We start from the raw sequence: 56,447 nt of genomic DNA on the forward strand, positions 1-56,447 counted from the left end.
CCGCAGGAAAATCTGTCACCCCGGGTTTCTATGCAAGGGCTCAGGGCGTGGCTATCATGCGGGCCTCATTGTGAGGCGAGACCTGCATGCTGACGTTGTTAGAGCTTCTTAAAGATGGCCGATTCCATTCGGGCGAGGCGCTGGGCGCTGCCCTGGGCATTAGTCGCAGTGCTGTGTGGAAGCAGCTTCAGCATCTTGAGGCTGAGTTGGGGTTGTCTATTCATAAGGTTCGAGGACGCGGCTATCAACTGGCTGCGCCGTTGACTCTGCTTGATCCCGTGGAGGTAGAGCGACTGGCTCCCTCTTGCAAATGGCCAGTTCTGGTCTTCGACTCTCTGGATTCCACCAATGCCGAAGCCTTGCGCGCCATCGAGCGGCACCAGGTTGCGCCTTTTGTTGTGCTTGCCGAGCGGCAGACTGCGGGCCGCGGGCGGCGAGGGCGAAAATGGGTCAGTCCATTCGCAGAGAATATCTATTACAGCCTGGTCTTGCGGATCGAGGGGGGCATGCGCCAGCTGGAAGGCTTGAGCCTTGTCGTGGGGCTCGCCGTCATGCAGGCCTTGCGCGAGCTCGGTATTCCCGGTGTGGGCTTGAAATGGCCCAACGATGTGCTGGTGGGGCAGAAGAAGATCGCCGGCATCCTGCTTGAGTTGGTGGGGGACCCTGCCGACGTCTGTCACGTGGTGCTGGGTGTCGGGATTAATGTGAACATGCAGATGACCGATGAAGTCGACCAGCAATGGACGTCCATGCGCCTGGAGTCGGGCAGGGCGTTTGATCGCAATCGCCTGGTCGCGCAGCTGGGGGAAATGCTGCAGAAGTACCTGGCTCGCCATCAGGCGGATGGCTTTTCGGCAATCCAGGCTGAGTGGGAGCAGCATCACCTGTGGCAGGGGCGTGCGGTGTCGTTGATTGCGGGTGCAAACCAAATAGATGGCGAAGTGCTGGGCATCGATGGTCAGGGTGCGCTGCGCTTGAAGGTGGGTGATGTGGAAAAAGTCTTCAGTGGCGGTGAGCTAAGTCTGAGGTTGCGTCATGATTCTTGAGCTCGACTGCGGAAACAGTTTCATCAAGTGGCGCGTCCTCGAGGCGAATGCCCGTCAGGTCGTGGGAGAGGGTGTCGTCGATTCCGACCTGGCATTGCTTGAGGGTGTGAAAGAGATTCAAGGCCTTGCCCTGAAGTTCTGTCGCCTGGTGAGTGTCAGGACGGCCGAAGAAACCGGTGACTTGATTGCCCGGCTGAAGGCGACCTTCGATATTTCAGTGGTCTGTGCAGCCCCCACAGAGGCAATGGCCGGTGTTCGCAACGGCTATGAGGAATTCGAACGACTGGGCCTTGATCGCTGGCTGGCGCTGCTGGGAGGTTTTCATCTGGCGTCTGGCGCCTGCCTTGTACTTGATTTTGGTACGGCGGTGACTGCGGACTTTGTTTCCGGGAATGGAGAGCATCTCGGAGGGTTCATATGCCCTGGGATGCCATTGATGCGAAACCAGCTGCGCACCCACACCCGCAAGATTCGTTATGGAGATCTGGCGGCTGAGCGCGCCTTGGAGCGGCTTGTTCCAGGTCGTACAACGGTCGAGGCGGTTGAGCGCGGCTGCCTGCTGATGCTTCGGGGGTTCGTTCTGACGCAGCTGGAGATGGCGCGTGGTTATTGGGGGGAGAGTTTTACGGTATTCCTCACTGGTGGCGATGCGGCGCTGGTCAGCGAGATCGTGCCTGAGGCCCGGGTGGTTCCCGACCTGGTGTTCGTCGGCTTGGCGATGGCATGCCCTTTGTCCTGAGGTCTTTATGCGTTGGTTGTTTCTGCTGCTGCTCGTTCTCAATGTGTTCTATTACGTCTGGCATCAACAGGAGGCCCCCCTGCGAGCCAAGGATGTGACGCCCCTGAGCTTGTATCGCGGCTCCCAGCAGGACATTCGTCTCTTGAGCGAGGCGACGGACAAGGCCAAGGATAAAGGGCAGGTGGCGCAGGCAGAGGCGGAGTGCCTATATCTGGGTGGTTTTACTCGCCAGGAGGTCGAGCAAGCGCTTGAACGCAGGTTGACCGGCATGGGCGTGAAGTATCAGTCGCTGCCGCCCAGTGCCGCTGAACCCCCTGCGTACTGGGTCCGAGTGGCCCCTGAAAGCAAGCGCTGGCTGGATGACCTGCAGCTGATAAACCTTTCTAGAGAATTCAATGAGTTAAAACATAAAATAATGCTGTGTGGGGGGGTTGCACCCACCGAATAGTTTGCATAGAATGGCGCCCGCTCCACAGCGAAGACCTAAAGCGGTCAACGAGGTGAAGCGAGGTCAACGCAGATAAGCTCAGGATTTTAATGAGAAAAATGCTTGACAGAAGGCTGGCATGATGTAGAATGCCGGCTCGCTTAGGAGGGGTTCCCGAGCGGCCAAAGGGATCAGACTGTAAATCTGACGTCTACGACTTCGAAGGTTCGAATCCTTCCCCCTCCACCATTTTTAGCGAGAGCTGCAAGCCTCGCGGGTATAGTTTAGTGGTAGAACCTCAGCCTTCCAAGCTGATGATGCGGGTTCGATTCCCGCTACCCGCTCCACGTTTGCAGGTTTTGCACAGTGTTACGCTCTTGTAGCTCAGTTGGTAGAGCACACCCTTGGTAAGGGTGAGGTCAGCGGTTCAAATCCGCTCAAGAGCTCCATATAACAAGGCAGATATGAAAATATCTGCCTTTGTTTTAATGGCTTGGTTGTGTTTCGTTGTGCTTGAGGGCGGCTTGAGTCCCAGGTGCTGGTGAAGTGCAAAGGTCATTGAGTAAGTGTTGTAAAGTCTTTTTCGGGCCTGCATAATGGTCGGCCTGATTTTGTTTTAGGTCAGTAGCTCAATTGGCAGAGCGACGGTCTCCAAAACCGTAGGTTGGGGGTTCGATTCCCTCCTGACCTGCCAGATTCACTCGGTGTGTCTGGCTTTCTTTTCACAGGATCTTCATAGATGACTCCTAAAGCTGAAGCTCAAGGCTCGCGCTTAGATCTGCTCAAGTGGCTAGTAGTAGTCGCTTTGGTGGCTGTTGGCGTTGTTGGCAATCAGTATTACTCTGCTTCGCCAATCCTGTACCGCGTGCTCGCTTTGCTTGTGATCGCTGCTGTAGCTGCCTTTGTAGGCCTGCAGACGGTCAAGGGCAAGTCTTTCTTTGTACTGGTTAAGGAAGCACGCACCGAGATTCGTAAAGTCGTATGGCCAACTCGCCAAGAAACCACGCAGACCACGTTGATCGTTGTGGCTGTTGTCCTGGTTATGGCGTTGCTGTTGTGGGGGCTTGATTCCCTGCTCGGCTGGCTTGTTTCCTTGATTGTCGGCTAAGGGTGTCCCGTGGCTAAGCGTTGGTACGTTGTGCATGCTTACTCCGGTTACGAGAAGCATGTTATGCGCTCGCTGATCGAGCGCGTGAAGCTGGCTGGCATGGAAGATGGCTTCGGCGAAATTCTGGTTCCCACTGAAGAAGTGGTTGAAATGCGTAATGGCCAGAAGCGCAAGAGCGAACGTAAGTTCTTCCCTGGCTATGTGCTGGTCCAGATGGATATGAACGAGGGTACTTGGCACTTGGTCAAGGATACTCCTCGTGTGATGGGCTTCATCGGCGGTACTGCCGATAAGCCGGCACCGATCACGGATAAAGAGGCAGAAGCGATTCTGCGTCGCGTCGCCGATGGTAGCGACAAGCCTAAGCCGAAGACCTTGTTCGAGCCGGGCGAGTCGGTGCGCGTCAATGACGGTCCGTTTGCCGATTTCACCGGCACGGTCGAAGAGGTCAACTACGAAAAGAGCCGGATCCAGGTCGCGGTGCTCATTTTCGGACGCTCTACCCCGGTAGAGTTGGAGTTCAGTCAGGTCGAAAAGGTCTAACTGAACAAGCATCCCAACCCCGCAGCCTTAGGCTGTGGGGTTTTGTCGTCACTGGGATAAACGCGCAAGTAACCGGGGAGCCTTTCGAGGCGTTTGAACCCGTAATTGGAGTGCCTCATGGCCAAGAAGATTACCGCTTACATCAAGCTGCAAGTGAAGGCCGCTCAGGCTAACCCAAGCCCACCTGTTGGTCCTGCTCTGGGTCAGCACGGCGTGAACATCATGGAATTCTGCAAGGCTTTCAACGCCCGTACTCAGGGTCTTGAGCCAGGTCTGCCGACTCCAGTGATCATCACTGTCTACAGCGACCGTAGCTTCACGTTCGAAACCAAATCCACCCCTGCTTCGGTTCTGCTGAAGAAGGCGGCCGGTCTGACCAGCGGTTCCGCTCGTCCGAACACCGTTAAGGTTGGCACTGTAACCCGTGCTCAGCTGGAAGAAATCGCGAAAACCAAAAACGCGGATCTGACTGCAGCTGATATGGAAGCAGCCGTGCGTACTATCGCCGGTTCTGCTCGTAGCATGGGCCTTAACGTGGAGGGTGTGTAATGGCTAAGCTGACCAAGCGTCAAAAGGCTATCGCCGGCAAAATCGAAGCAGGCAAGGCCTACAACTTTGTAGACGCCGCTGCTCTGCTGGCTGAGCTGTCGACTGTCAAGTTCAGCGAGTCGTTCGACGTTGCTGTAAACCTGGGTGTTGACCCGCGTAAATCCGACCAGGTCGTTCGTAGCGCTACTGTGCTGCCACACGGCACTGGCAAGACCGTTCGCGTTGCTGTGTTCACCCAGGGTCCAGCTGCTGAAGCCGCTCTGGCTGCCGGCGCTGACCGTGTAGGCATGGACGACCTGGCTGCCGAAATGAAAGGCGGCGACCTGAACTATGACGTAGTGATCGCATCCCCGGATGCCATGCGCGTTGTAGGTCAACTGGGTCAGATCCTCGGTCCACGTGGTCTGATGCCTAACCCGAAAGTCGGCACCGTAACTCCAGACGTAGCTACCGCGGTTAAAAACGCCAAGGCTGGTCAGGTTCGTTATCGCACCGACAAAAACGGCATCATCCACACTTCCGTTGGCAAGATCGGCTTCGACGCCGTCAAGCTGAAGGAAAACGTTGAAGCCCTGATCGCTGATCTGAAGCGTATCAAGCCAGCTTCCTCGAAAGGCATCTACGTCAAGCGCGTTACCCTGAGCACCACTATGGGCCCAGGTCTGGTTATCGACCAGAGCTCGCTGGACGCGTAAGACACAGATTGGCGCGAGTGATCGCGCCAATTGAAAAATTGGGGTCCCTGCCTGGCGGGGGCTATCCAAGACCGTAGGCGACGCAAGTCTTAAACCACAAGCCTACGCAGATGGTGCTCCCGGTTCCTTACCGAATCAGACACCAAAACGACATCCGGTTTCGACCAGATGAAACGGTAACAAGCAGGAGTTAAACCCGTGGCAATTAAACTCGAAGACAAGAAGGCCATCGTCGCTGAAGTCAACGAGGCTGCCAAAGTCGCTCTGTCCGCTGTCGTGGCTGATGCCCGTGGCGTAACAGTAGGCGCGATGACCGGACTCCGTAAAGAGGCTCGTGAAGCTGGCGTTTACGTACGTGTTGTACGTAACACCCTGCTCAAGCGCGCTGTTGCTGACACTGAATTCAGTGTCCTCAACGACGTGTTCACTGGCCCTACCCTGATTGCCTTCTCCAAGGAACATCCAGGCGCTGCTGCCCGGATCTTCAAAGAGTTCGCAAAGGGTCAGGACAAGTTCGAGATCAAGGCAGCTGCGTTCGAGGGCAAGTTCCTCGCAGCTAACCAAATCGACGTACTGGCAACTCTGCCGACCCGTGACGAAGCAATTTCTCAGCTGATGAGCGTGATTCAAGGCGCTACCAGCAAATTGGCTCGTACTCTGGCGGCAATTCGCGACCAGAAAGAAGCTGCTGCAGCCTAAGGCTCGTCAACTTCTCGCGTTTTTTGTTTTTTTCGATGGTCGCGTAGGCCGTCCCCAATATCAGGAATTAGATTCATGTCTATCTCTCAGAACGATATCCTTGAAGCAGTTGGCAACATGTCCGTAATGGAAGTTGTTGAGCTGATCAAAGCTTTCGAAGAAAAATTCGGTGTTACCGCTGCTGCTGCTTCGGCAGGTCCAGCTGCTGCTGCCGCCGTTGTTGAAGAGCAAACTGAATTCAACGTCATGCTGACCGAAGCTGGCGAGAAGAAAGTTAACGTGATCAAGGCAGTACGTGAACTGACCGGTCTGGGCCTGAAAGAAGCCAAGGCTGTAGTTGACGGCGCTCCTGCCATGGTTCTGGAAGCTGTTGCCAAAGACGCAGCTGACAAAGCCAAAGCAACTCTGGAAGAAGCAGGCGCTAAAGTCGAGCTGAAGTAAGCATCGACTTTGCGTCTCCAGCCCGAGCGTTAAGCGACAGGCTGATGGCTGGTGGCTCTTGCCACCGGCCTTTTTCCGTTATTGGCAGCCGACTGGGTCGGTGCCGGTAACGAGCTGTAACCACCCGATGCGGTGGCGCAAACCATGGGGTTTGCACGATTTTCTGGCTGCTCCCGTCGGGAGGGGCCAAACAAGCAGGTGACCAAGCTGGGGAACGCTGATGGCTTACTCATATACTGAGAAAAAACGTATCCGCAAGGACTTTAGCAAGTTGCCGGACGTCATGGATGTGCCGTACCTCCTGGCCATCCAGCTGGATTCGTATCGTGAATTCTTGCAAGCGGGAGCGACTAAAGATCAGTTCCGCGACGTGGGCCTGCATGCGGCCTTCAAATCCGTTTTCCCGATCATCAGCTACTCCGGCAATGCTGCGCTGGAGTACGTCGGTTATCGCCTGGGCGAACCGGCATTTGATGTCAAAGAATGCGTATTGCGCGGTGTAACTTACGCCGTACCTTTGCGGGTAAAAGTGCGCCTGATCATTTTCGACAAAGAATCGTCGAACAAAGCGATCAAGGACATCAAAGAGCAAGAAGTCTACATGGGTGAAATCCCCCTGATGACTGAGAACGGTACCTTCGTAATCAACGGTACCGAGCGTGTAATCGTTTCCCAGCTGCACCGTTCCCCTGGCGTGTTCTTCGACCACGACCGTGGCAAGACGCACAGCTCCGGTAAACTGCTGTACTCCGCGCGCATCATTCCTTACCGCGGTTCGTGGCTGGACTTCGAGTTCGACCCGAAAGACTGCGTATTCGTGCGTATCGACCGTCGTCGCAAGCTGCCTGCATCGGTACTGCTGCGCGCGCTCGGCTATACCACTGAAGAAGTGCTGGACGCGTTCTACACCACCAACGTATTCCACGTTAAGGGCGAGACCCTGAGCCTGGAGCTGGTGCCTCAGCGCCTGCGCGGTGAAATCGCTGTCCTCGATATCCAGGACGACAAAGGCAAGGTTATTGTCGAGCAAGGTCGTCGTATCACTGCTCGCCACATCAACCAGCTGGAAAAAGCCGGGATCAAAGAGCTGGATGTGCCTCTGGACTACGTCCTGGGTCGCACAACCGCCAAGGTCATCGTGCATCCGGCAACCGGCGAAATCCTGGCAGAGTGCAACACCGAGCTGAACACCGAGATCCTGGCGAAAATCGCCAAGGCCGGCGTTGTTCGCATCGAAACTCTGTACACCAACGATATCGACTGCGGTCCGTTCGTCTCCGACACGCTGAAGATCGACTCCACCAGCAACCAACTGGAAGCGCTGGTCGAGATCTATCGCATGATGCGTCCTGGCGAGCCGCCAACCAAAGACGCTGCCGAGACTCTGTTCAACAACCTGTTCTTCAGCCCTGAGCGCTACGACCTGTCTGCGGTCGGCCGGATGAAGTTCAACCGTCGTATCGGTCGTACCGAGATCGAAGGTTCGGGCGTGCTGTGCAAGGAAGACATCGTCGCGGTACTGAAGACCCTGGTCGACATCCGTAACGGTAAAGGCATCGTCGATGACATCGACCACCTGGGTAACCGTCGTGTTCGCTGCGTAGGCGAAATGGCCGAGAACCAGTTCCGCGTTGGCCTGGTACGTGTTGAGCGTGCGGTCAAAGAGCGTCTGTCGATGGCAGAAAGCGAAGGCCTGATGCCGCAAGACCTGATCAACGCCAAGCCAGTGGCTGCGGCGGTGAAAGAGTTCTTCGGTTCCAGCCAGCTGTCGCAGTTCATGGACCAGAACAACCCGCTGTCCGAGATCACCCACAAGCGTCGTGTTTCTGCACTCGGCCCTGGCGGTCTGACGCGTGAGCGTGCCGGCTTTGAAGTTCGTGACGTTCACCCGACGCACTACGGTCGTGTTTGCCCGATCGAAACGCCGGAAGGTCCGAACATCGGTCTGATCAACTCCCTGGCCGCCTATGCGCGCACCAACCAGTACGGTTTCCTCGAGAGCCCGTACCGTGTGGTGAAAGACGCTCTGGTCACCGACGAGATCGTGTTCCTGTCCGCCATCGAAGAAGCCGATCACGTGATCGCTCAGGCTTCGGCCACGATGAACGACAAGAAAGTCCTGATCGACGAGCTGGTAGCTGTTCGTCACCTGAACGAGTTCACCGTCAAGGCGCCGGAAGACGTCACCTTGATGGACGTATCGCCCAAGCAGGTAGTTTCTGTTGCAGCGTCGCTGATCCCGTTCCTCGAGCACGACGACGCCAACCGTGCGTTGATGGGTTCGAACATGCAGCGTCAAGCTGTACCGACCCTGCGCGCTGACAAGCCGCTGGTAGGTACCGGCATGGAGCGTAACGTAGCCCGTGACTCCGGCGTTTGCGTCGTGGCTCGTCGTGGCGGCGTGATCGACTCCGTCGACGCCAGCCGTATCGTGGTACGTGTTGCCGATGACGAAGTTGAAACCGGTGAAGCCGGTGTCGACATCTACAACCTGACCAAGTACACCCGCTCCAACCAGAACACCTGCATCAACCAGCGTCCGCTGGTGCGTAAAGGTGATCGGGTTCAGCGTAGCGACATCATGGCCGACGGTCCGTCCACCGACATGGGTGAACTGGCACTGGGTCAGAACATGCGCATCGCCTTCATGGCATGGAACGGCTTCAACTTCGAAGACTCCATCTGCCTGTCCGAGCGCGTTGTTCAGGAAGACCGTTTCACCACGATCCACATCCAGGAACTGACCTGTGTGGCCCGTGACACCAAGCTTGGCCCAGAGGAAATCACTGCGGACATCCCGAACGTGGGTGAAGCTGCACTGAACAAGCTGGACGAAGCCGGTATCGTTTACGTAGGTGCTGAAGTTGGCGCAGGCGACATCCTGGTCGGTAAGGTCACTCCGAAAGGCGAGACCCAACTGACTCCGGAAGAAAAACTGCTGCGTGCGATCTTCGGTGAAAAAGCCAGCGACGTTAAAGACACCTCCCTGCGCGTACCTACCGGTACCAAAGGTACTGTCATCGACGTACAGGTCTTCACCCGCGACGGCGTTGAGCGTGATGCTCGTGCCCTGTCGATCGAGAAGTCCCAGCTGGACGAGATCCGCAAGGACCTCAACGAAGAGTTCCGTATCGTCGAAGGCGCTACTTTCGAACGTCTGCGTTCCGCACTGGTCGGCCACAAAGCCGAAGGCGGCGCCGGCTTGAAGAAAGGCCAGGACATCACCGACGAAGTTCTCGACGGTCTTGAGCACGGCCAGTGGTTCAAACTGCGCATGGCTGAAGATGCTCTGAACGAACAGCTCGAGAAGGCCCAGGCCTACATCGTTGATCGTCGCCGTCTGCTGGACGACAAGTTCGAAGACAAGAAGCGCAAACTGCAGCAGGGCGATGACCTGGCTCCAGGCGTGCTGAAAATCGTCAAGGTCTACCTGGCAATCCGTCGTCGCATCCAGCCGGGCGACAAGATGGCCGGTCGTCACGGTAACAAGGGTGTGGTCTCCGTGATCATGCCGGTTGAAGACATGCCGCACGATGCCAATGGCACCCCGGTCGACGTCGTCCTCAACCCGTTGGGCGTACCTTCGCGTATGAACGTCGGTCAGATCCTTGAAACCCACCTGGGCCTCGCGGCCAAGGGTCTGGGCGAGAAGATCAACCGCATGGTTGAAGAGCAGCGTAAAGTTGCCGAGCTGCGCAAGTTCCTGCACGAGATCTACAACGAGATCGGCGGTCGTCAGGAAAGCCTCGATGACTTCTCGGACCAGGAAATCCTGGACCTGGCTCAAAACCTGCGTGGCGGCGTTCCAATGGCCACTCCAGTGTTCGACGGCGCCAAGGAAAGCGAAATCAAGGCCATGCTGAAACTGGCAGACCTGCCAGAAAGCGGCCAGATGCAGCTGACCGACGGCCGTACCGGCAACAAGTTCGAGCGCCCGGTTACCGTTGGCTACATGTACATGCTGAAGCTGAACCACTTGGTAGACGACAAGATGCACGCGCGTTCTACCGGTTCGTACAGCCTGGTTACCCAGCAGCCGCTGGGTGGTAAGGCGCAGTTCGGTGGTCAGCGTTTCGGGGAGATGGAGGTCTGGGCACTGGAAGCATACGGTGCCGCTTACACTCTGCAAGAAATGCTCACAGTGAAGTCGGACGATGTGAACGGCCGTACCAAGATGTACAAGAACATCGTGGATGGCGATCACCGTATGGAGCCGGGCATGCCCGAGTCCTTCAACGTGTTGATCAAGGAAATTCGTTCCCTCGGCATCGATATCGATCTGGAAACCGAATAACACGTGACGCGAATCGAGAGCGGGGCAGCACTGCCCGCTCTCTGCTCCGCCAGGAGGAAAGGCCTTGAAAGACCTACTGAATTTGCTGAAAAACCAGGGTCAAGTCGAAGAGTTCGACGCCATCCGTATCGGATTGGCATCGCCTGAGATGATCCGTTCGTGGTCGTTCGGTGAAGTTAAAAAGCCGGAAACCATCAACTACCGTACGTTCAAACCCGAGCGTGACGGCCTGTTCTGCGCCAAGATCTTTGGCCCGGTAAAGGATTACGAGTGCCTGTGCGGTAAGTACAAGCGCTTGAAGCACCGTGGTGTGATCTGCGAGAAGTGCGGCGTTGAAGTCGCGCTGGCAAAAGTTCGTCGTGAGCGCATGGCGCACATCGAACTGGCCTCGCCAGTTGCCCACATCTGGTTCCTGAAATCGCTGCCGTCGCGTATCGGCTTGCTGATGGACATGACCCTGCGCGATATCGAACGCGTTCTCTACTTCGAGAGCTACGTCGTTATCGATCCAGGCATGACCACCCTTGAAAAAGGTCAGCTGCTCAACGACGAGCAGTACTTCGAAGCGCTGGAAGAGTTCGGCGACGATTTCGATGCCCGCATGGGTGCCGAAGCTGTCCGCGAACTGCTGCACGCTATCGACCTGGAACACGAGATTGGCCGTCTGCGTGAAGAAATTCCGCAAACCAACTCCGAAACCAAGATCAAGAAGCTGTCCAAGCGTCTGAAGTTGATGGAAGCCTTCCAGGGTTCCGGCAACCTGCCAGAGTGGATGGTGCTGACCGTTCTGCCGGTTCTGCCGCCAGACCTGCGTCCACTGGTCCCGCTGGATGGCGGTCGCTTCGCGACTTCCGACCTCAACGATCTGTATCGTCGAGTGATCAACCGTAACAACCGTTTGAAGCGCCTGCTGGATCTGTCCGCTCCGGACATCATCGTGCGCAACGAAAAGCGTATGTTGCAGGAAGCTGTCGATGCACTGCTCGACAACGGTCGTCGTGGCCGCGCTATCACCGGTTCCAACAAGCGTCCTCTGAAATCCCTGGCTGACATGATCAAGGGTAAGCAGGGTCGTTTCCGTCAGAACTTGCTCGGTAAGCGTGTTGACTACTCCGGTCGTTCGGTAATTACCGTAGGCCCGACCCTGCGTCTGCACCAGTGCGGTCTGCCGAAGAAGATGGCTCTCGAGCTGTTCAAGCCGTTCATTTTCGGCAAGCTGGAAATGCGTGGTCTGGCGACCACCATCAAGGCTGCCAAGAAGATGGTCGAGCGCGAACTGCCAGAGGTTTGGGACGTTCTCGCTGAAGTGATTCGCGAACACCCGGTTCTTCTCAACCGTGCACCGACCCTTCACCGTCTGGGTATCCAGGCGTTTGAACCGGTACTGATCGAAGGTAAGGCTATCCAGCTGCACCCGCTGGTCTGCGCCGCGTACAACGCCGACTTCGACGGCGACCAAATGGCCGTGCACGTACCGCTGACACTGGAAGCCCAGCTCGAAGCGCGTGCGTTGATGATGTCGACCAACAACATCCTGTCGCCAGCCAACGGTGAGCCAATCATCGTTCCGTCGCAGGACGTTGTATTGGGTCTGTACTACATGACGCGTGAAGCGATCAACGCCAAGGGCGAAGGTCGTGTGTTCGCGGATCTGCAGGAAGTTGACCGTGTGTTCCGTGCCGGCGAAGCCGCACTGCACGCCAAGGTCAAAGTGCGGATCAACGAAACCGTCAACGACCGTGATGGCGGCAGCGTGACCAACACCCGTATCGTCGACACCACTGTCGGCCGTGCGCTGTTGTTCCAGGTTGTGCCAAAAGGTCTGTCGTACGACGTCGTCAACCTGCCGATGAAGAAAAAGGCGATCTCCAAGCTCATCAACCAGTGCTACCGCGTGGTTGGTCTGAAAGAGACCGTGATCTTCGCTGACCAGTTGATGTACACCGGTTTTGCCTATTCGACCATTTCCGGCGTTTCCATCGGCGTTAACGACTTCGTTATCCCGGATGAAAAAGCCCGCATCATCGGTGCTGCCACCGACGAAGTGAAAGAGATCGAAAGTCAGTACGCCTCCGGCCTGGTAACCCAGGGCGAGAAGTACAACAAAGTGATCGACCTTTGGTCCAAGGCGAACGACGAAGTTTCCAAGGCGATGATGGCCAACCTCTCGAAAGAGAAAGTCATCGACCGTCATGGCGTCGAAGTCGACCAGGAGTCCTTCAACTCGATGTACATGATGGCCGACTCGGGTGCGCGGGGTTCCGCAGCACAGATTCGTCAGCTGGCCGGTATGCGTGGCCTGATGGCCAAGCCGGACGGTTCCATCATCGAAACGCCGATTACTGCGAACTTCCGTGAAGGTTTGAGCGTACTCCAGTACTTCATCTCCACTCACGGTGCTCGTAAAGGTCTGGCGGATACCGCGTTGAAAACGGCGAACTCGGGTTACCTGACCCGTCGTCTGGTAGACGTGGCGCAAGACCTGGTTGTAACCGAGATCGATTGCGGCACCGAACACGGTCTGCTGATGACTCCGCACATTGAAGGCGGTGACGTAGTAGAGCCGTTGGGTGAGCGCGTATTGGGTCGTGTTATCGCCCGTGACGTATTCAAGCCAGGTACCGAGGACGTTATCGTTCCTGCCGGCACCCTGGTGGACGAGAAGTGGGTCGAGTTCATCGAACTCAACAGCATCGACGAAGTGATCGTACGTTCGCCGATCAGCTGCGAAACCCGTTTCGGTATCTGCGCCAAGTGCTACGGTCGCGACCTGGCTCGTGGTCACCAGGTGAACATCGGTGAAGCGGTCGGCGTTATCGCTGCCCAGTCCATCGGTGAGCCGGGTACCCAGCTGACGATGCGTACGTTCCACATCGGTGGTGCGGCAAGCCGGACCTCCGCAGCCGACAGCGTTCAGGTGAAGAATGGCGGTACCGTCCGTCTGCACAACCTGAAACACGTTGAGCGAGTGGATGGTCACCTGGTTGCTGTGTCCCGTTCCGGTGAGCTGGCTATCGCTGATGACTTCGGTCGTGAGCGTGAGCGCTACAAGCTGCCGTACGGTGCCGTGATTTCGGTTAAAGAAGGTGACAAGGTCGACGCTGGCGCAATCGTGGCCAAGTGGGATCCGCACACTCACCCGATCGTTACCGAAATGAAAGGTACCGTGACCTACGTGGGCATGGAAGAAGGCATCACGATCAAGCGTCAGACTGACGAATTGACCGGTATGACCAACATTGAAGTACTCGACGCCAAAGACCGTCCAGCTGCCGGCAAGGATATCCGTCCTGCTGTGAAGATGGTCGATGACAACGGCAAGGATCTGTTGCTGCCAGGCACTGACGTTATCGCTCAGTACTTCCTGCCAGCCAACGCCCTGGTCGGTGTGGCGGACGGTGCGAAGATCGCGATCGGTGATGTTATCGCGCGTATCCCGCAAGAAACTTCGAAGACTCGTGACATCACCGGTGGTCTGCCGCGTGTTGCCGACTTGTTCGAAGCTCGTCGTCCGAAAGAAGCGTCGATCCTGGCTGAAGTCAGCGGCACCATCGCGTTCGGTAAAGAGACCAAGGGCAAGCGCCGTCTGGTTATCACCCCGAACGACGGTAGCGATCCGTATGAAGAGCTGATTCCGAAGTGGCGTCACCTGAACGTGTTCGAAGGCGAACAGGTAAACCGCGGCGAAGTTATCTCCGACGGCCCGAGCGATCCACACGACATCCTGCGTCTGCTGGGTGTGAGTGCGCTGGCCAAGTACATCGTCAACGAGATCCAGGACGTTTACCGTCTGCAAGGCGTGAAGATCAACGACAAGCACATCGAGACCATCCTGCGTCAGATGCTGCGTAAAGTTGAAATCGCTGAATCCGGCGATTCCAGTTTCATCAAGGGCGACCAGATGGAATTGACTCACGTTCTGGTAGAGAACGAGCGTTTGAGCGGCGAAGACAAGTTTGTCTCCAAGTTCACTCGCGTTCTGCTGGGTATCACCAAGGCGTCGTTGTCCACCGAATCGTTCATCTCGGCGGCTTCCTTCCAGGAAACCACCCGCGTACTGACCGAAGCGGCGGTAACCGGCAAGCGCGATTACCTGCGCGGCCTGAAAGAAAACGTGGTCGTGGGTCGTCTGATCCCGGCTGGTACCGGTCTGGCTTATCACAGCGAGCGTAAGCGTCGCCGTGATGCAGACAAGCCGTTGCGCGTGAGCGCCAGTGAAGTGGAAGCTGCACTGACCGAAGCGCTGAACTCGAGCGGTAACTGAGTTCTGCGGTAAATGAGCTGAGGCCCTGGCCACTCCGTTCATCGAATCGAGACAATTTGTCGAGGTTTGATAGGCGGGGAGGTCGGGGCCTTGCCTTGACTGGGGACAAGATCCTCTTTAGACTCTTGTACCCCTAAATTTGGCGGGAATTCGTTCCTGCCATTTTGCTTTTCTTGCAAGACAATAGCGTCGCAAGACAACAGTGGAGCTAGTAGATGGCAACTATCAACCAGCTGGTACGTCAGCCGCGTAAGCGTATCGTCGAGAAATCCGACGTGCCTGCGCTGCAGAACTGCCCGCAACGTCGTGGCGTGTGCACCCGTGTGTACACCACCACGCCGAAAAAACCTAACTCGGCACTGCGTAAAGTATGCCGTGTGCGCCTGACCAACGGTTTCGAGGTTTCCTCGTACATCGGCGGTGAAGGCCACAACCTGCAAGAGCACAGCGTGGTACTGATCCGCGGCGGTCGTGTAAAAGACTTGCCAGGTGTTCGTTACCACACCGTTCGCGGTTCGTTGGATACTTCCGGCGTTAAAGGTCGTAACCAGGGTCGTTCGAAGTACGGTACCAAGCGTCCGAAGTAATGGTCGCTTGCTGCAAAAAACTGATTTCTATTTTTCTGAGTCGATAAGAGTAAGGTCGGAGGCGTCCCGTAACGGGCACCGATTCCGAGCGAACCTGAAGACCGTTTGAGGGCTTATCCATGCCAAGAAGACGCGTAGCAGCCAAGCGCGAAGTGCTTGACGATCCAAAATACGGAAGCCAAATCCTGGCCAAGTTCATGAACCACGTGATGGAAAGCGGCAAGAAAGCCGTTGCCGAGCGTATCGTTTATGGCGCGCTGGAGAAGGTTAAAGAACGCAAGAACAGCGACCCCCTGGAAATCTTCGAGAAAGCTCTCGACGCCATCGCTCCGCTGGTCGAAGTAAAGTCGCGCCGTGTAGGCGGTGCTACTTACCAGGTTCCGGTTGAAGTTCGTCCGTCCCGTCGTAACGCTCTGGCAATGCGCTGGTTGGTAGACTTCGCCCGTAAGCGCGGCGAGAAGTCTATGGCTCTGCGTTTGGCTGGCGAACTGTTGGACGCTGCCGAAGGTAAAGGTGCTGCAGTTAAGAAGCGTGAAGACGTGCACCGTATGGCTGAAGCTAACAAAGCTTTCTCGCACTACCGCTTCTAATTTTAGCGTCACTCATTTTGCGAGGGCTTTATGGCTCGTACTACACCGATTAACCGCTACCGTAACATTGGTATCGTTGCTCACGTGGATGCTGGTAAAACCACCACCACCGAGCGCGTCCTTTTTTACACTGGCAAAAGCCACAAGATGGGCGAAGTGCATGACGGCGCTGCGACCACTGACTGGATGGTTCAGGAGCAGGAGCGTGGTATTACCATTACTTCTGCTGCTATTACCGCCTTCTGGCAGGGTTCTGCGAAGCAGCACAAAGACCAATACCGCTTCAACGTCATCGATACCCCGGGCCACGTAGACTTCACCATTGAAGTTGAGCGTTCCCTGCGTGTACTCGACGGCGCTGTCGTTGTGTTCTGTGGTACTTCCGGCGTTGAGCCGCAGTCCGAAACCGTATGGCGTCAAGCCAACAAGTACGGTGTTCCACGTATCGTTTACGTGAACAAGATGGACCGTGCCGGCGCGAACTTCCTGCGCGTGATCGCTCAGATCAAGCAGCGTCTGGGTCACACTCCGGTGCCGATCCAGTTGGCTATCGGTTCCGAAGACAACTTCCAGGGTCAGATCGATCTGATGACCATGGAAGCGGTTTACTGGAACGATGCTGACAAGGGCATGACTCCACGTCGCGAAGCCATCCCTGCTGAACTGCAGGAACTGGCTGAAGAGTGGCGCAGCAACATGGTAGAGGCTGCGGCCGAAGCCAGCGAAGAGCTGATGAACAAGTACCTGGAAGGTGAAGAGCTCACCATCGAGGAAATCAAGGCCGCTCTGCGTCAGCGTACTATCGCTGGCGAAATCGTCCTGGCTGTTTGCGGTTCTTCGTTCAAGAACAAGGGTGTTCCCCTGGTTCTCGACGCCGTTATCGACTACCTGCCGGCTCCAGTCGACATTCCTGCTATCAAGGGTTCCAACCCTGATAACGAGGAAGAAATGATGGAGCGTCATGCAGACGACAACGAGCCGTTCTCGGCTCTGGCGTTCAAGATCGCTACCGACCCATTCGTGGGTACCTTGACCTTCGTCCGCGTTTACTCGGGCGTGTTGGCCTCCGGCGACGGCGTGATCAACTCGGTTAAAGGCAAGAAAGAGCGCGTGGGTCGTATGGTGCAAATGCACGCAAACGCCCGTGAAGAGATCAAGGAAGTACGCGCTGGCGACATCGCGGCCCTGATCGGCATGAAGGACGTCACCACTGGTGAAACCCTCTGCAACGCTGACAAGCCAATCATCCTGGTTCGCATGGACTTCCCGGAGCCGGTTATTTCGGTTGCCGTAGAGCCTAAGACCAAGGATGACCAGGAAAAAATGGGTATCGCTCTGGGCAAACTTGCTCAGGAAGACCCGTCTTTCCGCGTCAAAACTGATGAAGAGACTGGTCAAACGATCATCTCCGGCATGGGCGAGTTGCACCTGGACATCCTGGTTGACCGGATGCGCCGTGAGTTCAACGTCGAAGCCAACATCGGTAAGCCTCAAGTTTCGTATCGTGAGCGCATCACGAAGAATTGCGAAATCGAAGGCAAGTTCGTTCGTCAGTCCGGCGGTCGTGGCCAGTTCGGTCACTGCTGGATCCGTTTTGCTCCTGCTGACGAAGGTCAGGAAGGTCTGCAATTCGTGAACGAAGTAGTGGGTGGTGTGGTTCCTAAGGAATACATCCCGGCTATCCAGAAGGGTATCGAAGAGCAGATGAAGAACGGCGTAGTTGCCGGCTATCCGCTGATCGGCCTGAAGGCTACCGTGTTTGATGGTTCTTACCACGACGTCGACTCGAACGAGATGGCGTTTAAGGTGGCTGCTTCCATGGCGACCAAGCAACTGGCCCAGAAGGGCGGTGGTGAGTTGCTCGAGCCGATCATGGCGGTAGAGGTTGTTACGCCTGAAGACTATATGGGTGACGTGATGGGCGACCTGAACCGTCGTCGCGGCATGATTCTGGGTATGGAAGATACGGTTTCCGGTAAGGTTATCCGTGCTGAAGTTCCGTTGGGCGAGATGTTCGGTTATGCGACCGACGTTCGTTCGATGTCCCAGGGTCGCGCAAGCTACTCTATGGAATTCAAAAAATACAATACGGCTCCGTCGCACATCGTCGAAACCGTTACCAAAAAACAAGGCTGATTCAGTCCTTTAGGCAAGGAGTTAATTGTCGTGGCTAAAGAAAAATTTGATCGTTCCCTACCGCACGTAAACGTTGGCACCATCGGCCACGTTGACCACGGTAAAACCACTCTGACCGCTGCTCTGACTCGCGTCTGCTCCGAAGTTTTCGGTTCGGCCGTAGTTGAATTCGACAAGATCGACAGCGCTCCAGAAGAAAAAGCTCGTGGTATCACCATCAACACCGCGCACGTCGAGTACAACTCGAACATTCGTCACTACGCTCACGTTGACTGCCCAGGTCACGCTGACTACGTGAAGAACATGATCACCGGTGCTGCCCAGATGGACGGCGCGATCCTGGTTTGCTCGGCCGCTGATGGTCCGATGCCACAAACCCGTGAGCACATCCTGCTGTCCCGTCAGGTAGGCGTTCCGTACATCGTGGTTTTCCTGAACAAGGCTGACCTGGTAGACGACGCTGAGCTGCTGGAACTGGTTGAGATGGAAGTTCGCGACCTGCTGTCCACCTATGACTTCCCAGGCGACGACACTCCGATCATCATCGGTTCTGCTCGTATGGCGCTGGAAGGCAAAGACGACAACGAAATGGGCACCACTGCCGTTCGTAAGCTGGTTGAAACTCTGGACACCTACATCCCAGAGCCAGAGCGTGCTATCGACAAGCCATTCCTGATGCCAATCGAAGACGTATTCTCGATCTCGGGTCGTGGTACTGTTGTGACTGGTCGTATCGAGCGCGGTATCGTTCGCGTTCAAGATGCACTGGAAATCGTTGGTCTGCGTGACACCACCACCACCACCTGCACCGGTGTTGAGATGTTCCGCAAGCTGCTCGACGAAGGTCGTGCTGGCGAGAACTGCGGCGTTCTGCTGCGTGGCACCAAGCGTGACGACGTTGAGCGTGGTCAGGTTCTGGTTAAGCCAGGTTCGGTTAAGCCGCACACCAAGTTCACCGCAGAAGTTTACGTTCTGAGCAAGGAAGAAGGCGGCCGTCACACTCCGTTCTTCAAAGGCTACCGTCCACAGTTCTACTTCCGTACTACTGACGTGACCGGTAACTGCGAGCTGCCAGAAGGCGTTGAAATGGTAATGCCAGGTGACAACATTCAGATGACTGTTACCCTGATCAAAACCATCGCAATGGAAGACGGTCTGCGCTTCGCTATCCGTGAAGGCGGCCGTACCGTTGGTGCTGGCGTTGTAGCTAAAATCATCGAGTAATCTCCTCACCGAGACAGCTTTGATGTTTTGAAAAGGCCCCCGCTCAGCGGGGGCCTTTTTTATTGGGTTGACACCTATCTGGGGCGTCTATAGAATTGCGCCTCCTTTTAACGGGCGTATTGCGCCCGGTGGGAATAGCAGCCGGAGTCTGAAATCCAATGCAAAATCAGCAAATCCGTATCAGGTTGAAGGCTTTTGACCATCGCCTGATCGACCAATCCACCCAGGAAATCGTGGAAACCGCGAAACGTACTGGTGCTCAAGTGCGTGGTCCAATTCCACTGCCTACCCGTAAAGAGCGGTTCACCGTTCTGGTCTCCCCGCACGTCAACAAAGACGCGCGTGACCAGTACGAGATCCGTACTCATAAGCGCGTTCTGGACATCGTCCAGCCAACGGATAAAACCGTTGATGCACTTATGAAGCTTGATCTTGCGGCCGGTGTGGAAGTGCAGATCAGCCTCGGCTAAGACTCGGTCTTAGTCGTGTAACGCTCTGAAATGGGCGGCCATAGCGGGTGAAAGCCCCGTACACTCATGAGGTTTACAACATGACTATTGGTGTAGTCGGTCGTAAATGCGGTATGACCCGTATTTTCACCGAAGAAGGTGTCTCCATTCCGGTCACGGTCATTGAGATCGAACCGAATCGCGTCACCCAGTTCAAAACTGAAGAGACCGATGGCTATCGTGCAGTGCAAGTCACTGTCGGCGAGCGTCGTGCTTCGCGTGTAACAGCAGCTCAGGCTGGCCACTTCGCTAAAGCGAACGTTGCCGCTGGTCGTACCGTAATGGAATTCCGCCTTGAAGAAGGCGAGTACCAGGCCGGCGATCTGATCAACGCTGAAATCTTCGCCGCTGGTCAACTGGTTGATGTAACCGGTCAGTCCAAGGGTAAAGGCTTCCAGGGTACGATCAAGCGTTGGAATTTCCGCGGGCAAGATAACACCCACGGTAACTCCGTATCCCACCGCGTTCCAGGCTCTATCGGCCAGTGCCAGACTCCTGGTCGTGTATTCAAGGGCAAAAAAATGTCCGGTCATATGGGCGCTGAGCGCGTGACCGTGCAGTCCCTCGAAGTAGTGCGCGTGGACGCTGAACGCAATCTGTTGTTGGTCAAGGGCGCTGTTCCTGGCGCTACTGGCGGCAACTTGGTTGTACGTCCAGCAGCCAAGGCTCGCGGTTAAGGGGAAGCTGACATGCAATTAAATGTAAATGACGCTCAAGCGATCGAAGTTTCCGAACTGACATTTGGCGGCGAATTCAACGAGACGCTGGTTCACCAAGCAGTCGTAGCCTACATGGCTGGCGGTCGTCAGGGTTCCAAGCAGCAAAAGACCCGTTCCGACGTTCGTGGTGGCGGTAAGCGCCCATGGCGTCAGAAAGGTACTGGCCGTGCTCGTGCCGGTACTATCCGTAGCCCAATCTGGCGTGGCGGCGGTACCACTTTCGCAGCTCGTCCTCAGGATCACTCCCAGAAGCTGAACAAGAAGATGTATCGCGCAGCAATGCGTTCCATCCTTGCTGAGCTGGTGCGTACTGATCGTCTGGTCGTGGTTCAGGATTTCGCCGTTGAAACGCCGAAAACCAAAGACCTGCTGGGCAAACTGAACAACATGAGCCTGACCGACGTTCTGATCGTGTCGGACGCTGTTGATCAGAACCTGTACCTGGCTGCTCGTAACCTGCCACACGTAGATGTACGTGACGTGCAAGGTTCCGATCCAGTTAGTCTGATCGCATACGACAAGGTGTTGATCACCGTGTCGGCCGTGAAGAAATTCGAGGAGCTGCTGGGATGAACCAGGAACGCGTATTTAAAGTTCTGCTTGGCCCGCACGTTTCCGAGAAGGCTACGGTTCTGGCAGACAAGAAAGGCCAGTTCGTTTTCAAGGTTGCTACTGACGCAACCAAGCTGGAAATCAAGAAGGCCGTCGAAAGCCTGTTCAGCGTGAAAGTAGAGCGTGTTACTACCCTGAATGTTCTGGGTAAGAGCAAGCGCACTGCTCGCGGTCTGGGCAAGCGTAATGACTGGAAGAAGGCAGTTATCTCCCTTCAGCCAGGCCAAGATCTCGATTTCAGCAGCAGTGCTGAGTAAGGAAGGGGTGCATCATGGCAATCGTTAAATGCAAACCGACTTCCCCTGGCCGCCGTTTTGTGGTCAAGGTGGTCAACCAGGAGCTGCATAAAGGCGCTCCTCACGCACCGCTGCTCGAGAAGAAGTCGAAGTCTGGTGGTCGTAACAACAATGGCCGTATTACCACTCGTCACATCGGTGGTGGTCATAAGCAGCATTATCGTCTGGTCGACTTCCGTCGCAACGACAAAGATGGCATCGCTGCCACTGTCGAGCGTATCGAATACGATCCAAACCGTACTGCTCACATCGCTCTGCTGCTGTACGCAGATGGCGAGCGTCGCTACATCATCGCCCCTAAAGGCGTGAGTGCTGGCGACCAGCTGATCGCAGGCGCACTGGCTCCAATCAAGCCAGGTAACGCTCTGCAACTGCGTAACATTCCAGTTGGTAGCACCGTACACGGCATCGAATTGAAGCCAGGTAAAGGCGCTCAGATCGCTCGTTCCGCTGGTGCTTCGGCTCAGCTGATCGCTCGTGAAGGCGTTTACGTGACCCTGCGTCTGCGTTCTGGTGAGATGCGTAAAGTGCTGGCTGAATGCCGCGCGACCCTGGGCGAGGTCTCGAACTCCGAGCACAGCCTGCGTTCGCTGGGTAAAGCTGGTGCCAAACGCTGGCGTGGCGTTCGCCCAACCGTTCGTGGTGTTGCCATGAACCCGGTTGACCACCCACATGGTGGTGGTGAAGGTCGTACCTCTGGTGGTCGTCATCCGGTATCGCCATGGGGCTTCCCGACTAAGGGCGCGAAGACTCGTGGTAATAAGCGTACCGACAAAATGATCGTCCGTCGTCGCAAGTAAATAGAGGGATACGACAGTGCCACGTTCTCTGAAAAAAGGTCCTTTTATCGATCTTCACCTACTGAAGAAGATCGAAGTGGCGGCGGAAAAGAACGATCGCAAACCGGTGAAAACCTGGTCGCGTCGTTCGATGATCCTGCCACAAATGGTCGGTCTGACCATCGCAGTACACAACGGTCGTCAACACGTCCCAGTTCTCGTTAACGAAGACATGGTCGGCCACAAACTGGGCGAGTTCGCCGGTACCCGCACTTATCGTGGGCACGTGGCAGACAAGAAAGCCAAGCGTTAAGGGGTTAGGAAATGGAAGTAGCCGCTAAGTTGTCGGGCGCTCGAATCTCCGCCCAGAAAGCCCGCTTGGTCGCCGACCAGATCCGCGGGAAGAAGGTGGGCGAAGCGCTCAACCTGTTGGCTTTCAGCAGTAAGAAAGCCGCCGAGATCATGAAGAAAGTGCTGGAGTCGGCCGTAGCCAACGCCGAGCATAACGAAGGCGCAGACGTTGATGACCTGAAGGTCAGCACCGTTTTCGTCAACGAAGGGCGTTCGCTGAAGCGCATCATGCCACGTGCCAAAGGCCGTGCTGATCGCATCGTCAAGCGGTCTTGCCATATCACTGTCAAGGTTGCTGACAAGTAACGGAGTCGAAGAGATGGGTCAGAAAGTACATCCCATTGGCATTCGCCTGGGAATCGTCAAGGAGCACACCTCCGTCTGGTACGCAGACGGTCGGACTTATGCGGACTATTTGCTCGCAGATCTGAAGGTGCGTGAGTATCTCCAAGACAAACTAAAAAGCGCGTCCGTAAGCCGTATCGATATCCATCGTCCGGCCCAAACTGCACGTATCACCATCCACACCGCTCGTCCAGGTATCGTTATCGGGAAGAAAGGTGAAGATGTTGAGAAACTGCGCCAGGACCTGACCAAGCAAATGGGTGTGCCTGTGCACATCAATATCGAAGAGATCCGCAAGCCGGAACTCGACGGTATGCTGGTTGCGCAGAGCGTAGCTCAGCAGCTGGAGCGTCGCGTAATGTTCCGTCGCGCTATGAAGCGCGCTGTACAGAACGCAATGCGCATTGGTGCCAAAGGCATCAAAATCCAAGTGAGCGGTCGTCTCGGCGGTGCTGAAATCGCACGTACTGAATGGTATCGCGAAGGTCGTGTGCCACTGCACACCCTGCGTGCCGACATCGACTATGCCAACTACGAAGCTCACACCACCTACGGTGTGATCGGTGTAAAGGTTTGGATCTTCAAAGGCGAAGTAATTGGTGGTCGCCAAGAAGAACTGAAACCACAAGCACCAGCGCCTCGTAAAAAAGCTGCTAAGTAAGGGGTACGCCAAATGTTGCAACCAAAGCGTACGAAGTTCCGCAAGCAAATGACTGGTCACAACCGTGGCCTGGCATTGCGCGGTAGCAAAGTCAGCTTCGGCGAGTTCGCGCTGAAGTCTGTAGCTCGTGGTCGTCTCACCGCTCGTCAGATCGAGTCAGCACGTCGTGCTCTGACCCGTCACGTAAAACGTGGCGGCAAGATCTGGATCCGTGTATTCCCGGACAAGCCGATCTCCAAAAAACCTCTCGAGGTTCGGATGGGTAAAGGTAAGGGTAACGTGGAATACTGGGTTGCCCAGATTCAGCCAGGCAAAGTCCTGTATGAAATCGAGGGTGTTTCTGAAGAGCTGGCGCGTGAGGCTTTCGCCCTGGCTGCTGCAAAGCTGCCGCTCGCCACCTCCTTTGTTAAACGGACGGTGATGTGATGAAAGCGAATGAACTTCGTGAAAAATCCGCACAGCAGCTGAACGAGCAACTGCTCGGCCTGCTGCGCGACCAGTTCAATCTGCGTATGCAGAAAGCAACTGGCCAGTTGGGGCAGTCTCATCTGCTCTCGCAAGTTAAGCGTGACATCGCTCGCGTGAAGACTGTGCTCAACCAGCAGGCAGGTAAGTAATCATGGCTGAAGCCGAAAAAACTGTCCGTACGCTGACTGGCCGTGTTGTCAGCGACAAGATGGACAAAACCATCACCGTTCTGATCGAGCGTCGCGTTAAGCACCCGATCTACGGTAAATACGTTAAGCGTTCGACTAAGCTGCACGCGCACGACGAAACCAATCAGTGCCACATCGGCGACAAAGTCACTATTCGTGAAACTCGTCCTTTGGCCAAGACCAAGTCTTGGGCGCTGGTTGATGTTCTCGAACGCGCTGTGGAAGTCTAAGGACTAGGGGTCGGAGAAATTATATGATTCAGACTCAATCCATGCTCGATGTGGCCGATAACAGCGGCGCTCGCCGCGTTATGTGCATCAAGGTGCTGGGTGGCTCCCATCGTCGTTACGCTGGTATCGGTGACATCATCAAGGTTACCGTTAAGGAAGCAATTCCTCGCGGTAAAGTGAAAAAAGGCCAAGTGATGACTGCTGTTGTAGTCCGCACTCGTCACGGCGTACGTCGTGCTGATGGCTCCATTATCCGCTTTGATGGCAACGCTGCTGTTCTTCTGAACAACAAGCAAGAGCCGATCGGCACCCGTATCTTTGGGCCAGTGACCCGTGAACTTCGTACTGAGAAGTTCATGAAGATCGTCTCGCTCGCCCCAGAAGTGCTGTAAGGAGATCCGACATGCAAAAGATTCGTCGTGACGACGAGATCATCGTGATCGCCGGCAAAGACAAAGGTAAGCGCGGTAAGGTGCTGAAGGTTCTTGCTGACAACCGTCTGGTTGTTGGTGGTCTGAACCTGGTCAAGCGTCATACCAAGCCTAACCCGATGTCGGGCGTACAAGGCGGTATCGTCGAGAAAGAAGCGCCACTGCACGCTTCTAACGTAGCCATCTTCAACGGCGAAACCAACAAGGCTGACCGCGTTGGTTTCAAAGTAGAAGACGGTAAGAAAATTCGTGTCTTCAAGTCGACCCAAAAAGCGGTTGATGCTTGAACACTGCTAGGTAGAAGACCATGGCACGACTAAAAGAGATTTACCGGAAGGAAATCGCTCCGAAACTTAAGGAAGAACTTAAGCTTTCGAACGTGATGGAAGTTCCGCGCGTTACCAAAATCACCCTGAACATGGGTCTGGGCGAAGCGATCGGCGACAAAAAAGTCATCGAGCACGCTGTTGCTGACCTGGAAAAGATCACCGGCCAGAAAGTCGTTGTGACCTACGCTCGCAAATCCATCGCTGGCTTTAAAGTCCGTGAAGGTTGGCCGATCGGCGTCAAAGTGACCCTGCGCCGTGAGCGTATGTACGAGTTCCTGGATCGTCTGCTGTCGATCTCCCTGCCTCGGGTTCGCGACTTCCGCGGCCTGAATGCCAAGTCCTTCGATGGTCGTGGTAACTACAGCATGGGCGTGAAAGAGCAGATCATCTTCCCGGAAATCGACTACGACAAGATCGATGCTCTCCGCGGTCTGGACATCACCCTGACCACCACTGCCAAGAACGATGATGAAGGCCGCGCTCTGCTGCGTGCGTTCAAATTCCCGTTCCGCAACTGATTGGAGTAGGACCATGGCCAAGATGAGCATGAAAAACCGCGAGCTGAAGCGTCAGCTCACGGTTGCCAAGTACGCCAAGAAGCGTGCAGCACTGAAAGCTATCATCGTTGATCTGAACGCAAGTCCAGAAGCACGTTGGGAAGCTACAGTAGCCCTGCAGAAGCAGCCACGTGACGCAAGCGCTTCGCGCATGCGTAACCGCTGCCGCCTGACCGGTCGTCCACACGGCGTTTACCGCAAGTTCGGCCTCGGCCGTAACAAACTGCGTGAAGCGGCAATGCGTGGTGACGTACCAGGTCTGGTTAAAGCCAGCTGGTAAGTACTGTCAAAGTCTCGGTGCGAAGGTTCGCAAGAACCTGACCACCGGTGGCCTTGAATCTGGAACAAGCCCCTTTTGGGGCTTGTTTCATTTCCGGAGTGTGTCTAGAATACCCGGCTCGCCTGAGCCCGTGTTTTTTTACCCGGAGATTCTCGGCGACACGTAGTAGCCGCAAGGCTAATTTTTCTGTATTAGGAGCGTCTAGCCCATGAGTATGCAGGACCCGTTAGCGGACATGCTAACTCGAATCCGTAATGCCCAGATGGCTGAAAAGTCCGTCGTAAGCATGCCATCTTCCACGTTGAAGGTAGCTGTTGCCAAAGTCCTGAAGGACGAAGGTTACATCGCGGGTTATCAGATCAGCAGCGAAACCAAACCACTGCTGTCTATCGAGCTGAAATACTTCGAAGGCCGTCCGGTTATCGAAGAAGTGAAGCGCGTTAGCCGTCCAGGCCTGCGTCAGTACAAGTCCGTCGATGATCTGCCAAAAGTTCGTGGCGGTCTCGGTGTGTCTATCGTCTCCACCAACAAGGGTGTGATGACTGATCGTGCTGCGCGCGCTGCCGGTGTCGGCGGCGAAGTTCTTTGCACTGTGTTCTAAGGGGGGATAAGCATGTCTCGCGTCGCTAAGAACCCCGTTAAGCTGCCAGCCGGCGTCGAAGTAAAATTCGCAGGCCAACAGCTTTCGGTGAAGGGTGCCAAGGGCACTCTCGAACTGAACATCCATTCGTCCGTTGAGATCGTTGAAGAAGCTGGTGAGCTGCGTTTCGCTGCTCGCAATGGCGATCAACAAACTCGCGCAATGGCTGGTACCACTCGTGCGTTGGTAAACAACATGGTCCAAGGCGTAAGCCAAGGCTTCGAGCGCAAGCTCCAGCTGGTCGGTGTTGGTTACAAAGCGCAAGCAAAAGGCACAGTGCTGAACCTGGCTCTTGGCTTCTCGCATCCAGTGGATTACGAACTGCCGGAAGGCATCACCGCTGAGACTCCTAGCCAGACCGATATCCTGATCAAGGGCATCGACAAGCAGCTGGTAGGTCAAGTGGCCGCCGAGATCCGCGACTTCCGTCCACCAGAGCCGTACAAAGGCAAAGGTGTGCGCTACGCGGACGAAGTCGTCCGTCGTAAAGAAGCCAAGAAGAAGTAGGGCATAGCAAATGACCGACAAAAAAGTTACTCGACTGCGTCGCGCTCGCAAAGCACGCCTGAAAATGCACGAACTCGAAGTCGTGCGTCTCTGCGTGTTCCGCTCTTCGCAGCACATCTACGCCCAGGTCATTTCGGCCGACGGCAACAAAGTCCTGGCAAGCGCCTCGACTTTGGATAAAGAACTGCGTGATGGCGCCACTGGCAACATCGACGCGGCCACTAAGGTTGGCCAGCTGGTCGCTACGCGTGCTAAGGCCGCTGGCGTCTCGCAGGTGGCTTTCGACCGCTCTGGCTTCAAGTACCACGGCCGCGTTAAAGCGCTGGCTGATGCTGCTCGTGAAGCTGGGCTGGAGTTCTAAGTTATGTCAAATAACGACCAAAAGCGCGACGAAGGCTACATCGAGAAGCTGGTTCAAGTTAACCGCGTAGCCAAAACCGTTAAAGGCGGCCGTATCTTCACTTTCACCGCGTTGACCGTGGTTGGTGATGGTAAAGGGCGTGTTGGCTTCGGCCGTGGCAAGTCGCGTGAAGTGCCTGCTGCGATCCAGAAGGCAATGGAAGCTGCTCGCCGCAACATGATCCAGGTTGATCTGAACGGCACCACCCTGCAGTACGCAATGAAGTCCGCCCATGGCGCTTCGAAGGTGTACATGCAGCCTGCTTCTGAAGGTACCGGTATCATCGCTGGCGGCGCTATGCGTGCCGTTCTCGAAGTTGCTGGCGTTCAGAACGTTCTGGCCAAGTGCTACGGCTCGACTAACCCTGTAAACGTGGTTCACGCCACTTTCAAGGGTCTGAAGGCTATGCAGTCTCCTGAATCCATTGCCGCCAAGCGTGGCAAAAGCGTCAAGGAGATCTTCTGATCATGGCTACCGTTAAAGTTACGCTGATCAAAAGCATGACCGGCCGCATCCCTAACCACAAACTGTGCGTTAAGGGTCTGGGTCTGCGTCGCATCGGTCACACTGTAGAAGTCCAGGATACTCCCGAGAATCGCGGGATGATCAACAAGGCTTACTACATGCTGCGTGTCGAGGGTTAATCGATGAAACTCAATGATCTGAGTCCAGCGCCGGGTTCCCGTCGCGAAAAGCATCGTCCGGGCCGTGGTATCGGTAGTGGTTTGGGTAAGACTGGTGGCCGTGGTCACAAAGGTCAGACTTCCCGCTCCGGTGGCACCATTGCTCCAGGCTTTGAAGGCGGTCAACAGCCGCTGCATCGTCGCCTGCCGAAGTTCGGTTTCGTTTCCCTGAAAGCCATGGACCGCGCAGAAGTGCGTCTGTCCGAGCTGGCCAAAGTGGAAGGCGACATCGTCACCGTGCAGTCCCTGAAAGATGCCAACGTGATCAACGTCAACGTACAGCGTGTGAAAATCATGCTGTCCGGTGAAGTGACTCGCGCTGTCACTATCGGCAAGGGAATCGGCGCCACCAAAGGTGCGCGTGCGGCTATCGAAGCAGCTGGCGGCAAGTTCGAGGAATAAATGGCTAAGCAAGGTGCTCTCTCTGCGCTCGGCAAAGGCGGTATGTCTGAACTCTGGGCTCGTCTGCGTTTTCTGTTCCTGGCGATTATCGTCTACCGAATAGGCGCACACATCCCGGTTCCAGGTATCAACCCGGACCGACTCGCGGACCTGTTTCGACAGAATGAGGGGACCATTCTTAGCTTGTTCAACATGTTTTCCGGCGGCGCGCTGGAGCGGATGAGCATCTTTGCACTGGGGATCATGCCGTACATTTCGGCATCGATCATCATGCAACTGATGTCAGCCGTCAGCCCGCAGCTGGAGCAGTTGAAGAAGGAAGGTGAAGCTGGCCGTCGCAAGATCAGCCAGTACACCCGCTACCTCACTGTCGTCCTTGCTCTTGTCCAGGCCATTGGCATGTCCATTGGTCTGGCGGGGCAGGGCGTTTCGTTCACTGGTGACTTTAGCTTCCATTTCGTCGCGGTAACCACTTTTGTGGCTGGTGCGATGTTCATGATGTGGCTGGGTGAGCAGATTACTGAGCGTGGTGTTGGCAACGGTATCTCGATGTTGATTTTTTCGGGTATCGTCGCCGGTCTTCCGAGAGCGATCGGGCAGTCTTTCGAGTCTGCACGTCAGGGTGATATCAACATCTTCGCCCTGGTTGCCATCGGTTTGCTGGCAGTAGCGATCATCGGTTTCGTGGTGTTCATTGAGCGTGGTCAGCGTCGTATCGCTGTTCACTACGCCAAGCGTCAGCAGGGCCGCAAGGTCTTCGCTGCGCAGACTAGCCACTTGCCGCTGAAAGTGAACATGGCCGGTGTTATTCCGGCCATTTTCGCGAGCAGCATTTTGCTGTTCCCGGCTTCGCTGGGTGCCTGGTTCGGTCAGTCTGAAGGTATGGGCTGGTTGCAGGACATCTCGCAGTCGATCGCTCCTGGTCAGCCGTTGAATATTCTGCTGTTTAGTGCAGGGATTATTTTCTTCTGCTTCTTCTATACGGCGTTGATGTTCAATCCGAAAGACGTAGCGGAAAACCTGAAGAAGTCCGGTGCCTTTATTCCGGGCATCCGTCCAGGTGAGCAGTCTGCGCGCTACATTGATGGCGTTCTGACTCGTTTGACCCTGTTCGGTGCTCTTTACATGACGGCCGTGTGCCTGTTGCCCCAGTTCCTGGTGGTTGCAGCCAACGTTCCGTTCTACCTTGGCGGGACCTCGTTGCTGATCGTCGTCGTGGTTGTGATGGACTTCATGTCCCAAGTACAATCGCACCTCGTTTCGCACCAGTACGAATCCCTGATGAAGAAAGCCAACCTGAAGGGTTACGGCAGCGGCATGCTGCGCTGACCCATAAGGTTCGAGGAGTTGGTGATGAAAGTTCGTGCATCGGTGAAAAAGCTGTGCCGTAACTGCAAGATTATTCGCCGCGAAGGTGTTGTTCGAGTAATTTGCAGCGCGGAACCGCGTCACAAACAGCGCCAAGGCTGAGTGTGATTGTGCTTCAAGCCCGGCAGCTAGTGCGCTGCCGGGTTGATTATTTGTTATTACAGCGATATTATCTCGCGCCCTATTTCTTGGCTTCCGGGGCGTAGGTAGCTGTCAATTGGAGTCCCACTGAATGGCCCGTATTGCAGGCGTTAACATTCCAGATAACAAGCATACTGTTATCTCGCTGACCTACATCTATGGTGTTGGTCGCACTACTGCACAGAAAATTTGTGCAGAGACTGGGGTAAACCCAGCAGCAAAGATCAAAGATCTGAGCGACGAGCAGATTGAACAGCTGCGTGGCGAAGTGGCGAAGTTCACCACTGAAGGTGACCTGCGTCGCGAAATCAACATGAAAATCAAGCGCTTGATGGACCTCGGTTGCTATCGCGGTCTGCGTCATCGTCGTGGTCTGCCAGTACGCGGTCAGCGTACCAAGACCAACGCGCGTACCCGTAAAGGTCCGCGTAAGCCGATCCGCAAGTAATCGCCCCAGCGAATCGACAGGAAAATTATCATGGCAAAACCTGCTGCTCGTCCTCGTAAAAAAGTTAAAAAGACAGTGGTTGATGGCATCGCCCACATCCATGCATCTTTTAACAACACCATCGTGACCATTACCGACCGTCAAGGTAACGCTCTTTCCTGGGCTACCTCCGGTGGTTCGGGTTTCCGCGGTTCCCGCAAGTCCACCCCGTTTGCTGCTCAAGTAGCTGCTGAACGTGCTGGTCAAGCTGCGCTGGAATACGGCCTGAAAAACCTCGACGTAAACGTCAAAGGTCCAGGTCCAGGTCGTGAATCCGCAGTCCGCGCTTTGAACGGCTGTGGCTACAAGATCGCCAGCATCACCGACGTGACGCCAATCCCGCACAACGGGTGCCGTCCGCCGAAGAAGCGCCGCGTGTAATCCAGGAGATTGTAAAGAATGGCTCGTTACATTGGTCCAAAATGCAAACTCGCTCGTCGCGAAGGCACCGATCTCTTTCTGAAGAGCGGCGTGCGCGCGATCGAATCGAAGTGCAACATTGAAGCAGCACCTGGTATCCACGGCCAACGCCGCGGTCGCCAGTCCGACTACGGCACCCAACTGCGTGAAAAGCAGAAGGTCCGTCGTATCTACGGCGTTCTCGAGCGTCAATTCAGCGGCTACTACAAAGAAGCTGCTGGCAAGAAAGGTGCAACCGGTGAAAACCTGCTGCAACTGCTCGAATGCCGTCTGGACAACGTTGTATACCGTATGGGCTTTGGTTCGACTCGTGCCGAATCCCGTCAGCTGGTATCGCACAAGTCGATCAGCGTAAACGGTCAGACCGTTAACGTTCCGTCCTACCAGGTTCGTGCTGGTGACGTGGTCGCTGTTCGCGAGAAAGCAAAAAACCAACTTCGCATTGTCCAAGCTCTCGATCTGTGTGCCCAACGTGGCCGCGTAGAATGGGTAGAAGTAGACACTGAGAAGAAGTCGGGCGTTTTCAAGAACGTTCCAGCTCGCAGTGATCTGTCCGCCGACATCAACGAAAGCCTGATTGTCGAGCTCTACTCCAAGTAAGGGCTAGAAAATAGGTGCATCCATGCAGATTTCGGTAAATGAGTTCCTGACACCTCGCCACATTGATGTGCAAGTTGTCAGTCCAACCCGCGCCAAGATCACGCTCGAGCCTCTCGAGCGTGGCTTTGGCCACACCCTGGGCAACGCGCTGCGCCGCATCCTGTTGTCCTCAATGCCCGGCTGTGCAGTAGTCGAGGCCGAGATTGACGGTGTGCTCCACGAGTACAGCGCCATCGAAGGTGTACAGGAAGACGTAATTGAAATCCTGTTGAACCTTAAAGGTCTGGCTATCAAGCTGCACGGCCGTGACGAAGTTACGCTGACCTTGTCGAAGAAGGGTTCGGGGGTGGTTACCGCTGCCGATATTCAGCTGGATCATGATGTCGAGATCGTTAACCCCGATCACGTAATCGCTAACCTGGCGTCTAACGGCGCCCTGAACATGAAGCTCGTAGTAGCTCGTGGTCGTGGTTATGAACCGGCAGACTCGCGTCAGAGCGATGAAGACGAAAGCCGCAGCATCGGTCGCTTGCAGCTTGACTCTTCGTTCAGCCCGGTTCGCCGTATCGCATACGTGGTGGAAAACGCCCGTGTCGAACAGCGTACTAACCTGGACAAGCTGGTTATTGATCTGGAAACCAACGGTACCCTGGATCCTGAAGAGGCTATCCGCCGTGCTGCAACCATTCTGCAACAGCAGTTGGCTGCGTTCGTCGACCTCAAAGGTGACAGTGAGCCAGTGGTTGTCGAGCAGGAAGACGAGATCGATCCGATCCTGCTTCGCCCGGTTGACGATCTGGAACTGACTGTACGTTCGGCTAACTGCCTTAAGGCGGAAAACATCTACTACATCGGCGACCTGATTCAGCGTACCGAAGTAGAGCTGTTGAAGACTCCGAACCTGGGCAAGAAATCCTTGACTGAAATCAAGGACGTTCTGGCCTCCCGCGGTCTGTCCCTCGGCATGCGCCTCGACAACTGGCCGCCTGCAAGTCTTAAGAAGGACGACAAGGCGACTGCCTGATCGTCGTAATCACCGAACGTAGTGTTTGGTAAGGAATGAACCATGCGTCATCGTAAAAGTGGTCGTCACCTGAGCCGCACCAGCTCGCACCGCAAGGCCATGTTCCAAAACATGGCGGTGTCGCTGTTCGAGCACGAGCTGATCAAAACGACTCTGCCAAAAGCTAAAGAACTGCGCCGCGTTGCCGAGCCGCTGATCACTTTGGCCAAGACAGATAGCGTTGCTAACCGTCGTCTGGCTTTCGACCGTACTCGTTCGAAAGCTATCGTTGGTAAGCTCTTCAACGACCTGGGCAAGCGTTACGCTACCCGTGAGGGTGGCTACCTGCGCATCCTCAAGTGCGGTTTCCGCGCTGGCGACAACGCGCCTATGGCGTACGTCGAGTTGGTTGATCGTGCTACTGCTGGCGAAGCTGTATCTGCCGAGTAAGACGTCAGTCTGAAACAAAAAACCGGGCCTAGTGCCCGGTTTTTTGTGCCTGTAGTAAACGCGCCCTTTGTACAAGTCTCTCCTTCGTCACGTCGTCATTATGTGATGGGGATGATCATTAGTATTTCTCTATCGATGTCTACAGGTTAATGAATTTGTAGCTGACACAGCGATGATCAATACTCCTTCTCAGCCGATAGCCGGCAGTTCAAGACCGATAGATGAAGGAAGATCGCATGAGCCAAAACAAAACGCTTACCACCGCCAGTGGCGCTCCTGTTGCCGATAACCAGAATTCCCGTTCCGCCGGCCCTCGCGGCCCACTGCTGCTCGACGACTTCCACCTGATCGAAAAGCTGGCACACTTCAACCGCGAAAACATCCCGGAACGCCGTGTGCACGCCAAAGGCTCAGGCGCCTACGGTACCTTTACTGTTACGCGGGATATCACCCAATACACCAGCGCCAAGCTCTTCGAGACCGTCGGTAAGCAGACGCCAACCTTCCTGCGATTTTCCACTGTCGGTGGTGAACGCGGTTCAGCGGATACCGAGCGCGATCCTCGTGGTTTCGCGCTGAAGTTCTACACCGAGGAAGGCAACTGGGACATTGTTGGCAACAACACGCCGGTGTTCTTCATCCGTGATCCGTTGAAATTCCCGGACTTTATTCATACCCAGAAGCGCCTGCCGCAAAGCAATCTCAAAAGCGCACAGGCCATGTGGGACTTCTGGTCGCACTCTCCGGAGGCGCTGCACCAGGTCACCATTCTGTTCTCCGACCGGGGTATTCCTGATGGCTACCGTCACATGCACGGCTTCGGCAGCCACACTTACAGCCTGATCAGCGCCAATGGCGAGCGCCATTGGGTCAAGTGGCACTACAAGACCCAACAAGGGATCAAGAATCTCGCCCCTGCAGAGGCGGCGCGCCTGGCAGGCACCGATCCGGATTACGCCCAGCGCGACCTGTTCGCAGCCATCGAGCGCGGTGACTTTCCGAAATGGCGTGTGTGCATCCAGATCATGACCGAGGCCCAGGCCGCAGCACACTACGAGAACCCGTTCGACGTGACCAAGACCTGGTCGCAGAAGGAGTTCCCGTTGATCGAAGTCGGTGAGTTAGAGCTCAATCGAAACCCGCTGAACTACTTTGCCGAAGTCGAGCAAGCCGCGTTCGGCCCCAGCAACATGGTGCCAGGCGTAGGACTTTCGCCAGACCGCATGCTGCAAGGTCGTGTGTTCGCTTACGCTGATGCGCACCGCTACCGTGTCGGCACCAATCACCAGCAGTTGCCAGTGAACGCGCCACGCAGTCCGGTGAACACCTATCAGCGCGATGGCTCCATGGCTTTTGGCAGCAATGGCGGTGCGGCACCGAACTACGAGCCCAATAGCTACATCGAGTCGCCAAAACAGGCACCTCGTTATGCTGAACCGGCGCTGGCCTTGAGCGGTGCGGCTGATCGCTACGATCATCGCGAAGACACCGACTATTACAGCCATGCCGGTGCGCTGTTCCGCCTGATGAGTGACGAGCAAAAAGCGCTGTTGGTCAATAACATCGCCAGCGCCATGGCGGGTGTTTCCACCGACGTGGTTGATCGTCAATTGCAGCATTTCTACAAGGCGGATCCGGCGTATGGAGAAGCAATCGCAACGCTGCTCAACGTACAGCTTAACGAAGTCTAAATGAGAAGCAGAACCGCCCTTAATTGGGCGGTTTTTGCGTTATTTAAGCTGCTTTTCTCAGAATATCTTCGCTTTTATTGCGTCTTCCGAGTGACGTTAGGGCCGGGTTGGTTCAAACTACAGACTTTCAAGCAGGGAGATGTAGGGCGATGCAAGGCCACCCAGACGTTATCGATTACCTCAACACGTTGCTGACCGGCGAACTGGCCGCGCGTGATCAATATTTCGTCCACTCGCGGATGTATGAGGACTGGGGTTTCACCAAGCTCTACGAACGAATCAACCACGAGATGGAAGAGGAAGCAGGGCACGCTGATGCACTGATGCGCCGGATCCTGATGCTCGAAGGCACGCCGCGCATGCGTCCGGACGATCTGGATGTCGGCACCACAGTGACGGAGATGCTCGAAGCGGATCTGCGCCTGGAATACAAGGTACGGGCTGCGCTGTGCAAGGGCATCAAGCTCTGCGAGCAGCACAAGGACTATGTCAGTCGCGAAATGCTACGGGTCCAGTTGCATGACACCGAAGAAGATCACACCTACTGGCTCGAGAAGCAGTTGGGCTTGATCAAGTTGATCGGTCTCGAGAATTACCTGCAATCCCACACCTGATTGCGGTGGATACAAAAAAGCCCCTGTCACTGATGAAGTGACAGGGGCTTTTTCATGGGGCTCGATCAGGCCCGGTCGCGCTCCAGCAAAGGCTTGAGGTAGTAACCGGTGTGGGACTGCTTCATCTCGGATACTTCCTCAGGCGTGCCGACGGCAATGATCTGCCCGCCCTTCGAACCTCCTTCCGGCCCCAGGTCCACCAGCCAGTCGGCGGTCTTGATGACGTCCAGGTTGTGCTCGATCACAACCACGGTGTTGCCGTGGTCACGCAGGCGATGCAACACGTCCAGCAGTTGCTGGATGTCCGCGAAGTGCAGCCCGGTGGTGGGTTCGTCGAGGATGTACAGGGTCTTGCCGGTATCACGCTTGGACAGCTCGCGGGACAGTTTCACCCGCTGGGCTTCACCGCCGGACAGCGTGGTCGCCGATTGCCCCAGCTTGATGTACGACAGACCGACGTCCATCAACGTTTGCAGCTTGCGCGCCAGGGCCGGTACCGCATCGAAGAACTCCCGGGCTTCCTCGATGGTCATCTCGAGGGTTTCATGGATGCTCTTGCCCTTGTACTTGATCTCGAGGGTTTCACGGTTGTAGCGCTTGCTCTTGCAGACATCGCAGGGCACGTAGATGTCCGGCAGGAAGTGCATTTCCACCTTGATCAGGCCATCACCCTGGCAGGCCTCGCAGCGTCCGCCCTTGACGTTGAAGGAGAAACGCCCGGGGCCATAACCGCGGGAGCGAGATTCCGGCACGCCGGCAAACAGCTCGCGAATCGGTGTGAACAGGCCGGTGTAGGTGGCCGGGTTGGAACGCGGCGTACGACCGATGGGGCTCTGGTCGATGTCGACGACCTTGTCCAGGTGCTCCAGGCCCTTGATGCTGTCGTGAGCGGCCGCTTCGAGGGTGGTTGCACCGTTGAGTGCCGTGGCGCTCAACGGGAAGAGCGTGTTGTTGATCAGCGTCGACTTGCCTGAGCCGGACACGCCGGTCACGCAGGTCAGCAGGCCGATCGGGATCTCCAGGTCGACATTGCGCAGGTTGTTGCCACGGGCACCCTTGAGTGTCAGCGACAACTTCTTGTTGCGCGGCGTACGTTTGGCCGGCACCGCGATCTTCACCCGGCCCGACAGGTACTTGCCGGTCAGGGAGTCGGGATGCGCCATTACCTCGGCCGGCGTACCTTCGGCGACGATGTACCCACCGTGAACCCCCGCGCCCGGGCCGATATCCACGACATAGTCGGCCAAGCGAATCGCGTCTTCATCGTGCTCGACCACGATTACCGTGTTGCCGATGTCTCGCAGGTGTTTCAGGGTGCCGAGCAAGCGGTCGTTATCGCGCTGGTGCAGGCCGATCGAAGGTTCGTCGAGGATGTACAGGACGCCGACCAGGCCGGCGCCGATTTGGCTGGCCAGGCGAATACGCTGGGCCTCGCCACCGGACAGGGTGTCCGCGCTGCGATCCAGCGACAGATAATCGAGGCCGACGTTGACCAGGAACTGCAGGCGTTCGCGAATTTCCTTGAGGATCTTGTCGGCAATCTCGCCACGACGGCCAGTCAGCTTCAACCCACCGAAATAATCGCAGGCATCGCCGATGGGCAGGTTGGTCACCGCCGGCAGGGTTTTTTCGCCGACCCACACATGCCGCGCCTCGCGACGCAGGCGGGTGCCGCGGCAATCAGGGCAGGACTGGGTGCTGAGGAACTTGGCCAGTTCTTCGCGTACCGAGGCCGACTCGGTTTCGCGATAACGACGCTCCAGGTTGGGCACGATGCCTTCGAACGGGTGCGAGCGCTTGACGATATCGCCGCGGTCATTCAGGTATTTGAAATCGACGTTTTGCGAACCGCTGCCGTGCAGGATGCTCTTCTGCTGATCGGCCGGCAGTTCGTTGAACGGCACTTCCAGGCTGAACTTGTAGTGGGAGGCCAGCGAGCCGAGCATCTGGAAATAATAGACGTTGCGCCGGTCCCAGCCGCGAATCGCGCCTTCTGCCAGGGTCAGTTCACCGTTGACCAGGCGCTTGATGTCGAAGAACTGCTTGACCCCCAGGCCATCACAGGTCGGGCAGGCGCCGGCCGGGTTGTTGAAGGAAAACAGCTTGGGCTCGAGTTCGCTGATGGCATGGCCACAGATCGGACAGGCAAAACGCGCGGAGAAGATCATCTCTTCGCCCGGCTCGTCGTCCATCGGCGCCACCAGGGCGATGCCGTCTGCCAGTTTCAGCGCGGTCTCGAACGATTCGGCCAGGCGCTGTTGCAGATCGGCGCGAACCTTGAAACGGTCGACCACGACATCGATGGTATGTTTTTTCTGCTTGTCGAGCTTGGGGGCTTCGTCCAGCTCGTAAAGCTTGCCGTTGATCCGCGCACGGACGAACCCTTGGGCGCGCAGCTCTTCGAAGACTGAAAGGTGTTCACCTTTGCGCTCGCGAATGACCGGGGCCAGCAGCATCAGCTTGCTGCCCTCCGGTTCGGCGAGGACCAGGTCGACCATCTGGCTGACGGTCTGCGCTTCCAGGGGAATGTCGTGGTCCGGGCAGCGCGGAATGCCGACGCGTGCATACAGCAGGCGCAGGTAGTCGTAGATTTCGGTGATGGTGCCGACGGTCGAACGCGGGTTGTGCGAGGTCGACTTCTGTTCGATGGAGATCGCCGGCGACAGGCCTTCGATGGTGTCGACGTCAGGTTTTTCCATCATCGACAGGAACTGCCGGGCGTAGGCCGACAGCGACTCGACATAACGACGCTGGCCTTCGGCGTACAGCGTGTCGAAAGCCAGGGAGGACTTGCCGGAGCCGGACAGGCCGGTGATGACGATCAGCTTGTCCCTTGGCAGGGTCAGGTCGATGTTCTTCAGGTTGTGGGTTCGGGCCCCACGAATCAGGATCTTGTCCAAAGTGGCCTCGCTCGGCGGGCGTCGAAAACGTAGGAGTATACGGCCAAACACTGGATGGATGCACACTATCGAATACTGGTTTTGTCGCCTTACATGAAAGCTCTTTCATCTACACGTGGCAAAGCGTCGCGATATACCCTGTCAATCGATGGGACTGGTAGAATCGCCGCCGGTTCACATGAGGTTTTTCCATGCACGATCCCCACAGCGAACGCATGAGTGGCAGTGAGACCCGCGCAGCAAGCGGTCTGGCCCTGGTGTTCGCCTTCCGTATGCTTGGCATGTTCATGGTGTTGCCGGTATTGGCGACCTATGGCATGGACCTGGCGGGAGCGACCCCGGCCCTCATCGGGCTGGCGATTGGCGCTTACGGCCTGACCCAGGCGATTTTCCAGATTCCCTTCGGTTTCATTTCCGACCGCATCGGGCGCCGCCCGGTGATTTACCTGGGGCTGATCGTCTTCGCCCTCGGCAGCGTTTTGGCGGCTAACGCCGACTCGATCTGGGGCGTGATCGCCGGGCGCATCCTGCAAGGTGCCGGGGCGATTTCCGCGGCGGTGATGGCGTTGCTGTCAGACCTGACCCGCGAGCAGCATAGGACTAAAGCCATGGCCATGATCGGCATGACGATCGGCCTGTCGTTTGCGGTTGCCATGGTGGTGGGGCCGTTGCTGACCCGTGCTTTCGGCCTGTCCGGATTGTTCCTGGCCACGGGTGGCATGGCACTGGTCGGTATCGTGATCGTGATGTTCATGGTGCCGCGCTCCACGGGGCCGTTGCAGCACCGTGAATCCGGCGTCGCCCGCCAGGCACTGATACCGACGCTCAAGCACCCGGACCTGCTGCGCCTGGATCTTGGTATCTTCGTGTTGCATGCGATGCTGATGTCGAGTTTCGTTGCCTTGCCCCTGGCGCTGGTCGAGAAAGCCGGGCTGCCCAAGGAGCAGCATTGGTGGGTGTACCTGACCGCGCTGCTGATTTCCTTCTTCGCCATGATTCCGTTCATCATCTACGGCGAGAAGCGACGCAAAATGAAACGAGTTTTGCTCGGCGCCGTCGTGACGCTGATGCTCACTGAGCTATTCTTCTGGCAGTTCGGCGACAGCTTGCGAGCTCTGGTGATTGGAACCGTGGTGTTTTTCACGGCCTTCAATCTGCTGGAAGCTTCGTTGCCGTCGCTGATCAGCAAGGTTTCACCGGCGGGCGGCAAGGGCACGGCGATGGGGGTCTACTCCACCAGTCAGTTCCTCGGTTCGGCACTGGGCGGCATACTCGGCGGCTGGCTGTTCCAGCATGGCGGTCTGTCGGTTGTGTTCCTTGGATGCGCCGGTCTGGCTGCCCTCTGGCTGGCCTTTGCTGTTACCATGCGTGAACCTCCCTACGTGACAAGCCTGCGCTTGCCATTGTCGCCCGAGGCGATCCGCGAAGCGGGGCTGGTTGAGCGCCTGAAGGCCGTCGTAGGGGTAACAGATGCAGTGATAGTCGCTGATGAGGCGGCCATTTACATCAAATTGGACACCGAACTATTGGATCGCACCACCCTTGAGCGCCTGGTGAACAACCCGGCCGGGGCAGCGTGCGTAGCCTAGGAGAACGTAATGGCCCGTGGGGTTAACAAAGTCATATTGGTCGGCACTTGCGGCCAGGATCCTGAAGTTCGTTACCTGCCGAATGGCAACGCCGTGACCAACCTGAGTCTGGCAACCAGCGAACAGTGGACCGACAAGCAAACCGGTCAGAAAGTCGAAAAAACCGAATGGCACCGTGTGTCGATGTTCGGCAAGGTCGCAGAGATCGCCGGCGAATACCTGCGTAAAGGTTCGCAGGTCTACATCGAAGGCAAACTGCAGACCCGCGAGTGGGAAAAAGATGGTATCAAGCGTTACACCACTGAAATCGTGGTCGACATGCAAGGCACCATGCAATTGCTGGGCGGTCGTCCACAGCAGGGTGACCAGCAAGGCCAGGGCGGTGGTAACAACTACCAGCAATCCGCGCCACGCCAGCAGGCTCCGCGTCCACAGCAGTCGGCCCCGCAACAGTCGCGCCCGGCTCCTCAGCAGGCGGCTCCGCAGCCGGCTCCGGACTTCGACAGCTTCGATGACGATATCCCGTTCTAAAACAGCGGTAAGCCCCGAGCTACAAGCGGCGAGCTGAAAAACAAAACCCGCACTTCGATCTGAAGTGCGGGTTTTTTTTGCGGTGAAATTCCTTAAAAGAAGTTTCAGTTCGCGAGGAATTCGTCCGTGGACACCACGTTGGCGTAGGCAAAGCCCAGGGCCGACATGAAGGCTGCATGTACATGAGCCGCCGGAACGGTCACGCCGTTGAACTCCAGGTCACGGGAGGCACAGGCATCGTGGATCACCGTGACGCTGTAGCCGAGGTCGTTGGCAGCGCGGGTGATGCCGTCGACACACATGTGGCTCATGCTGCCGACCACCACCAGTTCCTTGATGCCTTGCTCGTCGAGAATGGACTGCAGTTCGGTTTCGCGGAACGAGTTGACGAAGTGTTTGAGCACCACTGGCTCATTGTCCTGGTTGAGCACTTTAGGGTGCAGCTTGGCGCCGTCGGAGCCCGGGGTGAAAAACGGTGCGTCTTCGGAAGTGAATTCGTGGCGGATGTGCACCACCGAATCACCGGCATCACGAAAGGCCTTGAGCAGGCGGACGGCGTTGTCTGCCGCGGCATCGGCGCCGGCCAGCGGCCACTTGCCTTCTGGGAAGTAGTCTTTTTGGATATCGACTACGATGAGTGCTTGCTTGGCCATGACTGTTTCCTCGAAGTGCGGTTTGGGTGTGGAATGGAGTATTGGCCCTGGCCGAGCGTCCGGGGATTGGCCGCACCGACAATAGAAGGGGGAAAACTGACAATGGATGCACAAAGGGCGATCGCCGAGCTGGGCGTGTTGATCTATCCCGGCGCGCAGATGGCGGCGGTGCATGGCTTGACGGACCTGTTCGGGGTGGCCAACCGGATCGCCGCCGAGCATCAAGAGGCGCGCTTGCCCTTGCTGCGCGTGAGCCATTGGCAGGTCGATGGCCAGCAGGCACCGTCGCGCGTCTATGACAGTCATCCCGCGACAGACGACGCATTGGTGGCGGTATTGATTCCACCGTCGATTGCCGGGTTCACCGAAGGCCAGGCGCCGCAGCCGTTGCTGCGCTGGCTGCGCCAACAACACGCCAGCGGCGCGACCCTCGGTGGCGTTTGCGTGGGTTCGCTGCTGTTGGCTGAAAGTGGACTGCTCGACGGGCGCAGCGCCACCACTCACTGGACTTCGGCAAAGTCCTTCAGCGAGCGTTACCCTGCGATCAAGCTCAAGGCCGATACTCCCATCGTCGATGACGGTGACCTGATTACCACCGCCGGACTGATGGCCTGGTCTGAATTGGGACTGCGCCTGGTGGATCGACTGTTGGGGCCGAGCATTGCCACCGGCACGGCGCGTTTCCTGGTGGTGGAACACAGCGACAGCGCCAGTGAGTGCGGCAGCAATTTCGCGCCGATTCTCAACCATGGCGATGCCTCGATTCTCAAGGTTCAACACTGGCTGCAAAGCACTGGCGCCACCGATGTCTCGCTAGCGACCATGGCTGAGCGGGCAGGGCTGGAAGAGCGTACGTTCCTACGCCGTTTCCGCGCGGCGACGGGGCTCAAGCCTACGGAATATTGCCAGCATCTGCGGGTCGGCAAGGCTCGGGAAATGCTCGAGTTTACCAACGGCACCATCGATCACATTGCCTGGACCGTCGGGTATCAGGATCCGGGAGCGTTTCGTTCGACGTTCAAGAAGATTACCGGGCTGGCGCCGAGTGATTATCGGGCGCGGTTTGGGGTGATGCCCAGTGTTGCAACCCGTTAGCGGCTGCATCACACAACCCTGTGGGAGCGGGCTTGCTCGCGAAATCGGTATGTCAGTCAAAACTGATAGCACTGAAAGATTGCTTTCGCGAGCGAGCCCGCTCCCACAGGGGGGCGATGTCAGGTTTGAATCGTGCAAAATGCCGGTATGAAAAATCCGGTCGTGCAGAATAAGGCGGGCGAGGTGCCACCATCGTTTCTGCTACAGGCTGATTTACATAGCATTTTTCCCAGCAGGCGGTTGGCCTGAACCCTGCACCCCATCAGCTACATTCATATCGCGACAACTGAAGGGGGACGCATGACCCCAACAAACCGCAAGAAACTGGTCGTCGCCCATTCGGTGCGCGACGATGCACCGGTTCACGAAGTCGAAACCAATCGCGCCCTGGCCCGTTGGCTGGCGCAAATCCTCGGGCTCAAATTCGGCGGCAGCTACGACCCGCAGGTACACAGCGGTCGAGACATCTATCTGTTACCGACCCAGACCCTGGTGGGGGCCGCAGCCGCCCGGCATTTGGGCGTCAAGGGACCGGAGGATTTGTGGGGCGGTTATGTCGAGCATGATTTCATCTGCACCAAAGCCATCAGCCATGGTTTGTTGAATCGACATGCCCATGCTCCGCAAGGCTGGGCGCCGTTGTTTTCCGAACGGGTGCGCACGGTGGTGCTTGATGGTCTGAGTGTGTTCTCGTTCGAGGATGCGCGTCCGGCGGCGGAGCATCTGCTCTACAGCGGCGCGATCCGCATCAAGCCGATCCATGCCTGTGCCGGGCGTGGTCAGGAAGTCATCAAGAGCCTCGACCAGTTCGACGAAATCCTCGCCCGTCCTGATGCGAAAGCGCTGTTCAGTGAAGGCGTGGTGCTGGAGCAGGACCTGGACCAGGTGATTACCCACAGCGTCGGGCAGAGTTTCATTGGTGAAAAGGTGCTCAGTTACTGCGGTGATCAATACTTGACCACAGACGCCCACGGCGAAGAGGTCTATGGTGGTTCCAACCTGCTGGTGGTGCAGGGTGGCTACGACGATCTGCTGACCCTGGATTTACCCGACGATGTGCAACTGGCGATCCGGCAGGCTCAGGTATTTGACGGTGCCGCAGACGAAGCCTATCCCGGTTTCTACGCCTCACGGCGCAATTACGACATCGCCCAGGGTATCGCCAGTGATGGCCAGCAACGCAGCGGCGTGCTCGAGCAATCCTGGCGCATGGGTGGGGCTAGTAGCGCTGAAATCGCAGCCTTGCAGAGCTTCGTCAACGATCCGGGGATGCGCGCGATTCGCGTGTCTTCGGTGGAGACCTACATCGATCAGCCGCTGCCGGCGGACGCCATCGAGGTGTACCGCGGGCCGGCGGAAAACAGCGATTTCCTCCTCAAGTACGTAACGGTCAAATCCTATGACGGCTAGAAGCGAAAGCATTCAAATCGACATCGACGACGAACAGATGAGCGGGACTTTTCTCAGCCCCAAATCGAAAGTCCCCGGCGTGTTGTTTGTGCACGGCTGGGGCGGCAGTCAGGAGCGAGACCTGGAACGGGCGAAGGGCATCGCCGGATTGGGTTGTGTGTGTTTGACCTTCGATCTGCGCGGGCACACCGGCGGCACGGGTATTCCGCTGACCCGGGTAACCCGCGAAGACAACCTGCGCGACCTGCTGGCGGCCTACGACCGTTTGCTCGCGCACCCGGCGCTGGATACCTCGGCGATTGCCGTGGTCGGCACCAGCTACGGCGGTTACCTGGCCTCGATCCTCACTTCGCTGCGGCCGGTGCGCTGGCTGGCGTTGCGGGTGCCGGCGCTGTACCGCGACGATCAATGGCACACGCCCAAGCGCGACCTGGACAAGCTCGACCTGCGCGACTACCGCAGCACCCTGGTGCGCGCCGATAGCAACCGGGCGCTGCATGCCTGTTCGCAATTTACCGGGGATGTGTTGCTGGTAGAGTCGGAAACCGATGTCTACGTACCCCACGCGACCATCATGAGTTATCGCGCGGCGTGTCAGCAGACCCACTCGCTGACTCACCGCATCATCGATGGGGCCGATCATGCGCTGAGTGAACCCGTTTCACAGCAGGCCTACACCTCGATCCTGGTGGACTGGATCACGGAAATGGTGGTGGGTGAGCGGTTGAGCATTATTCAGTCCTCATAATCTTGTGGTGTTCTTTCGGGCTTCGAAAACAGCACCCATCACTTGGGCTTCTTCGAGATCCGCAACGACTTGGCCTTGGCCTCCACCAGCAGGTACATCACCAGCGTGATCAACAGCGGCAACAGGAAATAGATCGCCCGATAAGCCAGCAACCCCGCCACCAGGCTGCCCCGCGAGGCTTCGTGTTGCAGCAGTGCCACGAACACCGCTTCCAGCACACCGAGCCCGGCCGGAATGTGGGTGATGACCCCGGCGATGGCGCTGATCAGCAACACACCCAGCACCAGCGGATAGTCCAGTTTGCTCGGCAACAGGGTGAAAATCACTGCGGCCATCAACGACCAGTTCAGCGCCCCCAGGGCCAGTTGCAGGATTGCCATGCGCAGCGACGGCAAGTTGATTTCCACCCCGCGAATCGACCATTCCCGACGCTTGGAGAACTGGCACGCCGCCAGATACCCCGCACTCACCAATAGCAGCAACACGCCCACCGCCTGTAGCGCGCCGCTGCTCAGTTTCCAGCCTGGTGGCATGCGCACCAGTCCGCTGCTGAACACCGCGCCGGCGATCACCATGTAGCCGAACCAGTTGGTCGCCAGGCTCAGGCCGAGGATTTTCGCAATGTTGGATTTGCTCACCCCGAGACGTGAATACAGGCGATACCGCATGGCAATGCCGCCGACCCAGGCGCTCAGGTTGAGGTTGAAGGCGTAGCTGATGATGCCCACCGGCAGGATCTGTTTCCACGTCAGGTCCTGGCGGATGTAGGTGCGGCCAATCAGGTCGAAACAGGCGTAGACCAGAAAACTCACCAGGGTCAGGCCGGCCGCGATGATCAAGGTGCGTACCTTGAAATCGGTCAGGGTCTCGAACACTTCGTTCCATTCAATGCGCTGGGCGAACATCGTCAAGAGGACGATCAGCGCCAGGAAAAACAGCATCGTCAACGGTCTTTTCCAACGGCTCCAGCGCGATTTGGCCGGGTGCTCGGCGTGGGACGCCGCCTGTGCTTCAGTGCGGCTCATGTTGATCGCTCCCGGTCGGTGGGGTGAATGCTTTCAATCGTGGTTTGTGCGCGGGCAACCAGCCGGCCCATGCCGGAAAATGCCGCAGGAAGTGGAACACCAGGAAGCCCACGGTCATGTGCCAGATTCGCCCGCGCGGGGCTTTGTCCACGGACATGGCCTTGCAATGGTTATCGCTGAGTTCCTCGAGCCGTTCGAACAGGTCACGGTTGAACGCACGGTCACGGATCAACACGTTGGCCTCCAGGTTCATCGACAGGCTCAACGGGTCGAGGTTGCTCGAGCCGACGGTGCTCCAGTCTTCGTCCACCAACGCGACCTTGCCGTGCAGTGGGCGGTCGCAGTATTCGAAGATTTTCACACCGGACTTGAGCAGGTAATCGTAAGTCATGCGCGCTGCCAGTTTGGCCACCAGCATATCCGGCTGGCCCTGCAGGATCAGGCGCACTTCAACGCCGCGGCGCGCCGCGTTACGGATCTCGCGCAGCAAGCGATAGCCTGGAAAAAAGTAGGCGTTGGCGATGACCACGCGCCGCTGCGCCGTGCGCAGCGCCAGGCGGTAAACCTCTTCGATGTCGGTCGAATGCTCGGCGTTGTCGCGGTACACCAGCCGCACCTGGCCATCGTGATCGGTCACGACCAGTTCCGAGCGCCGTTGCCGACGGCGTTGCCACCAGTATTTCGCGCGGGCCGGGCGACCGCACTGCAGCAGGGCAAAGTGATGGATGTCGGCCACCGCCGGGCCTTGCACTTCAACCGAATAATCCTGTTTGGCTTCCGGGCCGAAGTCGGCCAGATGATCGGCGGAGAAGTTGATCCCGCCGATGAACGCAAGCGTTCCGTCCACCACCACGATCTTGCGGTGCAGGCGGCGGAACCAGTTGGTGCGGATGCCCAGGCGCTTGGGGGCCGGGTCGAACATCTGCAAATGCACGCCGGCACCGCTCAGGGCGGTGAGATACCCGGCAGACAACTCTCCGCAGCCAAACCCGTCAAAACTGGCCGTCACGCGTACGCCCCGTTGAGCCGCCTCGATGAGCACGTCCTTCAGTTCTTCGCCCACCTTGTCCTCGAACACAATGAAGGTTTCCAGGAGGATCTCGGTTTTGGCCTGGCGCATGGCCTCGAACACCCTGGGGAAATAGGCTTCGCCATTTTCCAACAGTTCGACCCGATTGTTACCCTGCCAGCCGTACTCGACGTCGACCCTTTGCGGCTCGCTCATGGGCGGCGCGGCTATCGTTTTTTCCAGCGCGGTTTTTTCCATCGACGGGCTACTCATAGCTCAATCTCCACCGACAACGGTGCGTGATCCGAAAGGTGTGACCAGGGCCGGGTGGCCAGTACCTGCGGACGGCTGGCCTTGAGGTTGCGCACGTAGATGCGGTCCAGGCGCAGTGTCGGCAATCGCGCGGGAAAACTGCGCGCCGGCTTGCCATGGTGCTCGGCGAACACTTCGCGCAAACCGCAGGGCTTGAGCAGGGCATCGGCGCGTTGGCGCCAGTCATTGAAATCACCGGCCACGATCACCGGCGCGTCGCCTGGCAACGACTCAAGGCGGCGCTCCAGCAACTTGAGCTGTTCATTGCGGTGGTTTTCGCGCAATCCGAGATGAACGCATATGGCATGCACCTCCGGGCCTTCGCCAGGCAGGCGCAGCACACAGTGCAAAATGCCGCGGTTCTCGTGGCCGCTGATGGACACGTCGAGGTTGTCGTGGCGAACGATCTGGAATTTCGACAGCAAGGCGTTACCGTGATCGCCTGCCGGATAGACCGCGTTGCGGCCGTAGGCAAACTGCGGCCAGAGGGTATCGGCGAGGAATTCGTACTGGGGTATCGCCGGCCAATTGTCGTAGCGCTTGGGGTGATGTTCGTGGGTGCCGTGTACCTCCTGCAGAAACACCACGTCGGCAGACACGCTGCGCACCGCTTCGCGCAGTTCAGGCAGGATGAAGCGCCGGTTCAACGCCGTGAAACCCTTGTGGGTGTTGACCGTCAGCACGGTGAAACGGTGCACCGTGCTCTCGATGGTCGCCTGCTCGTCTGTGGTACCAACCGGTTCGGAAATGCTCATGGCAACACTCCTTCGGCAGCAGGTTCGCCGGGGGCAGTGAGCAGCTCTTTGTCGAGGTCGAAGCGCTCCAGCAAACGACGCGCATCGAAGGGCGCGCGAACCTTGATGTCGTTATCGAAATAGCAGAACACTTCCCGGGACTTGCGCGCCCTGGGTTTCAGGCGCGGCGCGATCAAATGCGGATCGGCCGGTTGCCGCCCCTGATGCCAGGCCTCGATCCGGTCGCCCCAACGCTTCAGTGCCTGAGGGGTGTAGCCGCTGGCGTAGAGCTCTTCGGCACCGTGCAGCCGCAGGTACACGAAGTCGCTGGTGAGGTCCTCGCGGTACGGCCATTTGCCGGCGGTGTCGGCGATGACCAGGGCCGTGTTGTGGCGTTTGAGCAGGCGGACAAATAGCGGATCGATGAAGCTCTCGTTGCGGATTTCCACGGCATGGCGCAAGGGCTGTTTCCTGCTCGCCTTCAGGCTGCCGTGGCCGTTTACGTGGGAATCGTGCTGGCGAGCGAGGGCGGCGGCCTGTTGGGTGTCGTGGGGCAATTGTTCGAGGAAGGTCTCGAACAGTTCGGCGTCGAATTTGAAGTTGGGCGGAAACTGCCAAAGAATCGGGCCGAGTTTTTCCTTGAGTTCCAGCACCCCGGAGGCGAAGAAATTCGCCAGGGGTTTGTGGATGTCACGCAGACGCTTGATATGGGTGATGAAACGCGGGGCTTTGACGCTGAACACGAAGTGCGCCGGGGTTTCGGCATACCACTGGGCGTAGCGTTCGGGCCGTTGCAGGGCGTAGAACGATCCATTGATCTCGATGCTGTTGACCGCCCGTGAGGCGAATTGCAATTCGCGCCTCTGGGCCAGGCCCTTCGGGTAGAAATCCCCCCGCCAGGGCGTGTAGCGCCAACCTGAAATACCGATGTGAATCGCCGCCATGTCGCCTCCCGTGTGACTGCCCCCTGATCTTTTGATGACTGTGGGGCAGTGGCGAAAGTTTCGATGGAGCTACGGACGGTCACGTTTTACAAGTCACCACAAAACCCGTAGGAGCCGGCTTTCTGGCGATGGCGGCGGCACATTCGACATGGATGTGACCGACATATCGCTATCGCCAGCAAGCCGGCTCCTACGGGGGATCAGAGGCCTGCGACCAGGCCGGTGAACATGATCGCGCTGGCGGCTTTTCCCTCGGGCACTAGACTGGTGGCGATGGTAAAAATACAGGGATGAACATTTGATATTTGTCTTGAGCGCAAAGATTGCTGGGGATTTGCCGGCCAGCAGCGAACTAGTCCGGCAATTCTCGATCAGTTCCTTACAGTCCTATCCAAAGGAGCGGATGCCTTGATCAGGCTCAAGACAGCGATATTACTGGGGGCGCTGTTGTTTTTCGGCAGCGAGGAACTGCAGGCAGCGGCCATACCGGGCGTGCCGGCCGCCGCCACACCGGCGGCACACCCGGAACCCTTGGTCCAGGGCGGGTTGCTGGGCGCCATCAGTTCGAGCATCGACGACGTCCAGAGCAAGCTCAACCTCGACAAGGACCTGCTCGACGCCTGGCGTTTGCGCGCTGATCGTGCGGCCGATGAGGTAGACCAACTGGTCAATCGCCCATCGACCCGTTCGAGCTGGAGCGTGGCGGGGGATTTCCTGCTGCTGACGGCGGTGTGGGCGGGTGTCTTCGGCCTGCTCTGGATGTTCGGCAAATTCTTGACCGAACGCCTGTGCCGCCATCGTGTGCTGCTCAGCCGAGAGCGTGGGCAGGCGTTGCTGGGTTATGTCTTGCCCTACAGCATCCCTGCGGTGATCAGCCTGCCGTTGACGATTTATGCCAGCCAGTTATTGCCGGTGTCGGCCGGCAGGGCGCTGGCGTTGTGTTTTGCCTATGCCACCAGCAGTGGCGTGTTCGCTTCGTCGTTGGTGATGTCCCTGGTGGTGCTGTTCAATGTCGGTCACAAACGCCGGGCGGTGCAGATCATTCGCCACGACAGCCCACGACCACTGTTCGCGATTGGTTTCCTGGTCGCCCTGAGCGACGCCTTGACCAGCCCGCAGATCGCCCATCAACTGGGGAACAATCTCACCAGCAGCATCGCTGTATTTACCGGGCTGGCGGCCTCGATTTCCTTTGGTTTGCTGGTGTTCCGCCTGCGCCGTCCGGTCGCCCAGGTGATCCGTATCCTGCCGCTGGCCCAGCGTCGGGCGCAGCCAGCGTTGCGCGAAACCCTGCGGATTTTTTCCGGGCTCTGGTACTGGCCGATCCTGTTGATGGTGCTGGTCTCTGTCATCAACCTGATCGGCATTGGCGATGACAACCAGCAAGTGCTGCGCAGCGCGCTGTTCACCACGGTGTTGCTGATTGCGACGGTGTTTCTCAGCACGACGCTGCACCACCTGTTCAAGACCCGCAGCGAGTCCGAGGTGCGCCGCAGTGGCGCCTACAAGGAACGCTTCCTGAGCCTCTCCCACGCGTTGTTGCGCATCGCCATGGCCATCGTGTTCATCGATATCCTCGGACGAATCTGGGGCGTGTCGCTGTTCGATTTTGCGGTCAGCAATGCCGTGGGACGGGCGATCAGTGACTCCTTGAGTCATATCGGCCTGATCTTCCTGGTGACCTGGATGGTCTGGGTGGTGCTCGACACGGCGATCCAGGAGGCCCTGAAACCTCCGGCCAGCAAACGCGGGGCACGCCAGCCGAGTACGCGTATCAAGACCATCCTGCCGTTGCTGCGCAATGCGATCAAAATCATTCTGGTGGTGATCTGCGCCATCACCACCATGGCCAATCTTGGCATCAATGTCGCGCCTTTCCTGGCCGGTGCCGGGGTCATTGGCCTGGCCATCGGTTTTGGCTCCCAGCAACTGGTGCAGGACGTGATTACCGGGTTGTTCATCATCATCGAAGACACCCTGTCGATCGGTGACTGGGTGGTGCTCGATTCCGGGCATGCCGGCACGGTCGAAGGCTTGACCATCCGCACCTTGCGCCTGCGCGACGGCAAAGGCTTCGTGCACTCGGTGCCCTTTGGCCAGATCAAGGCCGTGACCAACCAATCACGGCAGTTTGCCTATGCGTTCTTCTCCGTGCAGTTCACCTATGACACCGATGTCGACAAGGCCATCGAACTGATTCGCGAGGCGGGGCATTCGATCAGTGAAGACCCGTTCCTGCGGTACAACCTGCAAGGGCCACTGGATGTGTTCGGCGTCGACAGGATGGACCTCAATGGCGTGGTGCTGACGGCACAATTTCGCACCGTGTCGGGCGGGCAATATGCGGTGAGCCGGGCGTTCAACCAGCGGTTGAAAAAGCTTGTGGATAACAGTCCGTGGGTGCATTTCGCGCAGACTTATCCACAGCAGGTTTTAGTGCAGAGGCCGGCGGCGGAGCCTGTGCATGATGGAGCGGCTGAGCCGGAACATGCGGCGGTGTTGATGCCGGATCGGCCCCGGCCTCAATAAATTGCCGGTTTTGATGGCCCCATCGCCAGCAGGCTGGCTCCCACAATGGATCTGTGAACACCGGTTCATTGTGGGAGCTAGCCTGCTGGCGATGGGGCCGGCGCAGGCAACCCTAATGCCGGATCAGCTTGCTCTGCACTTCAACCATGGCCTGCTGATCCAGCTCCAGCCACACATGCTTCTTGCCCGCAATCTCCGCCGCTGCCGGTAAACCATCGCGATACACCAGCCGATTACTCGCCAGCGCCGGCACTTTCGCACCGGGCAACAGGGTGCCGGCAAGGTTCAGCGGATCGACCCCGCACACCGCGACCAAGCTGCCGTCATGGGGCCGGCGGCGGACTTCGCGCAGCAATGGAATCGCCTCCGGCAGCGCGAATTGCTCGCCCGCCAGGCCACTGACAAAACGCCCGCCCCGAATCTCACCCCGCGCTTCCAGCCGATGGAAGGTGCGCAGCAATTCCCGCCAGCTCGGCAGCCAATCGGCCTCACGCTCCAGCAAGCGCCAGAACACCACGCCGTAGCGGCGCAACAAGGTCATGGCGATGTGTTCCAAGGTGTCGGCGGGCGTTGGCGTCGGTCGCGGGTTATCCACAACCGGCGCGGTCACCCCGCGTCGCAACAGCGCCCAGCGTCCGGCATCGTCCATGCCGCCGACAAAGGCCCCGCGTCCGCGTCGGCTGCTACGCTGCTGGCGCTTGCTGGCCGGTGTGATCAGCGCCCGCAGGCCGGCAAAGCTGTCGGCGTTCACCAGCCCCGCACCCACCAGCTCCTGCAGGGCGATTTCCAGCTCCGCGCGCAACAGGTGGGCTTCGTGAATCAGCTCATCGAAAAACAGCGCGCCGTGCTGGCTGAGGGCGGCGTGAACCTTCTGTGTCTTGGGCGACAGTTCGCTGACTGGCGTCTGCTCGGTCAAGTCGCTCCAGAGTCCGACCCGATTACGCGGCAACAGCACGATCGGTGTACTGCGCAGGGCGGTGCCGGTGCTGCGGTTGCGCGCAGTCAGTCGGCTCCAGACCAGTTTGCCGCTACGGCACGCCTCATCGAGCCAGGTGGGCGAATAGTCCTTGAGCCGCGCGGGCAAAAGGTCGCTGTCCCAGGCCGACGCGGCGGCGGGGTAGCCTTCGAACTGGGCGACGATCGCCGGCAGCACCGTGCTGCCCTGGCCACGGGTGGCGTTGGACAGGTGCTGCCAGTCGAACAGGAAGCGCATGAAATCCTGCAAGGCCACGGGCTCGATTTCCCGGCGCAGGCGCTTGACGGTGTAGCGATGAATCCGCGCCAGCAAATGTCGCTCACACCATTCTTCTTCGGTATTGCCTGGGGTGAAGCGCCCGCGCAGCACATAGCCTTCGCGTTCCAGGTGCGCCAATGCCTGGGTGACTTTCAGAGCGGGCAATTCGAGAGGGGCGGCAATCGCCTGCATCGGCAATGGACCAAAGGCGCTGAGCCGCGCTCGAATCACTTCTACGACGGCGTCGTCCGGCGTCCAGGCCAGATCGAAACCCGGCAGAGCCTGCAAGGGTGGAGACAGATCCGCTTGTGGATAAATCGCCTGCAGGCACGTCAGCCGTTCCAGCGCCAGCCACAGTGAATGGTTGATGCGGCAGGCTCGGCCGCTGTCAGCCAGGGCATTCAACCATTCCAGCCAATGCGGGTTGGCGCTGGCCTCGGCGTCGGTGATGCAGGCCAGGCTCATCAAGGTTTCGTGCATCTCATCGACATTGCCGGGCGTGGGCCAGGCCTCTTCCCGCACGGCGTCAATGGCGTCGGCGTCCAGCGCGCCCAGGTCGTCAGTGGACTGCGGCTCGCTCCAGCGGCGGTTGAGCACCGCCTGCGTGCGGCGTTCCTCCAGGGGCGCATCGTCGAGAAAGGTGTAGGGCCTGGCGCTGAGGATTTCCGCGGCCAGGGGCGAGGGCGCGGGCAGGTCGCGGCTGATCAGGCGGACCTCGCCGCGTTCCATGCGCCGCAGCAGGGCCAACCAGCCGTTGCTGTCCATGGCGTCGTGCAGGCAATCGTCGAGGGTCTGCTCCACCAGCGGATGGTCGGGAATGTCGCGCTCGCCCACGAGGTTTTCCACGCAGGCAATCTGGTCGGGGAACACGCTGGCGGTGAGGTCTTCGCTTTTCATCCGCTGGATCTGCGGCGGCACCTTGCGACCGCCGCGAAAGCGCGGCAGCGCCAGCGCCACACCGGCATTCCAGCGCCAGCGCACGCCAAACAACGGGGCATCGAGCACGGCCTGGATCAGGATGTGCTCAGCGGTGTTGCTGTGCAGGTAGCGCCACACATCAGCCAGCTCAAAGCTGTGGCTGGAGGACAGCGACAGCACGATGGCGTCCTCGCTGGCGGCGGCTTGCAACTCGAAGTTGAAGGTGCGACAGAACCTTTTGCGCAAGGCCAGGCCCCAGGCGCGGTTGATGCGACTGCCGAACGGGCTGTGGATAACCAGCTGGGTGCCACCGGACTCGTCGAAGAAGCGCTCCATCAGCAAGGTGTCTTGCGACGGCAACGCGCCCAGTGTCTGCCGTGCGCGGGCCAGGTATTCCGCCAGTTGCTCGGCGCTGGCCAGGTTCAGGCCCAGGGTTTGGGTCAGCCAGTCGAGGGCGGGCTGCAAGTTACCCGGCGTCGCACCCAGCAGGGAGTCGAGCTGGGCCTGCAAGCGCGCCACGGCAAACGACAGTTCGGCGCTACGCCCCGGGGCCTCGCCGAGCCAGAACGGGATGGTCGGCGGCTGACCCTGGGCATCCTCCACCCGGACCTTGCCGGTGTCGACCCGCAGGATCCGGTACGAGGTATTGCCCAACTGGAACACATCCCCGGCGATGCTCTCCACCGCGAAGTCTTCGTTGACGCTGCCGATGTTCAGGCCTTGTGGCTCGAGCAGAACGCTGTAGTCGGCATTGTCGGGGATGGTCCCGCCGCTGGTCACCGCTGTCAGCTTGGCGCCCCTGCGACCGCGCAGGGTACGGCTCACGGCGTCGCGATGCAGATAGGCACTGCGGATGCCCTGGCGCCCGTCGAAGCCCTCGGCGAGCATCTGCAGTAGCGCCTGATAGTGTTTTTCGTCGAGCCTGCTGTAGGGCGAGGCGTTGCGGAACAATTCCAGCAGCGCCTGCTCCGGCCATTCCTGGCAACTGACTTCGGCGATGATCTGTTGCGCCAGGACGTCCAGCGGCGCTTCGGGGATCAGCAGGGTGTCGAGCTCGCCCCGGCGCACGCAGTCGAGCAGCGCGACGCATTCGATCAGGTCGTCGCGGGTGGTGGCAAACAGGCGGCCCTTGGGGGTGCCGCCGACCTGGTGCCCGGAGCGACCAACCCTTTGCAAAAAGCCGGCAATCGAACGCGGCGAGGCGATCTGGCACACCAGGTCGACATCGCCAATGTCGATGCCCAGCTCAAGCGACGCGGTGGCAATCAACACTTGCAATTCGCCACGCTTGAGCCGCTGTTCGGCGTCCAGGCGAAACTCCTTGGCCAGGCTGCCGTGGTGGGCGGCCACCGCGTCCTTGCCCAGGCGTTCGCTCAGGTGGCGGCTCAGGCGCTCGGCGAGACGTCGGGTGTTGACGAACACCAGCGTGGTGCGGTGCGCGCGGGCGAGGGCGGCAAGTCGGTCATAGACCAGCTCCCAGACATCGTTGGCCATCACTGCCGATAGCGGCACGGGCGGCACTTCGATGTCCAGGTCACGTGGGCGGGCGTGGCCGATATCGACGATCTCGCAGGGTCGATCACGACCGACCAGAAAGCGCGACACCGCCTCAATGGGTTTTTGCGTGGCCGACAGGCCGATGCGCACCAGCGGTTTGGCGCACAGTGCCTGCAAACGCTCGAGGCTCAGCGCCAGGTGGCTGCCGCGCTTGCTGGCGGCGATGGCGTGGATTTCATCAACGATCACCGTGCCGGTGGTGCTGAGCATCTGCCGCCCGGAGTCGGAACCGAGCAGCACGTAAAGCGATTCCGGGGTGGTGACCAGAATGTGCGGCGCGGTCTTGCGCATCGCCGAGCGATCTTTTTGCGGTGTATCGCCGGTGCGCACGGCGGTGCTGATCCGCAGCTCGGGCAGGCCCATCCGCCGCAACTGTTCGGTGATGCCGGCCAATGGGTCTTGCAGGTTGATCTGGATGTCGTTGGACAGCGCCTTGAGCGGCGAGACGTAGACCACCAGGGTTTCGTTTGGCAGGCCTTGGAGGTTTTCCAGGCCACGGTGAACCAGGTCGTCGATCACGGCAAGGAAGGCGGTGAGGGTCTTGCCGGAACCGGTGGGGGCGGCGATCAGGGTCGAGCGGCGCTGGCGGATCAGCGGCCACGCCCGGGCCTGGGCGGCGGTGACCGTCGCGAATTTGTTGCTGAACCAGGCGCTGACGGCGGGGTGGAAGCCGGCCAGGGCACTGTCGGCGGGGATGGGCAGGTTCATATTCTGATTTATGCGGGTGAGGGCGCGAAGATGCAAGTACCACTCAAAATCTTCGCCAACCTTCAGGGCCAGCAGCATCACAAATCCCGCACATCTACACTTTACGGATGACGGTTGCGCACTAAACCCGCAAAATGCAACGATTCCGGCAACTATCGATGACATCACCCGCGGGCGGTGTCGATACAGCCATCGTTCCAATCAGACTGGGCCTGCTGACTCTATGCGAATGCGCCTTATGTTACTGGGCGGCGGAAATGCCCTTGGGCAGGCGCTGATTCGCCTCGGTGCGGAGGAAGACATCGGTTTCCTCGCCCCCCGCCCACCACAGGACGGCTGGGATGCCGCGAGCCTGACGCAACTGCTCGACGACACCCGCCCGGACGCGTTGATCAACCTCGCCTACTACTTCGACTGGTTCCAGGCGGAGACGGTCAGTGAACAGCGCCTGGCCGGGCAGGAGCGGGCGATCGAGCGCCTGGCCGAACTGTGCCAGCATCACAACATCGTCCTGGTGCAACCGTCGAGCTATCGCGTGTTCGACGGCTCCCGGGCGACCGCCTACAGCGAAAAAGACGAACCGCTGCCGCTGGGCCTGCGTGGCCAGGCCTTGTGGCGGATCGAGCAAAGCGTGCGCGCCACCTGCCCGCAACACGTGCTGTTGCGTTTCGGCTGGCTGCTTGATGACAGTCCCGACGGCACCCTCGGGCGTTTCCTCGGCCGCGCCGAGCAACCCGAGGAACTGCTGTTGGCCGACGACCGCCGGGGCAATCCGACACCGGTGGACGACGCGGCCCGGGTGATCATTTCGGTACTCAAGCAACTCGACTGCAGCGCGCCGCTGTGGGGCACCTACCACTACGCCGGGCATGAGGCGACCACGCCGCTGGCCCTGGGCCAGGCGATTCTGACCGAAGCCCGCGCCCTGCACCCGCTGGCCATCGAAGCGCCGACCGCCCAGGCCCACGCCGCGCGCCCGGACGCCGCGGAAGAACCGCAACACGCGGTACTGGCCTGCAAGAAAATTCTGCATACCTTCGGAATCAAG

General features: G+C 58.0%; 59 protein-coding genes and 4 tRNA genes (1 of these 63 running past the window's edge). 56 read left to right on the forward strand and 7 right to left on the reverse strand.

All coding sequences use genetic code 11. The features are described from left to right. The first annotated feature begins 86 nt into the window (after nt 1-86). The 49 genes from birA to bfr all read left to right on the forward strand — a co-directional run bounded on the left by birA (nt 87) and on the right by bfr (nt 35,503). The gene (birA, locus tag NPS56_RS09225) at nt 87-1,046 is read left to right on the forward strand and encodes a bifunctional biotin--[acetyl-CoA-carboxylase] ligase/biotin operon repressor BirA (RefSeq protein WP_274074385.1); all 960 of its coding nucleotides are present in this window, start codon (nt 87-89) and stop codon (nt 1,044-1,046) included. Next, on the forward strand, nt 1,036-1,785 hold the full coding sequence (locus tag NPS56_RS09230) for a pantothenate kinase (protein WP_274074386.1): 750 nt from the start codon (nt 1,036-1,038) through the stop codon (nt 1,783-1,785). The genes birA and NPS56_RS09230 overlap by 11 nt, the downstream gene beginning before the upstream one ends. Before the next feature lie 7 nt (nt 1,786-1,792). Then, nucleotides 1,793-2,233: a hypothetical protein gene (locus NPS56_RS09235; RefSeq protein WP_274074387.1), complete on the forward strand. Its 441-nt coding sequence runs from the start codon at nt 1,793-1,795 to the stop codon at nt 2,231-2,233. 143 nt (nt 2,234-2,376) lie between these two features. Next, nucleotides 2,377-2,461, forward strand: a tRNA-Tyr gene (locus NPS56_RS09240). A gap of 24 nt (nt 2,462-2,485) precedes the next feature. After that, nucleotides 2,486-2,559: transfer RNA gene (locus NPS56_RS09245), tRNA-Gly, on the forward strand. Nucleotides 2,560-2,585: 26 nt separating this feature from the next. Further along, nucleotides 2,586-2,661: transfer RNA gene (locus NPS56_RS09250), tRNA-Thr, on the forward strand. A gap of 169 nt (nt 2,662-2,830) precedes the next feature. Continuing rightward, nucleotides 2,831-2,906 (forward strand) — tRNA-Trp (locus NPS56_RS09255). Between the two features lie 45 nt (nt 2,907-2,951). Beyond that, nucleotides 2,952-3,320, forward strand: coding sequence for a preprotein translocase subunit SecE (gene secE / locus NPS56_RS09260; protein WP_274074388.1), 369 nt, complete (start codon nt 2,952-2,954; stop codon nt 3,318-3,320). Between the two features lie 9 nt (nt 3,321-3,329). Continuing rightward, nucleotides 3,330-3,863, forward strand: coding sequence for a transcription termination/antitermination protein NusG (gene nusG / locus NPS56_RS09265; protein ID WP_007933727.1), 534 nt, complete (start codon nt 3,330-3,332; stop codon nt 3,861-3,863). A 117-nt stretch (nt 3,864-3,980) separates the two neighbouring features. Beyond that, nucleotides 3,981-4,412, forward strand: a complete 432-nt coding sequence (gene rplK / locus NPS56_RS09270) for a 50S ribosomal protein L11 (protein WP_007933726.1) — start codon at nt 3,981-3,983, stop codon at nt 4,410-4,412. Beyond that, the gene (gene rplA, locus NPS56_RS09275; protein ID WP_003186095.1) at nt 4,412-5,107 is read left to right on the forward strand and encodes a 50S ribosomal protein L1; all 696 of its coding nucleotides are present in this window, start codon (nt 4,412-4,414) and stop codon (nt 5,105-5,107) included. Before rplK ends, rplA begins: the two co-directional genes overlap by 1 nt. A 198-nt stretch (nt 5,108-5,305) precedes the next feature. After that, nucleotides 5,306-5,806 (forward strand): 50S ribosomal protein L10, encoded by a 501-nt coding sequence (gene rplJ, locus NPS56_RS09280; protein WP_007970413.1) that lies wholly within the window; start codon nt 5,306-5,308, stop codon nt 5,804-5,806. 75 nt (nt 5,807-5,881) lie between these two features. Then, a complete protein-coding gene (gene rplL / locus NPS56_RS09285) occupies nt 5,882-6,247 on the forward strand; it encodes a 50S ribosomal protein L7/L12 (RefSeq protein ID WP_034148078.1) in 366 nt (121 codons plus the stop codon). Nucleotides 6,248-6,467: 220 nt separating this feature from the next. Continuing rightward, on the forward strand, nt 6,468-10,541 hold the full coding sequence (rpoB, locus tag NPS56_RS09290) for a DNA-directed RNA polymerase subunit beta (protein ID WP_008018199.1): 4,074 nt from the start codon (nt 6,468-6,470) through the stop codon (nt 10,539-10,541). A 64-nt stretch (nt 10,542-10,605) separates the two neighbouring features. Continuing rightward, nucleotides 10,606-14,805 (forward strand): DNA-directed RNA polymerase subunit beta', encoded by a 4,200-nt coding sequence (gene rpoC, locus NPS56_RS09295; protein ID WP_008065703.1) that lies wholly within the window; start codon nt 10,606-10,608, stop codon nt 14,803-14,805. Nucleotides 14,806-15,020: 215 nt separating this feature from the next. Beyond that, nucleotides 15,021-15,392, forward strand: coding sequence for a 30S ribosomal protein S12 (gene rpsL / locus NPS56_RS09300; RefSeq protein WP_003186084.1), 372 nt, complete (start codon nt 15,021-15,023; stop codon nt 15,390-15,392). Nucleotides 15,393-15,511: 119 nt separating this feature from the next. Further along, nucleotides 15,512-15,982, forward strand: a complete 471-nt coding sequence (gene rpsG / locus NPS56_RS09305) for a 30S ribosomal protein S7 (RefSeq protein ID WP_002555493.1) — start codon at nt 15,512-15,514, stop codon at nt 15,980-15,982. A 30-nt stretch (nt 15,983-16,012) separates the two neighbouring features. Beyond that, nucleotides 16,013-18,118 carry an elongation factor G gene (fusA, locus tag NPS56_RS09310; RefSeq protein WP_034148075.1) on the forward strand — a complete coding sequence of 702 codons (2,106 nt, stop codon included), beginning with the start codon at nt 16,013-16,015 and terminating at the stop codon, nt 18,116-18,118. Between the two features lie 30 nt (nt 18,119-18,148). Then, on the forward strand, nt 18,149-19,342 hold the full coding sequence (tuf, locus tag NPS56_RS09315; RefSeq protein WP_008065716.1) for an elongation factor Tu: 1,194 nt from the start codon (nt 18,149-18,151) through the stop codon (nt 19,340-19,342). 158 nt (nt 19,343-19,500) lie between these two features. Further along, entirely contained in the window at nt 19,501-19,812 is a 312-nt protein-coding gene (gene rpsJ, locus NPS56_RS09320; protein ID WP_003186070.1) for a 30S ribosomal protein S10, read from the forward strand. A gap of 80 nt (nt 19,813-19,892) precedes the next feature. Beyond that, complete coding sequence (gene rplC, locus NPS56_RS09325; protein ID WP_003186059.1) at nt 19,893-20,528, forward strand: 50S ribosomal protein L3; 636 nt, start codon at nt 19,893-19,895, stop codon at nt 20,526-20,528. Nucleotides 20,529-20,540: 12 nt separating this feature from the next. Further along, nucleotides 20,541-21,143 (forward strand): 50S ribosomal protein L4, encoded by a 603-nt coding sequence (gene rplD / locus NPS56_RS09330; protein ID WP_003228735.1) that lies wholly within the window; start codon nt 20,541-20,543, stop codon nt 21,141-21,143. Continuing rightward, nucleotides 21,140-21,439, forward strand: coding sequence for a 50S ribosomal protein L23 (gene rplW, locus NPS56_RS09335; RefSeq protein ID WP_002555488.1), 300 nt, complete (start codon nt 21,140-21,142; stop codon nt 21,437-21,439). Before rplD ends, rplW begins: the two co-directional genes overlap by 4 nt. 14 nt (nt 21,440-21,453) lie before the next feature. After that, complete coding sequence (gene rplB, locus NPS56_RS09340) at nt 21,454-22,278, forward strand: 50S ribosomal protein L2 (RefSeq protein WP_003186055.1); 825 nt, start codon at nt 21,454-21,456, stop codon at nt 22,276-22,278. A gap of 16 nt (nt 22,279-22,294) precedes the next feature. Next, nucleotides 22,295-22,570, forward strand: coding sequence for a 30S ribosomal protein S19 (gene rpsS / locus NPS56_RS09345; RefSeq protein WP_002555486.1), 276 nt, complete (start codon nt 22,295-22,297; stop codon nt 22,568-22,570). Between the two features lie 11 nt (nt 22,571-22,581). Further along, a complete protein-coding gene (gene rplV, locus NPS56_RS09350; protein WP_003103908.1) occupies nt 22,582-22,914 on the forward strand; it encodes a 50S ribosomal protein L22 in 333 nt (110 codons plus the stop codon). A 13-nt stretch (nt 22,915-22,927) separates the two neighbouring features. Further along, entirely contained in the window at nt 22,928-23,614 is a 687-nt protein-coding gene (rpsC, locus tag NPS56_RS09355; RefSeq protein WP_008065719.1) for a 30S ribosomal protein S3, read from the forward strand. 12 nt (nt 23,615-23,626) lie between these two features. Further along, entirely contained in the window at nt 23,627-24,040 is a 414-nt protein-coding gene (gene rplP, locus NPS56_RS09360; protein ID WP_003228729.1) for a 50S ribosomal protein L16, read from the forward strand. Further along, on the forward strand, nt 24,040-24,231 hold the full coding sequence (rpmC, locus tag NPS56_RS09365; RefSeq protein WP_002555481.1) for a 50S ribosomal protein L29: 192 nt from the start codon (nt 24,040-24,042) through the stop codon (nt 24,229-24,231). Before rplP ends, rpmC begins: the two co-directional genes overlap by 1 nt. A 2-nt stretch (nt 24,232-24,233) precedes the next feature. Beyond that, on the forward strand, nt 24,234-24,500 hold the full coding sequence (gene rpsQ / locus NPS56_RS09370; RefSeq protein ID WP_003176419.1) for a 30S ribosomal protein S17: 267 nt from the start codon (nt 24,234-24,236) through the stop codon (nt 24,498-24,500). 23 nt (nt 24,501-24,523) lie between these two features. Beyond that, nucleotides 24,524-24,892, forward strand: coding sequence for a 50S ribosomal protein L14 (rplN, locus tag NPS56_RS09375; protein WP_002555479.1), 369 nt, complete (start codon nt 24,524-24,526; stop codon nt 24,890-24,892). An 11-nt stretch (nt 24,893-24,903) separates the two neighbouring features. Next, nucleotides 24,904-25,218 carry a 50S ribosomal protein L24 gene (rplX, locus tag NPS56_RS09380; RefSeq protein ID WP_003186046.1) on the forward strand — a complete coding sequence of 105 codons (315 nt, stop codon included), beginning with the start codon at nt 24,904-24,906 and terminating at the stop codon, nt 25,216-25,218. A gap of 20 nt (nt 25,219-25,238) precedes the next feature. Beyond that, nucleotides 25,239-25,778: a 50S ribosomal protein L5 gene (gene rplE / locus NPS56_RS09385; RefSeq protein WP_003210069.1), complete on the forward strand. Its 540-nt coding sequence runs from the start codon at nt 25,239-25,241 to the stop codon at nt 25,776-25,778. A gap of 13 nt (nt 25,779-25,791) precedes the next feature. Next, the gene (gene rpsN, locus NPS56_RS09390) at nt 25,792-26,097 is read left to right on the forward strand and encodes a 30S ribosomal protein S14 (protein ID WP_003176414.1); all 306 of its coding nucleotides are present in this window, start codon (nt 25,792-25,794) and stop codon (nt 26,095-26,097) included. Nucleotides 26,098-26,305: 208 nt separating this feature from the next. Further along, nucleotides 26,306-26,698 carry a 30S ribosomal protein S8 gene (gene rpsH / locus NPS56_RS09395; protein WP_008065722.1) on the forward strand — a complete coding sequence of 131 codons (393 nt, stop codon included), beginning with the start codon at nt 26,306-26,308 and terminating at the stop codon, nt 26,696-26,698. Between the two features lie 12 nt (nt 26,699-26,710). Next, nucleotides 26,711-27,244: a 50S ribosomal protein L6 gene (gene rplF, locus NPS56_RS09400; protein ID WP_003176412.1), complete on the forward strand. Its 534-nt coding sequence runs from the start codon at nt 26,711-26,713 to the stop codon at nt 27,242-27,244. A 10-nt stretch (nt 27,245-27,254) separates the two neighbouring features. Continuing rightward, nucleotides 27,255-27,605 carry a 50S ribosomal protein L18 gene (rplR, locus tag NPS56_RS09405; RefSeq protein WP_003186037.1) on the forward strand — a complete coding sequence of 117 codons (351 nt, stop codon included), beginning with the start codon at nt 27,255-27,257 and terminating at the stop codon, nt 27,603-27,605. A gap of 3 nt (nt 27,606-27,608) precedes the next feature. Next, on the forward strand, nt 27,609-28,109 hold the full coding sequence (rpsE, locus tag NPS56_RS09410; protein ID WP_003186035.1) for a 30S ribosomal protein S5: 501 nt from the start codon (nt 27,609-27,611) through the stop codon (nt 28,107-28,109). A 2-nt stretch (nt 28,110-28,111) separates the two neighbouring features. Next, nucleotides 28,112-28,288 (forward strand): 50S ribosomal protein L30, encoded by a 177-nt coding sequence (gene rpmD / locus NPS56_RS09415; protein ID WP_003176408.1) that lies wholly within the window; start codon nt 28,112-28,114, stop codon nt 28,286-28,288. A 3-nt stretch (nt 28,289-28,291) separates the two neighbouring features. After that, nucleotides 28,292-28,729: a 50S ribosomal protein L15 gene (rplO, locus tag NPS56_RS09420; protein WP_003228720.1), complete on the forward strand. Its 438-nt coding sequence runs from the start codon at nt 28,292-28,294 to the stop codon at nt 28,727-28,729. Beyond that, nucleotides 28,730-30,058, forward strand: coding sequence for a preprotein translocase subunit SecY (gene secY / locus NPS56_RS09425; RefSeq protein ID WP_274074389.1), 1,329 nt, complete (start codon nt 28,730-28,732; stop codon nt 30,056-30,058). 24 nt (nt 30,059-30,082) lie between these two features. Then, on the forward strand, nt 30,083-30,199 hold the full coding sequence (gene rpmJ, locus NPS56_RS09430) for a 50S ribosomal protein L36 (RefSeq protein WP_002555468.1): 117 nt from the start codon (nt 30,083-30,085) through the stop codon (nt 30,197-30,199). Between the two features lie 130 nt (nt 30,200-30,329). Continuing rightward, on the forward strand, nt 30,330-30,686 hold the full coding sequence (rpsM, locus tag NPS56_RS09435) for a 30S ribosomal protein S13 (RefSeq protein ID WP_009045849.1): 357 nt from the start codon (nt 30,330-30,332) through the stop codon (nt 30,684-30,686). Between the two features lie 30 nt (nt 30,687-30,716). After that, entirely contained in the window at nt 30,717-31,106 is a 390-nt protein-coding gene (gene rpsK / locus NPS56_RS09440; RefSeq protein ID WP_002555466.1) for a 30S ribosomal protein S11, read from the forward strand. An 18-nt stretch (nt 31,107-31,124) separates the two neighbouring features. Beyond that, on the forward strand, nt 31,125-31,745 hold the full coding sequence (rpsD, locus tag NPS56_RS09445) for a 30S ribosomal protein S4 (protein WP_003176404.1): 621 nt from the start codon (nt 31,125-31,127) through the stop codon (nt 31,743-31,745). A 22-nt stretch (nt 31,746-31,767) separates the two neighbouring features. Then, on the forward strand, nt 31,768-32,769 hold the full coding sequence (locus NPS56_RS09450; RefSeq protein ID WP_007970428.1) for a DNA-directed RNA polymerase subunit alpha: 1,002 nt from the start codon (nt 31,768-31,770) through the stop codon (nt 32,767-32,769). A 42-nt stretch (nt 32,770-32,811) separates the two neighbouring features. Next, complete coding sequence (gene rplQ / locus NPS56_RS09455) at nt 32,812-33,198, forward strand: 50S ribosomal protein L17 (RefSeq protein WP_007970429.1); 387 nt, start codon at nt 32,812-32,814, stop codon at nt 33,196-33,198. A gap of 236 nt (nt 33,199-33,434) precedes the next feature. Further along, entirely contained in the window at nt 33,435-34,889 is a 1,455-nt protein-coding gene (locus tag NPS56_RS09460) for a catalase (RefSeq protein ID WP_274074390.1), read from the forward strand. A gap of 149 nt (nt 34,890-35,038) precedes the next feature. Then, nucleotides 35,039-35,503, forward strand: coding sequence for a bacterioferritin (bfr, locus tag NPS56_RS09465; RefSeq protein WP_008053867.1), 465 nt, complete (start codon nt 35,039-35,041; stop codon nt 35,501-35,503). 65 nt (nt 35,504-35,568) lie between these two features. Here bfr and uvrA read toward each other — a convergent pair whose 3' ends face one another. Next, a complete protein-coding gene (gene uvrA, locus NPS56_RS09470; protein WP_274074391.1) occupies nt 35,569-38,403 on the reverse strand; it encodes an excinuclease ABC subunit UvrA in 2,835 nt (944 codons plus the stop codon). Between the two features lie 191 nt (nt 38,404-38,594). Here uvrA and NPS56_RS09475 point away from each other — a divergent pair, with 191 nt between their 5' ends. Then, nucleotides 38,595-39,992, forward strand: coding sequence for an MFS transporter (locus NPS56_RS09475; RefSeq protein WP_274074392.1), 1,398 nt, complete (start codon nt 38,595-38,597; stop codon nt 39,990-39,992). A gap of 9 nt (nt 39,993-40,001) precedes the next feature. Continuing rightward, a complete protein-coding gene (locus NPS56_RS09480) occupies nt 40,002-40,523 on the forward strand; it encodes a single-stranded DNA-binding protein (protein ID WP_020799826.1) in 522 nt (173 codons plus the stop codon). A 104-nt stretch (nt 40,524-40,627) separates the two neighbouring features. On the opposite strand, the gene NPS56_RS09485 is transcribed toward NPS56_RS09480, so the two are convergent. Next, nucleotides 40,628-41,176 (reverse strand): cysteine hydrolase family protein, encoded by a 549-nt coding sequence (locus NPS56_RS09485; RefSeq protein WP_274074393.1) that lies wholly within the window; start codon nt 41,174-41,176, stop codon nt 40,628-40,630. Nucleotides 41,177-41,278: 102 nt separating this feature from the next. Between NPS56_RS09485 and NPS56_RS09490 the strand changes: the two genes are divergently transcribed. The 3 genes from NPS56_RS09490 (at nt 41,279) to NPS56_RS09500 (ending at nt 44,429) form a co-directional block, all read left to right on the forward strand. After that, entirely contained in the window at nt 41,279-42,271 is a 993-nt protein-coding gene (locus NPS56_RS09490) for a GlxA family transcriptional regulator (protein ID WP_274074394.1), read from the forward strand. A 300-nt stretch (nt 42,272-42,571) separates the two neighbouring features. Continuing rightward, a complete protein-coding gene (locus NPS56_RS09495) occupies nt 42,572-43,681 on the forward strand; it encodes a DUF3182 family protein (RefSeq protein ID WP_274074395.1) in 1,110 nt (369 codons plus the stop codon). Beyond that, on the forward strand, nt 43,671-44,429 hold the full coding sequence (locus NPS56_RS09500) for an alpha/beta hydrolase family protein (protein ID WP_274074396.1): 759 nt from the start codon (nt 43,671-43,673) through the stop codon (nt 44,427-44,429). The genes NPS56_RS09495 and NPS56_RS09500 overlap by 11 nt, the downstream gene beginning before the upstream one ends. Nucleotides 44,430-44,467: 38 nt before the next feature. On the opposite strand, the gene NPS56_RS09505 is transcribed toward NPS56_RS09500, so the two are convergent. From NPS56_RS09505 to NPS56_RS09520, 4 genes are read right to left on the reverse strand one after another with little or no spacing between them, the layout of a single operon-like run. After that, entirely contained in the window at nt 44,468-45,454 is a 987-nt protein-coding gene (locus NPS56_RS09505) for a lysylphosphatidylglycerol synthase domain-containing protein (RefSeq protein WP_274074397.1), read from the reverse strand. Then, on the reverse strand, nt 45,441-46,736 hold the full coding sequence (gene clsB / locus NPS56_RS09510; RefSeq protein ID WP_274074398.1) for a cardiolipin synthase ClsB: 1,296 nt from the start codon (nt 46,734-46,736) through the stop codon (nt 45,441-45,443). Before clsB ends, NPS56_RS09505 begins: the two co-directional genes overlap by 14 nt. Beyond that, nucleotides 46,733-47,530, reverse strand: a complete 798-nt coding sequence (locus NPS56_RS09515; RefSeq protein WP_274074399.1) for an endonuclease/exonuclease/phosphatase family protein — start codon at nt 47,528-47,530, stop codon at nt 46,733-46,735. Before NPS56_RS09515 ends, clsB begins: the two co-directional genes overlap by 4 nt. Further along, complete coding sequence (locus NPS56_RS09520) at nt 47,527-48,453, reverse strand: DUF72 domain-containing protein (protein ID WP_274074400.1); 927 nt, start codon at nt 48,451-48,453, stop codon at nt 47,527-47,529. The genes NPS56_RS09515 and NPS56_RS09520 overlap by 4 nt, the downstream gene beginning before the upstream one ends. Nucleotides 48,454-48,861: 408 nt before the next feature. On the opposite strand from NPS56_RS09520, the gene NPS56_RS09525 reads away from it, so the two are divergent. Next, a complete protein-coding gene (locus NPS56_RS09525; RefSeq protein ID WP_274074401.1) occupies nt 48,862-50,982 on the forward strand; it encodes a mechanosensitive ion channel family protein in 2,121 nt (706 codons plus the stop codon). Nucleotides 50,983-51,094: 112 nt separating this feature from the next. Here NPS56_RS09525 and NPS56_RS09530 read toward each other — a convergent pair whose 3' ends face one another. Then, complete coding sequence (locus NPS56_RS09530; protein ID WP_274074402.1) at nt 51,095-55,399, reverse strand: DEAD/DEAH box helicase; 4,305 nt, start codon at nt 55,397-55,399, stop codon at nt 51,095-51,097. Between the two features lie 223 nt (nt 55,400-55,622). Between NPS56_RS09530 and NPS56_RS09535 the strand changes: the two genes are divergently transcribed. Beyond that, nucleotides 55,623-56,447 carry the 5' portion of a sugar nucleotide-binding protein gene (locus NPS56_RS09535; RefSeq protein WP_046815894.1) on the forward strand. Its footprint extends 60 nt past the window's final position, so the window shows 825 of its 885 coding nt (coding positions 1-825); the start codon lies at nt 55,623-55,625; its stop codon lies beyond the right edge, outside the window.

The sequence above is a fragment of the Pseudomonas putida genome (genome assembly GCF_028682635.1).
Lineage (GTDB): Bacteria > Pseudomonadota > Gammaproteobacteria > Pseudomonadales > Pseudomonadaceae > Aquipseudomonas > Aquipseudomonas putida_AE.

Coding starts and splice junctions, on each gene's coding strand:
- birA (WP_274074385.1), top strand. CDS start 87: ATGCTGACGTTGTTAGAGCTTCTTAAAGATGGCCGATTCCATTCGGGC.
- NPS56_RS09230 (WP_274074386.1), top strand. CDS start 1,036: ATGATTCTTGAGCTCGACTGCGGAAACAGTTTCATCAAGTGGCGCGTC.
- NPS56_RS09235 (WP_274074387.1), top strand. CDS start 1,793: ATGCGTTGGTTGTTTCTGCTGCTGCTCGTTCTCAATGTGTTCTATTAC.
- secE (WP_274074388.1), top strand. CDS start 2,952: ATGACTCCTAAAGCTGAAGCTCAAGGCTCGCGCTTAGATCTGCTCAAG.
- rplK (WP_007933726.1), top strand. CDS start 3,981: ATGGCCAAGAAGATTACCGCTTACATCAAGCTGCAAGTGAAGGCCGCT.
- rplA (WP_003186095.1), top strand. CDS start 4,412: ATGGCTAAGCTGACCAAGCGTCAAAAGGCTATCGCCGGCAAAATCGAA.
- rplL (WP_034148078.1), top strand. CDS start 5,882: ATGTCTATCTCTCAGAACGATATCCTTGAAGCAGTTGGCAACATGTCC.
- rpoB (WP_008018199.1), top strand. CDS start 6,468: ATGGCTTACTCATATACTGAGAAAAAACGTATCCGCAAGGACTTTAGC.
- rpsL (WP_003186084.1), top strand. CDS start 15,021: ATGGCAACTATCAACCAGCTGGTACGTCAGCCGCGTAAGCGTATCGTC.
- rpsG (WP_002555493.1), top strand. CDS start 15,512: ATGCCAAGAAGACGCGTAGCAGCCAAGCGCGAAGTGCTTGACGATCCA.
- fusA (WP_034148075.1), top strand. CDS start 16,013: ATGGCTCGTACTACACCGATTAACCGCTACCGTAACATTGGTATCGTT.
- rpsJ (WP_003186070.1), top strand. CDS start 19,501: ATGCAAAATCAGCAAATCCGTATCAGGTTGAAGGCTTTTGACCATCGC.
- rplC (WP_003186059.1), top strand. CDS start 19,893: ATGACTATTGGTGTAGTCGGTCGTAAATGCGGTATGACCCGTATTTTC.
- rplD (WP_003228735.1), top strand. CDS start 20,541: ATGCAATTAAATGTAAATGACGCTCAAGCGATCGAAGTTTCCGAACTG.
- rplW (WP_002555488.1), top strand. CDS start 21,140: ATGAACCAGGAACGCGTATTTAAAGTTCTGCTTGGCCCGCACGTTTCC.
- rplB (WP_003186055.1), top strand. CDS start 21,454: ATGGCAATCGTTAAATGCAAACCGACTTCCCCTGGCCGCCGTTTTGTG.
- rplV (WP_003103908.1), top strand. CDS start 22,582: ATGGAAGTAGCCGCTAAGTTGTCGGGCGCTCGAATCTCCGCCCAGAAA.
- rpsC (WP_008065719.1), top strand. CDS start 22,928: ATGGGTCAGAAAGTACATCCCATTGGCATTCGCCTGGGAATCGTCAAG.
- rplP (WP_003228729.1), top strand. CDS start 23,627: ATGTTGCAACCAAAGCGTACGAAGTTCCGCAAGCAAATGACTGGTCAC.
- rpmC (WP_002555481.1), top strand. CDS start 24,040: ATGAAAGCGAATGAACTTCGTGAAAAATCCGCACAGCAGCTGAACGAG.
- rpsQ (WP_003176419.1), top strand. CDS start 24,234: ATGGCTGAAGCCGAAAAAACTGTCCGTACGCTGACTGGCCGTGTTGTC.
- rplN (WP_002555479.1), top strand. CDS start 24,524: ATGATTCAGACTCAATCCATGCTCGATGTGGCCGATAACAGCGGCGCT.
- rplX (WP_003186046.1), top strand. CDS start 24,904: ATGCAAAAGATTCGTCGTGACGACGAGATCATCGTGATCGCCGGCAAA.
- rplE (WP_003210069.1), top strand. CDS start 25,239: ATGGCACGACTAAAAGAGATTTACCGGAAGGAAATCGCTCCGAAACTT.
- rpsN (WP_003176414.1), top strand. CDS start 25,792: ATGGCCAAGATGAGCATGAAAAACCGCGAGCTGAAGCGTCAGCTCACG.
- rpsH (WP_008065722.1), top strand. CDS start 26,306: ATGAGTATGCAGGACCCGTTAGCGGACATGCTAACTCGAATCCGTAAT.
- rplF (WP_003176412.1), top strand. CDS start 26,711: ATGTCTCGCGTCGCTAAGAACCCCGTTAAGCTGCCAGCCGGCGTCGAA.
- rplR (WP_003186037.1), top strand. CDS start 27,255: ATGACCGACAAAAAAGTTACTCGACTGCGTCGCGCTCGCAAAGCACGC.
- rpsE (WP_003186035.1), top strand. CDS start 27,609: ATGTCAAATAACGACCAAAAGCGCGACGAAGGCTACATCGAGAAGCTG.
- rpmD (WP_003176408.1), top strand. CDS start 28,112: ATGGCTACCGTTAAAGTTACGCTGATCAAAAGCATGACCGGCCGCATC.
- rplO (WP_003228720.1), top strand. CDS start 28,292: ATGAAACTCAATGATCTGAGTCCAGCGCCGGGTTCCCGTCGCGAAAAG.
- secY (WP_274074389.1), top strand. CDS start 28,730: ATGGCTAAGCAAGGTGCTCTCTCTGCGCTCGGCAAAGGCGGTATGTCT.
- rpmJ (WP_002555468.1), top strand. CDS start 30,083: ATGAAAGTTCGTGCATCGGTGAAAAAGCTGTGCCGTAACTGCAAGATT.
- rpsM (WP_009045849.1), top strand. CDS start 30,330: ATGGCCCGTATTGCAGGCGTTAACATTCCAGATAACAAGCATACTGTT.
- rpsK (WP_002555466.1), top strand. CDS start 30,717: ATGGCAAAACCTGCTGCTCGTCCTCGTAAAAAAGTTAAAAAGACAGTG.
- rpsD (WP_003176404.1), top strand. CDS start 31,125: ATGGCTCGTTACATTGGTCCAAAATGCAAACTCGCTCGTCGCGAAGGC.
- NPS56_RS09450 (WP_007970428.1), top strand. CDS start 31,768: ATGCAGATTTCGGTAAATGAGTTCCTGACACCTCGCCACATTGATGTG.
- rplQ (WP_007970429.1), top strand. CDS start 32,812: ATGCGTCATCGTAAAAGTGGTCGTCACCTGAGCCGCACCAGCTCGCAC.
- NPS56_RS09460 (WP_274074390.1), top strand. CDS start 33,435: ATGAGCCAAAACAAAACGCTTACCACCGCCAGTGGCGCTCCTGTTGCC.
- bfr (WP_008053867.1), top strand. CDS start 35,039: ATGCAAGGCCACCCAGACGTTATCGATTACCTCAACACGTTGCTGACC.
- NPS56_RS09475 (WP_274074392.1), top strand. CDS start 38,595: ATGCACGATCCCCACAGCGAACGCATGAGTGGCAGTGAGACCCGCGCA.
- NPS56_RS09480 (WP_020799826.1), top strand. CDS start 40,002: ATGGCCCGTGGGGTTAACAAAGTCATATTGGTCGGCACTTGCGGCCAG.
- NPS56_RS09485 (WP_274074393.1), bottom strand. CDS start 41,176: ATGGCCAAGCAAGCACTCATCGTAGTCGATATCCAAAAAGACTACTTC.
- NPS56_RS09490 (WP_274074394.1), top strand. CDS start 41,279: ATGGATGCACAAAGGGCGATCGCCGAGCTGGGCGTGTTGATCTATCCC.
- NPS56_RS09495 (WP_274074395.1), top strand. CDS start 42,572: ATGACCCCAACAAACCGCAAGAAACTGGTCGTCGCCCATTCGGTGCGC.
- NPS56_RS09500 (WP_274074396.1), top strand. CDS start 43,671: ATGACGGCTAGAAGCGAAAGCATTCAAATCGACATCGACGACGAACAG.
- NPS56_RS09505 (WP_274074397.1), bottom strand. CDS start 45,454: ATGAGCCGCACTGAAGCACAGGCGGCGTCCCACGCCGAGCACCCGGCC.
- clsB (WP_274074398.1), bottom strand. CDS start 46,736: ATGAGTAGCCCGTCGATGGAAAAAACCGCGCTGGAAAAAACGATAGCC.
- NPS56_RS09515 (WP_274074399.1), bottom strand. CDS start 47,530: ATGAGCATTTCCGAACCGGTTGGTACCACAGACGAGCAGGCGACCATC.
- NPS56_RS09520 (WP_274074400.1), bottom strand. CDS start 48,453: ATGGCGGCGATTCACATCGGTATTTCAGGTTGGCGCTACACGCCCTGG.
- NPS56_RS09530 (WP_274074402.1), bottom strand. CDS start 55,399: ATGAACCTGCCCATCCCCGCCGACAGTGCCCTGGCCGGCTTCCACCCC.